The sequence below is a fragment of the Bradyrhizobium sp. NAS96.2 genome, from assembly GCF_001908235.1.
Classification (GTDB): domain Bacteria; phylum Pseudomonadota; class Alphaproteobacteria; order Rhizobiales; family Xanthobacteraceae; genus Bradyrhizobium.
In genome coordinates, this window is sequence record NZ_LGHK01000118.1 from 1 (window position 1) to 53,910 (window position 53,910).

At 64.7% G+C, this 53,910-nt stretch carries 62 protein-coding genes and 1 tRNA gene; 23 read left to right on the forward strand and 40 right to left on the reverse strand.

What is annotated here, in order from left to right; genetic code table 11:
* Positions 1 to 101: 101 nt before the first annotated feature.
* The 12 genes from AC628_RS24400 to AC628_RS24450 form a co-directional block, all read right to left on the reverse strand.
* The gene (locus AC628_RS24400; RefSeq protein ID WP_168193441.1) at positions 102 to 416 is read right to left on the reverse strand and encodes an ABC transporter substrate-binding protein; all 315 of its coding nucleotides are present in this window, start codon (positions 414 to 416) and stop codon (positions 102 to 104) included.
* Positions 385 to 609 (reverse strand): hypothetical protein, encoded by a 225-nt coding sequence (locus AC628_RS24405; RefSeq protein ID WP_074129295.1) that lies wholly within the window; start codon positions 607 to 609, stop codon positions 385 to 387. Before AC628_RS24405 ends, AC628_RS24400 begins: the two co-directional genes overlap by 32 nt.
* The gene (locus AC628_RS24410) at positions 606 to 824 is read right to left on the reverse strand and encodes a hypothetical protein (RefSeq protein ID WP_074129298.1); all 219 of its coding nucleotides are present in this window, start codon (positions 822 to 824) and stop codon (positions 606 to 608) included. The genes AC628_RS24405 and AC628_RS24410 overlap by 4 nt, the downstream gene beginning before the upstream one ends.
* Positions 821 to 1,372, reverse strand: coding sequence for a DUF7220 family protein (locus tag AC628_RS24415; protein WP_074129300.1), 552 nt, complete (start codon positions 1,370 to 1,372; stop codon positions 821 to 823). The genes AC628_RS24410 and AC628_RS24415 overlap by 4 nt, the downstream gene beginning before the upstream one ends.
* Positions 1,369 to 1,755 carry a hypothetical protein gene (locus AC628_RS24420; RefSeq protein ID WP_074129302.1) on the reverse strand — a complete coding sequence of 129 codons (387 nt, stop codon included), beginning with the start codon at positions 1,753 to 1,755 and terminating at the stop codon, positions 1,369 to 1,371. Before AC628_RS24420 ends, AC628_RS24415 begins: the two co-directional genes overlap by 4 nt.
* 105 nt (positions 1,756 to 1,860) lie before the next feature.
* Entirely contained in the window at positions 1,861 to 3,600 is a 1,740-nt protein-coding gene (locus AC628_RS24425) for a methyltransferase-A70 family protein (protein ID WP_074129305.1), read from the reverse strand.
* On the reverse strand, positions 3,597 to 4,034 hold the full coding sequence (locus AC628_RS24430) for a LexA family transcriptional regulator (protein ID WP_245321295.1): 438 nt from the start codon (positions 4,032 to 4,034) through the stop codon (positions 3,597 to 3,599). Before AC628_RS24430 ends, AC628_RS24425 begins: the two co-directional genes overlap by 4 nt.
* Positions 4,031 to 4,516 carry an HNH endonuclease gene (locus tag AC628_RS24435; protein ID WP_074129309.1) on the reverse strand — a complete coding sequence of 162 codons (486 nt, stop codon included), beginning with the start codon at positions 4,514 to 4,516 and terminating at the stop codon, positions 4,031 to 4,033. The genes AC628_RS24430 and AC628_RS24435 overlap by 4 nt, the downstream gene beginning before the upstream one ends.
* Positions 4,516 to 4,785, reverse strand: coding sequence for a DUF2312 domain-containing protein (locus AC628_RS24440; RefSeq protein ID WP_074129312.1), 270 nt, complete (start codon positions 4,783 to 4,785; stop codon positions 4,516 to 4,518). Before AC628_RS24440 ends, AC628_RS24435 begins: the two co-directional genes overlap by 1 nt.
* On the reverse strand, positions 4,782 to 4,934 hold the full coding sequence (locus AC628_RS44200) for a hypothetical protein (RefSeq protein WP_168193442.1): 153 nt from the start codon (positions 4,932 to 4,934) through the stop codon (positions 4,782 to 4,784). Before AC628_RS44200 ends, AC628_RS24440 begins: the two co-directional genes overlap by 4 nt.
* Complete coding sequence (locus AC628_RS24445; protein WP_074129314.1) at positions 4,931 to 5,332, reverse strand: hypothetical protein; 402 nt, start codon at positions 5,330 to 5,332, stop codon at positions 4,931 to 4,933. The genes AC628_RS44200 and AC628_RS24445 overlap by 4 nt, the downstream gene beginning before the upstream one ends.
* Positions 5,329 to 5,574 carry a helix-turn-helix domain-containing protein gene (locus AC628_RS24450; protein ID WP_143201778.1) on the reverse strand — a complete coding sequence of 82 codons (246 nt, stop codon included), beginning with the start codon at positions 5,572 to 5,574 and terminating at the stop codon, positions 5,329 to 5,331. The genes AC628_RS24445 and AC628_RS24450 overlap by 4 nt, the downstream gene beginning before the upstream one ends.
* 85 nt (positions 5,575 to 5,659) lie before the next feature.
* On the opposite strand from AC628_RS24450, the gene AC628_RS24455 reads away from it, so the two are divergent.
* From AC628_RS24455 to AC628_RS24480, 6 genes are all read left to right on the forward strand, one after another.
* Complete coding sequence (locus AC628_RS24455) at positions 5,660 to 6,256, forward strand: LexA family transcriptional regulator (protein WP_168193443.1); 597 nt, start codon at positions 5,660 to 5,662, stop codon at positions 6,254 to 6,256.
* 189 nt (positions 6,257 to 6,445) lie between these two features.
* Complete coding sequence (locus AC628_RS24460; RefSeq protein WP_074129318.1) at positions 6,446 to 6,640, forward strand: hypothetical protein; 195 nt, start codon at positions 6,446 to 6,448, stop codon at positions 6,638 to 6,640.
* Between the two features lie 222 nt (positions 6,641 to 6,862).
* Positions 6,863 to 7,033, forward strand: a complete 171-nt coding sequence (locus tag AC628_RS44205) for a hypothetical protein (protein WP_168193444.1) — start codon at positions 6,863 to 6,865, stop codon at positions 7,031 to 7,033.
* Complete coding sequence (locus tag AC628_RS24470; protein WP_074129322.1) at positions 7,030 to 7,230, forward strand: hypothetical protein; 201 nt, start codon at positions 7,030 to 7,032, stop codon at positions 7,228 to 7,230. Before AC628_RS44205 ends, AC628_RS24470 begins: the two co-directional genes overlap by 4 nt.
* Before the next feature lie 144 nt (positions 7,231 to 7,374).
* Positions 7,375 to 8,004 (forward strand): hypothetical protein, encoded by a 630-nt coding sequence (locus AC628_RS24475; RefSeq protein WP_143201779.1) that lies wholly within the window; start codon positions 7,375 to 7,377, stop codon positions 8,002 to 8,004.
* A gap of 122 nt (positions 8,005 to 8,126) precedes the next feature.
* On the forward strand, positions 8,127 to 8,642 hold the full coding sequence (locus AC628_RS24480; protein WP_074129326.1) for a hypothetical protein: 516 nt from the start codon (positions 8,127 to 8,129) through the stop codon (positions 8,640 to 8,642).
* Positions 8,643 to 8,739: 97 nt separating this feature from the next.
* Here the strand turns inward: AC628_RS24480 and AC628_RS24485 are convergent.
* Both AC628_RS24485 and AC628_RS24490 read right to left on the reverse strand, forming a co-directional pair.
* Positions 8,740 to 8,814, reverse strand: a tRNA-Glu gene (locus tag AC628_RS24485).
* 411 nt (positions 8,815 to 9,225) lie between these two features.
* Positions 9,226 to 9,567, reverse strand: coding sequence for a hypothetical protein (locus tag AC628_RS24490; protein WP_074129329.1), 342 nt, complete (start codon positions 9,565 to 9,567; stop codon positions 9,226 to 9,228).
* 176 nt (positions 9,568 to 9,743) lie between these two features.
* On the opposite strand from AC628_RS24490, the gene AC628_RS24495 reads away from it, so the two are divergent.
* The gene (locus tag AC628_RS24495; RefSeq protein ID WP_074129332.1) at positions 9,744 to 10,976 is read left to right on the forward strand and encodes a Zn-dependent hydrolase; all 1,233 of its coding nucleotides are present in this window, start codon (positions 9,744 to 9,746) and stop codon (positions 10,974 to 10,976) included.
* Positions 10,977 to 10,998: 22 nt separating this feature from the next.
* On the opposite strand, the gene AC628_RS24500 is transcribed toward AC628_RS24495, so the two are convergent.
* The gene (locus tag AC628_RS24500; RefSeq protein WP_074129334.1) at positions 10,999 to 11,904 is read right to left on the reverse strand and encodes a sulfite exporter TauE/SafE family protein; all 906 of its coding nucleotides are present in this window, start codon (positions 11,902 to 11,904) and stop codon (positions 10,999 to 11,001) included.
* A gap of 445 nt (positions 11,905 to 12,349) precedes the next feature.
* Between AC628_RS24500 and AC628_RS24505 the strand changes: the two genes are divergently transcribed.
* The 3 genes from AC628_RS24505 to AC628_RS24515 all read left to right on the forward strand — a co-directional run bounded on the left by AC628_RS24505 (position 12,350) and on the right by AC628_RS24515 (position 15,312).
* Positions 12,350 to 13,387, forward strand: a complete 1,038-nt coding sequence (locus AC628_RS24505; RefSeq protein WP_074129336.1) for a PrsW family glutamic-type intramembrane protease — start codon at positions 12,350 to 12,352, stop codon at positions 13,385 to 13,387.
* Positions 13,388 to 13,419: 32 nt separating this feature from the next.
* Entirely contained in the window at positions 13,420 to 13,992 is a 573-nt protein-coding gene (locus AC628_RS24510) for an HdeD family acid-resistance protein (protein ID WP_074129339.1), read from the forward strand.
* 234 nt (positions 13,993 to 14,226) lie between these two features.
* Positions 14,227 to 15,312 (forward strand): 3-deoxy-7-phosphoheptulonate synthase, encoded by a 1,086-nt coding sequence (locus AC628_RS24515; protein WP_074129340.1) that lies wholly within the window; start codon positions 14,227 to 14,229, stop codon positions 15,310 to 15,312.
* A 66-nt stretch (positions 15,313 to 15,378) separates the two neighbouring features.
* Here AC628_RS24515 and AC628_RS24520 read toward each other — a convergent pair whose 3' ends face one another.
* From AC628_RS24520 to epmA, 4 genes are read right to left on the reverse strand one after another with little or no spacing between them, the layout of a single operon-like run.
* The gene (locus AC628_RS24520; protein ID WP_502689764.1) at positions 15,379 to 15,621 is read right to left on the reverse strand and encodes a hypothetical protein; all 243 of its coding nucleotides are present in this window, start codon (positions 15,619 to 15,621) and stop codon (positions 15,379 to 15,381) included.
* 43 nt (positions 15,622 to 15,664) lie between these two features.
* Entirely contained in the window at positions 15,665 to 15,877 is a 213-nt protein-coding gene (locus AC628_RS24525; protein WP_074129345.1) for a hypothetical protein, read from the reverse strand.
* A gap of 7 nt (positions 15,878 to 15,884) precedes the next feature.
* Complete coding sequence (locus tag AC628_RS24530; RefSeq protein WP_074129347.1) at positions 15,885 to 16,976, reverse strand: lysine-2,3-aminomutase-like protein; 1,092 nt, start codon at positions 16,974 to 16,976, stop codon at positions 15,885 to 15,887.
* Complete coding sequence (gene epmA, locus AC628_RS24535; RefSeq protein WP_074129350.1) at positions 16,973 to 18,025, reverse strand: EF-P lysine aminoacylase EpmA; 1,053 nt, start codon at positions 18,023 to 18,025, stop codon at positions 16,973 to 16,975. Before epmA ends, AC628_RS24530 begins: the two co-directional genes overlap by 4 nt.
* A gap of 376 nt (positions 18,026 to 18,401) precedes the next feature.
* On the opposite strand from epmA, the gene efp reads away from it, so the two are divergent.
* Both efp and AC628_RS24545 read left to right on the forward strand, forming a co-directional pair.
* Complete coding sequence (efp, locus tag AC628_RS24540) at positions 18,402 to 18,968, forward strand: elongation factor P (RefSeq protein WP_050420372.1); 567 nt, start codon at positions 18,402 to 18,404, stop codon at positions 18,966 to 18,968.
* A 155-nt stretch (positions 18,969 to 19,123) separates the two neighbouring features.
* Complete coding sequence (locus AC628_RS24545) at positions 19,124 to 20,701, forward strand: M23 family metallopeptidase (RefSeq protein WP_083633122.1); 1,578 nt, start codon at positions 19,124 to 19,126, stop codon at positions 20,699 to 20,701.
* Positions 20,702 to 20,745: 44 nt separating this feature from the next.
* On the opposite strand, the gene AC628_RS24550 is transcribed toward AC628_RS24545, so the two are convergent.
* The 5 genes from AC628_RS24550 to AC628_RS24570 all read right to left on the reverse strand — a co-directional run bounded on the left by AC628_RS24550 (position 20,746) and on the right by AC628_RS24570 (position 24,064).
* Positions 20,746 to 21,138, reverse strand: a complete 393-nt coding sequence (locus AC628_RS24550) for a tautomerase family protein (RefSeq protein ID WP_074129354.1) — start codon at positions 21,136 to 21,138, stop codon at positions 20,746 to 20,748.
* 317 nt (positions 21,139 to 21,455) lie between these two features.
* Positions 21,456 to 21,878, reverse strand: coding sequence for a chorismate mutase (locus AC628_RS24555; protein WP_210190256.1), 423 nt, complete (start codon positions 21,876 to 21,878; stop codon positions 21,456 to 21,458).
* 104 nt (positions 21,879 to 21,982) lie between these two features.
* Positions 21,983 to 22,876, reverse strand: coding sequence for a dihydrodipicolinate synthase family protein (locus AC628_RS24560; RefSeq protein ID WP_074129356.1), 894 nt, complete (start codon positions 22,874 to 22,876; stop codon positions 21,983 to 21,985).
* Positions 22,877 to 23,040: 164 nt separating this feature from the next.
* The gene (locus AC628_RS24565; protein WP_074129359.1) at positions 23,041 to 23,547 is read right to left on the reverse strand and encodes a cupin domain-containing protein; all 507 of its coding nucleotides are present in this window, start codon (positions 23,545 to 23,547) and stop codon (positions 23,041 to 23,043) included.
* 37 nt (positions 23,548 to 23,584) lie between these two features.
* Positions 23,585 to 24,064, reverse strand: a complete 480-nt coding sequence (locus AC628_RS24570) for a carboxymuconolactone decarboxylase family protein (protein WP_074129360.1) — start codon at positions 24,062 to 24,064, stop codon at positions 23,585 to 23,587.
* An 83-nt stretch (positions 24,065 to 24,147) separates the two neighbouring features.
* Here AC628_RS24570 and AC628_RS24575 point away from each other — a divergent pair, with 83 nt between their 5' ends.
* Together AC628_RS24575 and AC628_RS24580 are read left to right on the forward strand one after the other, a co-directional pair.
* Positions 24,148 to 24,714 (forward strand): MarR family winged helix-turn-helix transcriptional regulator, encoded by a 567-nt coding sequence (locus tag AC628_RS24575; RefSeq protein ID WP_083633123.1) that lies wholly within the window; start codon positions 24,148 to 24,150, stop codon positions 24,712 to 24,714.
* Positions 24,715 to 24,769: 55 nt separating this feature from the next.
* Positions 24,770 to 26,005: a lytic murein transglycosylase gene (locus AC628_RS24580; RefSeq protein ID WP_074129362.1), complete on the forward strand. Its 1,236-nt coding sequence runs from the start codon at positions 24,770 to 24,772 to the stop codon at positions 26,003 to 26,005.
* A gap of 94 nt (positions 26,006 to 26,099) precedes the next feature.
* Here AC628_RS24580 and AC628_RS24585 read toward each other — a convergent pair whose 3' ends face one another.
* The 7 genes from AC628_RS24585 to AC628_RS24615 all read right to left on the reverse strand — a co-directional run bounded on the left by AC628_RS24585 (position 26,100) and on the right by AC628_RS24615 (position 33,885).
* Positions 26,100 to 26,912 (reverse strand): SDR family NAD(P)-dependent oxidoreductase, encoded by an 813-nt coding sequence (locus AC628_RS24585; RefSeq protein ID WP_074129364.1) that lies wholly within the window; start codon positions 26,910 to 26,912, stop codon positions 26,100 to 26,102.
* 18 nt (positions 26,913 to 26,930) lie between these two features.
* Positions 26,931 to 28,772: a single-stranded-DNA-specific exonuclease RecJ gene (recJ, locus tag AC628_RS24590; protein WP_074129366.1), complete on the reverse strand. Its 1,842-nt coding sequence runs from the start codon at positions 28,770 to 28,772 to the stop codon at positions 26,931 to 26,933.
* A 152-nt stretch (positions 28,773 to 28,924) separates the two neighbouring features.
* Positions 28,925 to 29,644, reverse strand: coding sequence for a haloacid dehalogenase type II (locus AC628_RS24595; protein WP_074129368.1), 720 nt, complete (start codon positions 29,642 to 29,644; stop codon positions 28,925 to 28,927).
* A gap of 92 nt (positions 29,645 to 29,736) precedes the next feature.
* Positions 29,737 to 30,735 (reverse strand): class II fructose-bisphosphatase, encoded by a 999-nt coding sequence (gene glpX / locus AC628_RS24600; RefSeq protein WP_050420275.1) that lies wholly within the window; start codon positions 30,733 to 30,735, stop codon positions 29,737 to 29,739.
* A gap of 79 nt (positions 30,736 to 30,814) precedes the next feature.
* Entirely contained in the window at positions 30,815 to 32,134 is a 1,320-nt protein-coding gene (locus AC628_RS24605; protein ID WP_074129369.1) for a homoserine dehydrogenase, read from the reverse strand.
* 38 nt (positions 32,135 to 32,172) lie between these two features.
* The gene (locus AC628_RS24610) at positions 32,173 to 33,393 is read right to left on the reverse strand and encodes an LL-diaminopimelate aminotransferase (RefSeq protein WP_074129372.1); all 1,221 of its coding nucleotides are present in this window, start codon (positions 33,391 to 33,393) and stop codon (positions 32,173 to 32,175) included.
* 216 nt (positions 33,394 to 33,609) lie between these two features.
* On the reverse strand, positions 33,610 to 33,885 hold the full coding sequence (locus AC628_RS24615) for a hypothetical protein (RefSeq protein WP_074129375.1): 276 nt from the start codon (positions 33,883 to 33,885) through the stop codon (positions 33,610 to 33,612).
* Positions 33,886 to 34,178: 293 nt separating this feature from the next.
* Here AC628_RS24615 and AC628_RS24620 point away from each other — a divergent pair, with 293 nt between their 5' ends.
* Entirely contained in the window at positions 34,179 to 35,987 is a 1,809-nt protein-coding gene (locus tag AC628_RS24620; protein WP_074129378.1) for a PHA/PHB synthase family protein, read from the forward strand.
* Positions 35,988 to 36,108: 121 nt separating this feature from the next.
* Positions 36,109 to 36,507, forward strand: coding sequence for an MAPEG family protein (locus AC628_RS24625; RefSeq protein ID WP_074129380.1), 399 nt, complete (start codon positions 36,109 to 36,111; stop codon positions 36,505 to 36,507).
* A 50-nt stretch (positions 36,508 to 36,557) separates the two neighbouring features.
* On the opposite strand, the gene AC628_RS24630 is transcribed toward AC628_RS24625, so the two are convergent.
* The 6 genes from AC628_RS24630 to AC628_RS24655 form a co-directional block, all read right to left on the reverse strand.
* Complete coding sequence (locus AC628_RS24630; RefSeq protein ID WP_074129382.1) at positions 36,558 to 37,148, reverse strand: class I SAM-dependent methyltransferase; 591 nt, start codon at positions 37,146 to 37,148, stop codon at positions 36,558 to 36,560.
* 14 nt (positions 37,149 to 37,162) lie between these two features.
* Complete coding sequence (argC, locus tag AC628_RS24635) at positions 37,163 to 38,140, reverse strand: N-acetyl-gamma-glutamyl-phosphate reductase (protein WP_074129384.1); 978 nt, start codon at positions 38,138 to 38,140, stop codon at positions 37,163 to 37,165.
* A 124-nt stretch (positions 38,141 to 38,264) separates the two neighbouring features.
* Positions 38,265 to 39,311, reverse strand: a complete 1,047-nt coding sequence (argC, locus tag AC628_RS24640; protein ID WP_074129385.1) for an N-acetyl-gamma-glutamyl-phosphate reductase — start codon at positions 39,309 to 39,311, stop codon at positions 38,265 to 38,267.
* Complete coding sequence (locus AC628_RS24645; RefSeq protein ID WP_074129387.1) at positions 39,311 to 39,997, reverse strand: FMN-binding negative transcriptional regulator; 687 nt, start codon at positions 39,995 to 39,997, stop codon at positions 39,311 to 39,313. Before AC628_RS24645 ends, argC (AC628_RS24640) begins: the two co-directional genes overlap by 1 nt.
* A 220-nt stretch (positions 39,998 to 40,217) precedes the next feature.
* Complete coding sequence (locus AC628_RS24650; protein WP_074129389.1) at positions 40,218 to 41,207, reverse strand: MBL fold metallo-hydrolase; 990 nt, start codon at positions 41,205 to 41,207, stop codon at positions 40,218 to 40,220.
* Positions 41,208 to 41,353: 146 nt separating this feature from the next.
* Positions 41,354 to 41,884 carry a DedA family protein gene (locus AC628_RS24655; RefSeq protein ID WP_074129391.1) on the reverse strand — a complete coding sequence of 177 codons (531 nt, stop codon included), beginning with the start codon at positions 41,882 to 41,884 and terminating at the stop codon, positions 41,354 to 41,356.
* Positions 41,885 to 42,088: 204 nt separating this feature from the next.
* On the opposite strand from AC628_RS24655, the gene AC628_RS24660 reads away from it, so the two are divergent.
* From AC628_RS24660 to AC628_RS24675, 4 genes are all read left to right on the forward strand, one after another.
* Positions 42,089 to 42,439, forward strand: a complete 351-nt coding sequence (locus AC628_RS24660; RefSeq protein ID WP_245321298.1) for a hypothetical protein — start codon at positions 42,089 to 42,091, stop codon at positions 42,437 to 42,439.
* A 127-nt stretch (positions 42,440 to 42,566) separates the two neighbouring features.
* Positions 42,567 to 44,627: a DNA topoisomerase IV subunit B gene (parE, locus tag AC628_RS24665; protein ID WP_074129394.1), complete on the forward strand. Its 2,061-nt coding sequence runs from the start codon at positions 42,567 to 42,569 to the stop codon at positions 44,625 to 44,627.
* Between the two features lie 227 nt (positions 44,628 to 44,854).
* Entirely contained in the window at positions 44,855 to 45,646 is a 792-nt protein-coding gene (locus AC628_RS24670) for an outer membrane protein (RefSeq protein ID WP_074129396.1), read from the forward strand.
* 199 nt (positions 45,647 to 45,845) lie between these two features.
* Positions 45,846 to 46,616 carry a glucose 1-dehydrogenase gene (locus tag AC628_RS24675; RefSeq protein ID WP_074129397.1) on the forward strand — a complete coding sequence of 257 codons (771 nt, stop codon included), beginning with the start codon at positions 45,846 to 45,848 and terminating at the stop codon, positions 46,614 to 46,616.
* A gap of 88 nt (positions 46,617 to 46,704) precedes the next feature.
* Here AC628_RS24675 and AC628_RS24680 read toward each other — a convergent pair whose 3' ends face one another.
* The 3 genes from AC628_RS24680 to AC628_RS24690 form a co-directional block, all read right to left on the reverse strand.
* Positions 46,705 to 47,481 carry an outer membrane protein gene (locus AC628_RS24680; RefSeq protein ID WP_074129399.1) on the reverse strand — a complete coding sequence of 259 codons (777 nt, stop codon included), beginning with the start codon at positions 47,479 to 47,481 and terminating at the stop codon, positions 46,705 to 46,707.
* A 200-nt stretch (positions 47,482 to 47,681) separates the two neighbouring features.
* Positions 47,682 to 48,926, reverse strand: coding sequence for an FAD-dependent oxidoreductase (locus tag AC628_RS24685; RefSeq protein WP_210190257.1), 1,245 nt, complete (start codon positions 48,924 to 48,926; stop codon positions 47,682 to 47,684).
* A gap of 72 nt (positions 48,927 to 48,998) precedes the next feature.
* The gene (locus tag AC628_RS24690) at positions 48,999 to 50,495 is read right to left on the reverse strand and encodes a caspase family protein (protein WP_074129400.1); all 1,497 of its coding nucleotides are present in this window, start codon (positions 50,493 to 50,495) and stop codon (positions 48,999 to 49,001) included.
* A gap of 343 nt (positions 50,496 to 50,838) precedes the next feature.
* Here AC628_RS24690 and AC628_RS24695 point away from each other — a divergent pair, with 343 nt between their 5' ends.
* From AC628_RS24695 to AC628_RS24700, 3 genes are all read left to right on the forward strand, one after another.
* Positions 50,839 to 51,792 (forward strand): AraC family transcriptional regulator, encoded by a 954-nt coding sequence (locus AC628_RS24695; RefSeq protein ID WP_074129401.1) that lies wholly within the window; start codon positions 50,839 to 50,841, stop codon positions 51,790 to 51,792.
* A 116-nt stretch (positions 51,793 to 51,908) separates the two neighbouring features.
* Positions 51,909 to 52,151 (forward strand): hypothetical protein, encoded by a 243-nt coding sequence (locus AC628_RS43125; protein ID WP_245321296.1) that lies wholly within the window; start codon positions 51,909 to 51,911, stop codon positions 52,149 to 52,151.
* A 420-nt stretch (positions 52,152 to 52,571) separates the two neighbouring features.
* A partial coding sequence (locus AC628_RS24700) for a DEAD/DEAH box helicase (RefSeq protein ID WP_074129402.1) occupies positions 52,572 to 53,910 on the forward strand: 1,339 nt, incomplete at its 3' end.

Below are 53,910 nucleotides of genomic sequence, written 5' to 3' on the forward strand. Positions count from 1 at the left end.
CCTCATCCGAGGCGATGCGTCGCGCCCGCTTTTTCGCGGTCATCTTAACTTCCTAACCAGAGAGAATTCGGGAAACGCTGGACGCAACAAACACTGGAAATTCACGGCCGCGGCTGCAGCAGGCGGTCGACGATGTCGCCCGCCGACATGCGCAGGAACGCATCCCGCTCGATTGCGACGCCGAGCCGCTCCAGCCATTCGCGGCGGAAACCGCGACGCTTGAGCCGCGGCGGATCGACGACGCCGGCAGCGGCCGCGTCGCGATCCGGGATCTCGTATTCCTCGAGCTCGCCGAGCTCGGCGCCCTTGACGACCAGCTGGCAGATGACTTCGGCCAGGGCGATCGCCTCCGGCCCTTCGGCGGCCAGGCAGCGCACGATCGCGTTAACCCGCTGCTGCATTGCCGCGCCGCGCATCGCAGGGCGGCGTCGCCGTGCAATGGATGCGCTCCTCGTCGCGCCAGAACTCGTCCCAATAGCCAGCCGGACCGCCCTCGCGGCGGCCGACCTTGACCATGTCGCAGCGGATGCATTGCTGTTCGGTCTTGAGCGGAAATCGAACCTTCTCGCCCCACTTGTGCCGCGTCGAGCTCTTGCGCGAGGCCTTCATTGCAGCTCGCGCTCTTCCGTTGCCGCCTCACGCCAGATGCGGCGAACCTCCTCGGCCTCGGCAGGCGACAAGGCTCGATCCGTACAAAGGCATTGCCCTGCCCGATCGAACCAGATCCGCGCGTTCCGTCCGCGCTGCGCCCAACCGAGTGAATAACCGAACATGAACAGGCCAAACGCGCCGACCGCGAGCGCGGCGATCTCGAGCTGCGTCATTGCCGCTGCTCCTGCGTCGCAAGCGGTCGCCTCAAACGCGCCGGGATGCCGGTCGGATTCCGGTTGCGATCGAACCGCTCGCCCTCAGCGATCGCCAATGCGACGCCGCGGACCAGGTCGCGCCGATAGCCGGCCGGCTTCCACCATTCCCGCGTCCAGGGCCATTCGTGCGGGACCGCAGGCGATTCCGTGCCAGCGTGCAGAATGAACGCTGCGCCAGCCCGGCCCAGCGTGCCGCGATCGTATCCGTCGTCATGCTCCGTCGACCAACCCTCGCGCTCGACCTGGCGAAAACGTTCCGCGATCACGGCCTGCATAAACGGCGACAGCGGTCGGCGGATATGCAGCGCCTCGAATAGCCGGCGCAGCAGATACGACCTGCAGATCGAGATCGCAGTCATGATTAGGGCGAAAATGATGTTCTGCGCGATCGAAGCCGCGACGCCGAGCAGCGGCAAGAAATAGACCTGCGCGGCAAGGCTGATGATGAAACCAACCAGAACGTTGATCGCGCTCTCCGCAAGTGATGCCAGTTTCGTTTGCTTCATTGCCGCATTGCCCCTTTGATGCTCGCCTCGTTTTGCTGCAACCAGCGCAGCGTATTCGCAGCGGCCTCGAGGCCGTCGCGTTGATAGATCGCCGCAGCCGAGCTCAACTTGCCGCGCCCGCCGCTGCGGCGATCCTTGAGCTCGGTCTCGACGGCAGTGACCTGCCTGGTTATCGAAATTGCGCAGGCCGGCAGCCGCGCCGCGGCGGCGATGCGCGCCTCGTTCTGCAGCAGCCAGCGCAGCGTTTTCGCGCCGGCCTCGAGGCCGTCGCATTGGCGCTGCGACGCCGAGCGATCGAGCCTCGAGCGCGCGCCGGCGCTGCGATCCTTGATCTCGTTCTCGACCGCGGCGATCTGCCGGAACAAGGCGACTTTGTCCGTCACGCGAATGCCCCGCTTAGGCAGAGGATCGCGATCACCCCGAGGACCAGCAAAATCAGATAGGCCCAGATCAGGCAGCCGCCGCCGTGAGGTCCAACGTCCATCGGTTCATCCTCCGGCCTGCGAAGCACGGCCGACCTCGAGCGTCGCCGGCGACGCAACCAGTTGCGTAAGGAAATCGCGGCCGGCGTCGCTGACCTTGACGCTGGACGTCGAGCAATGCGCGAAACCGGCGCCGACCAGATGCCGGACCATGTCGCCGTCGATCTTCTCGCCGGCGTCGATCGCGAGCAGCGCGGCCTGCATGTCGAGCTCGTCCTCGGTCAGCGGCAGCCGCGTTTGCACGCGATCGTCGACGACCTCGGCCGGCGCACGATCGATGCGCGCGAGATCCATCTCGCTTTGCGCGACGACGAGCTCCGGCGCCGGCTTGGGCGCGCGGCGCAGAAACGCCGGGATGTCGAGGCCGTCGTCGTCGGGAATTTCGCGTCCAGGTCGGTTCGCCGGCGGGTCGGCTGTATCGGCGCGGCCAGTGGCGACGCTCGAAACGACTTTCCCGATCGGAGACGCGGCAACTGCGTCCGACAGGGCTGGACGGTCCCCGGCGTGAGCTCCGGCGTTCGCAAAATGTGAGATCCGCTCGAGCGCGGCGATATCGGCCGCGATGACCTCGTCGCGGGTCAACCAAACAGGACCAGGCTCGACGTCGACCACCGCCGGCGCCGTCTGGTTGCCCCATGCGTGCCAGCCAGGCGGCAGCGGATGCTCGGCGTCGACGCGCGCGAACAGCTCGAGCGCCGGCACGCCGCCGCCCATCGCGGCAATCATGCGGCGGTAATGCTCCGGCTTGCGCGAATGACCGAGCGGCCTCGATCGCTCGCGATGATTGGAGCCGAACTTTTCGCCGCTCGCCGGCTTCGGCAGGCCTTTGCCGCGCTTGAACAGCAGCAGCAGCTCATCCTGGTCGCGCACCAGCACGGCGCCGCCGGCCTCGTCCGGATGCTCGTCATCGTTTTTCGTCCAGACGAAGGCCGTCGAGTAGGACTCGAACCCCCATGACAGCGCGACCGCCGAGGCGAGTGGCATCTGGCAGCGGACCTTGATGACCTCGCCGGTTCGCAGATCCGTCGCCTCGATCTCGGCCTCATGCCAGGCGAGCAGATGCGCGCGCGGAATCCAGAGAAACAGCCAGGCGTCCGGCAGGACCATGTCCTTGACCGGCAGGTCGCAGATCTCCGACCACGCCATGGTCGGATAGTGGTTTTCATAGGAGCGGCCGGTCACGCCCTGGTTTCGATGCCAGGGCGGATCTGCGTAAATGATCGGATACTTGCGGCCGGTCGGCCGCAGGGCCGAGGCGTCAGAGAGGGCCTGCGCGAGCCCGCGGCGATGCTCCCTGCCCTTTTCCTCGGCAGCAATCTTGTTGAGGTCCATCACGACGCGGCCGGCACCGGCGCGCATGTCGGTCTCATGTCTGGCGAGCGCAGCCTCGAACGCCTCGGCATCCATCGCAGCGAGCTTTTGCGCCTTGGATGACAGCTTGCGGTCGATACCGGCCTCGGCCAGCGTCGGCGGCGAAACCTGTTCCTCGTCGGAACAGGTTTCCGACCGCGGACGCCCGCCCCTATGAAGGCCGACCGTCTCCTTCTGAGCCTTGACCAGCTCGCCGAGCCGCCGTTCCGCGCGAAAGCGGATCTTCGCCGCCTGAACCTCGAGGTCGATATTCTTGGCGACCTTGGCCGCGAGGCGGAGCGCCTCGGACTGGTCGCGGATGGTCATGACCTCGTCGACGGCTACGGCCTCGGCCAGTGCACGGCAAGCAGCCTCGTATTTGACCAGCTCGGTCATTGCGCGCCGCCTTCCTCGTGCTGGAGCGGAACGAGGGCGACGCCGTCGCCGCAGGACACGACGGCGGCATAATCACCCTGCAGCTGGTCGAGGTGCAGCTCGATCGCGTCGTCGGCGACTGCGGTCATCCGCTCGCCATTCGCCGCGCAATAGGCGGCGAGCCGCGCCGCAATGTGCGGCCGGATCGAAACCAGCACGCCGGCGCGGCCGAAGCCCGCCAGCGCGCCGCCGCGCGACGTGGTCGAGAGCTCGCCGCGCTCGACCAGGCCCTGCATCAGGCGGTTGGCGTTGTTCTTGTTGCAGCCCATCGCCTCCGCGAGCAGGCTGCGCGACGGCATCGCGCCGTGGCGAGCGACGAATTCTGTGATCGCGGCAAGCGCATCGCGCATGCGCGCGGTCAGGCCCATGCCATTGGAAGCGGGAACGTCGGTCAAAACGGGATATCCTCCGGTTGCGGCCGAGGGCCGAGGCTGGCGACGAGACTGCGAATGATGTCCTCGAGCGCGGGCGCCGAGCCGCGCGGGCGGCGATTGCGGGCGTTCTGCAGCTTGGTCGACCAGCGCAGGTTGGCGCGGCGGTTATCGAGGGTCTGGCCGTTGATGTGGTCGACCGAATGCGAATCCATGTAGCGCTGGCTGCGCGGGTCCGCGGCGATCTGGATCACGCGATGCATGCGCACAGTCGATCGCGACGGTCCCTCATTGCGCTTGGCGTAGCGCATCCAGTCGCCGCCGCCGGCGTGCCACACATTCCAGACATTTTCGGAGAGCCAGCCGTAATCGTCTGCGTCGACCAGCGCATAGACCGGCTCGCGGGTTGACAGCATGATGCGGCGCCATGGCGTGCCGGTCAGGTCGATCAGCTCGGTCGACACGGCTTCGATGCGCTTGCGGGCGATGGCGAAAGAGCCGTGCATCACAGCATCCCCAACGCCTGCATGTAGGTCTCGAGGATCGCCTCGTCGGCCTCGCGGTCGAGCGGGTCCTGCTGCCGCAGCTTGATGATGCGCTTGATGGCCTTGGTGTCGAAGCCATTGCCCTTCGCCTCGGCGAACACATCCTTGATGTCGTCGGAGATCGTGCGCTTTTCCTCGTTCAGCCGCTCGATCCGCTCAACGATCGATTTCAGCTGATCTTTGGCGAAGCGCGTCGCCGGTTCGTCCTTCGGGGCCGCTGACTTGCTCATCGGTCGTGCCACCGGAAGCCGGCGCCCGTGTCGACCGGCCGGCCATGCAGCGGCCTGCAGATCACCGCGATCAGCCCGGCAAGGCCGAGGCCGAGGAAAACCCCCATCAGCGTGTAGAGCTGCGGATCAGACAGACGTTCCGTGATCATGGCTCGATCCCCCGTTCGAGTGCGGCCAGGCGGCGCGCGGTATCAGCCTGCTGGGCGCGCAGACGCGCGATCTCGCGCACGTTGCGGACGCTCTGCGCCCAAGGCGCCTTGACGCCGGCGATCATCGCGTCGTGCACGCGGTCGCCGATGTCGCTGCAAAGGAGACGCGCCAGCGCCTCGCCATCGGGCGAGACCTTTCCGGCGAACCATTTCTCGACCACCTTGATCGAGCGACCGGAGCGAAAGGCGACCTCTTTGGTGACGCCCTTGTTGAGAAAAATCCGCTGCAGCTCCGCGGCGATAGGAGAAAACCACCCGCACGTTTGAGGGATTCGGCCCGCAATCTTGCGGGTGCCGTAGTTTGACTGTCCCTGCGCGGGTTTTACGCTCCGGGTCATGTGCTCAGCTGTTCCGCTTCCCGACCGGCACCATCGCGCGGTCCGACCCCGACCCAATCGTTCGGCGTCACTTCGCCGTCAGTCAGCGCGAAGATGGTTGCCATGGCTGTGTGGTCAGGCTCGCGCTCGCCCGTGCGGTAACGCCGAACCGTTTCACCTGACCATCCAGCCAGCCTGCCAAAGGCGGGGTTGGTCTGGCCGCTTTTGCTCATCCAGTCATCGAATCGCATGACCACGAGCATGCACCATTCTGGTGCATATACAATTGAAGAATGCACCAATCCGGTGCATTACTATAGCACCAATTTGGTGCGAAACCCCATGCCCATGAAGGGGAAATATCCAAACGGACTGGAAGCAGCGATGGAGCGGGCGAAGCTTTCGTCCGTTAAATTGGCTGAATTGGCCGGCACGTCTCGGCAGCAGATCAACAAGCTGGTCAGCGGCGAGCGGGAGATGACGGCGATCTGGGCCGAGCGCCTTGCGCCGCCTCTCAAGACCTCGCCTGAAAAGCTGGTATTTCCCGGCCTTCGGACGTTCCGGGCCCCTCTGCTGTCATGGGTCAGCGCCGGCAGACTTTTCCATCAGGAAGGCGTCAAGAAATCAGACGTGCGCAAATACGTTCATCTAGCCGACCTTCCACGCGGTGATTGGATCGTGCTGGAGGTGCAAGGCGATTCTATGGACCGGATCGCCCCCGATGGATCGTTCATCTGCGTAAATCTTGCCGACCACAGGACGATTAACGACAAGTTCTACGTGTTCGCCACACCGGAAGGCGAAGCGACGTTCAAGCGCTTCCGAAGCGGCACCCCTCCTCGGCTACAGCCATTCTCAACAAACCCTGATCACGAAACGATCATGATGGCCGGGGAGACGCACATCGTTGGTAGGGTCGGCAGAGTCATCAACGATCTGATTTGAGGCCGCATATCAGATAGGCACCATATCGGTGCCGGGCCACTTGACCATGCACCAATCTGGTGCATATTTGTTTCCCGTGAAACAAACGGGGAACTCCCAATGCGACGTACATCCTGCAACCGCCTTCCTGCTGCAAGCCGCACGCCTATCCCTCTCGCAATCGTTCCTGACTACATTGATACCGCGCTTGTGAAGCCGCGCGCCCCGCTCTCGGCGAGCGAGACGGTCAAGCGCATGGCCGATGACATGCGTGAAGCCTCGTATCGCGAGGGCGGCCTCACCGAAGACGATCTCGAGCGGAAGGGCTTCACGCGCGCGCAGATCAAGGCGCATGCGGCTGATGCCCGCGCGTTGGCGCAGCAGCTCGCCGGGCCGAGCCTTTGAGAGTGGCCCATCCCTGATGAAGCGTCTTCAACGCAATCACTACATTGCGCTTGCGCTGCTCGAATACAGCCCCTTCGAGCGGCATCCGCGCGGCGGCTGGCGGTTTGGCGCCAGGAGGATTACGAGCGAAATGGCCGACCGCCTGATCGCCGGCGGCCGCGCGCAAATCATTGACGACACTTTGCGGCCGGTATTTCGGACTGCATCTGCGAGGTCTCGCCGATGACGCTGGCGATCTTCATCGCAGCCAGCTTTGTGGTCGGCCTTCTGGCCGGCCATCGCGTCGGATACCGCCGCGGCTTCGAACGTGGAGTTGAGGCAGCAGAGCGCCTCTATCCACCGATCAGGGTTCATGGAGACAGCGACGCCCAACGTAGCGAGCGCCGCGCATGACCGCGCCGATCACCGAGAAACGACTGCTCGACGCGATCGCGGTTGTATCCGAGGTGATCCTCCTGCATGGCGCTAAATATGCTCCGCTGCTCGATCGGCTCGAGCAAGAGCTCGATGCCCTTAGATCCTACGAAAGCCCGGTCGTGCGCGCTCAGCGTCACCTTGCACAGCGGCAGTCCCAGTCGATCGGCGTGTAGCCAATTTTGAGTGGAAGGTCGGTAACGGCCCTCCCTGGCACCTTAAAGCAGCTGATCGCGGCACAACCTAGCATATATCTCGCCGACTTGGTACCCTTCGGCGGCGCACGGTTGCGCCAAGCTTTAGTTTGGGGGAGATCCAGTATGGTCGGAGAAGTAATCGCAGGAATTAGTGCATTGAAGACGGCCTTCGATATTACGAAGGGCCTGAAAGACATCGACGATAAAGTCAGGCTGAACAGCGCTGTTATCGATCTACAGGAAAAGATCCTCACCGCTCAACAGGAGCAGGCGACGCTAATTGGAGAGAAACACGATCTCGAGAGAGAAATCGCTCGCCTTAAAGCATGGGACGCCGAGAAGCAAAATTATGAACTGAAAGCCATCGGGAGTGGCTCGGTCGCCTTCATGTTAAAGCCTTCCGCTCGCGGGTCCGAGCCGCCTCACTGGCTTTGCCCGAATTGCTATGGAGAGAATAAGAAATCGTTCTTCCAACCGACCGGCAATATGATCCAGCGAGCGCAAGTTTATAGATGTCAGGGATGCCAAAGTACCGTTTCCGTTGAGGGACGACCAATGTGGGCTGGCGGGGATACTCCCGTTGCGAAGAAGGCCGCCGGAGAGGAGTGCCCGAAATGTCGCGAACCGGAGCTTCGCCTTCAGGATAGCAAGCCGCACCCTACATTTGGTGAGATGGGCGTCGTAAATCGATTTATGAAATGCGATGCGTGCGGATTTAGCGAAGCTCGCATGACCGATACAAAGAAGCTCTAACCGCTCGTTCTCAAACCCACGGTCGCTCCGCGCGGCGAGTTGCGGCCCGCGCAGTCGACACATTTCCGACGCGGCATTGTTGTTCGAACCAATCCTGCTCCTATTCATACAGCGAGCTTTAGATGTTGAAACCACCACCAGATCTTCTGCGCAGCGAGATTTTCACGATCGGATTGGTTGCGGTTTATTGGTCGTACCTGGAACACGCCGCCGAAAGGATGATCTGGGCTATCCTTGAGGTCGATGCCTCGACCGGACGCGCGATCACCGCCCCCATTCAGATGCGGTCAAGACTGAAGATGCTCGTCAGCCTAATCGAAGCAAGACACCCGCCCCTCTTAGAGGCGGTCAAGAACATCAAAGATACGATCGAGAAGTTGGAGGCGGACAGAAACCTGGTCGTGCACGGCATTTGGGCGAGAGATCAGCAATCACGACCAACTGCTACGTCCCTTCGCCGTAAATCTAGCGGCCCCCATCTGATCTACGGCGAGGTATTTCCGAGAGAACGCATGACCGGAATCATCCAAGGCATCATCGATGCTGGAGCGTACGTTCATTCTCTGACCGGAGTGATCGAGAACGCCTCGTCTCAAAAATTTAGGACGCCAGCTCCGCCAGAACACACCAAGAACTGAACGAGCGTTGGCGCGTCCAACAAAGCGTCCAACACCGAAAGTGCCCCGCCACTAACAGCTTGATTTTTCGAGCGATTTTTTTTGAGATTCTGCGCAGTGGCGCTCCCTAGCGGAATCGAACCGCTCTCTCCACCGTGAAAGGGTGGCGTCCTAACCGATAGACGAAGGGAGCAAAACTCCCGGCAAATCAATACGTTAGACGTGAGATGCGCCGGACTGGCCGCTACCGGCGAACGGCCGCGACGGGCGAACGTATAGTGGCGATTGGCCGGACGGGCAAGCGTCCCGAACGCTTTTCCCGGATTGCCGCCGCCTGCAGGAGGTCACCTGCAGGACAAGGTCACCTGCAGGACAGTCCGGCCTCGATCGAGGTCCAGAATCCGCAATGCGACGGCACATGCGCATGCGCCCGCGAACCGCCCGCATGAATCAGGATGGCGGCGGCAAGTGCAACCACGACGGCGGGAACAAGGAGTCTTCGGAACGACATTTTTCGGAACGACATGGGCCTGCGCATCGAACGACATCGTGGCCTAACTAAGGCCTGCAGGCCGGACAGCAGCAACACGCTCCGCGCCAGCCGCTAATGATTGCTGGCGACGTCCTGACGATTGGTCGGCTGCGCCGCGGCCACCGCCGGCGTCCGCTTGATGCAGGTGCTGCAGATCACGAGCTTGCGCGCCAGCCGGTCGTCCGCCTCCTCGTCCGACAATTGCGTCTCCGCCACCGCCGGTGCCGCATTGCGCGCATGGCGCCGCGGCTGCGGGGCATTGGGATCCTGTCCGGCACCGTCCCAGGCCAGCGGCCCGGTTCCGGACGGCGGTGCGGTCATGCTGTATTGCTGAGAATATTGCGCGCACGCACCGAGCGCGATCGGAAGAAACAGCACAGCGGCCTTGCGGGCCCAGTTCCGGAATGCAGACATGATCACACTCACACGCTATTCGTACCGCCAGTACTGCGACCTAAGAGCAGAACCGCTAAGAAATCGTTCACCCTGATTGTTCCGTCGCATTCAACCGCGACGGCATCAAGACGGGATTGCGGCGCGAAGCTGCAAAATCGAGACGCAAATCAGAGACGCTAATCCGGAGTCCAATCATGTCAGGCATCAACGGTCGCTTCGACGGCAAGCGCGTGCTCGCCGATCTCAATGCGCTGCGCGCGATCGGCGCCTACAAGACCGGCGTGCACAAGCCGACATTCTCGGAACCGCATCTGCGCTCGCTCGACTGGCTCGCGGCGCGCCTGCCCGATGCCGACCTTGTCGCAACGATCGACGGCATCGGCAACGTGCTCGGCACCAGCGCGAAAGCAGGACCGAAGCTGCTCGCGGGCTCGCATCTCGAAAGCCAGAACCATGCGGGCTGGCTCGATGGGCCGCTCGGCGTGGTCTATGCGCTGGAAGCCGCGCGCGTCATTAACGGCGATCCCGGCATCAACGGCGCGGTCGAGGTCGCCGCATGGTGCGACGAGGAAGGCCATTTCGGCAGCTTCCTCGGCAGCCGCTCCTTTGCCGGCGCCGTGACCGAAGCCGATATCGATGCGGCGCGCGACCGCTCCAGCGATCGCACCATGCGACAGGCATTGCGCGATGCGGGCTTTGCCGGCCGCCCCCGCCTCAACGCTGAGGCCCGCCGCCATATCGGCTATCTCGAAGCGCATATCGAGCAAGGCGACACGCTGGAATGCAGCGGGCTCAAGATCGGCGTCGTCACCTCCATCGTCGGCATCTGGCAGTATCGCATCAATTTCACCGGCGAGCAGAACCATGCCGGCACCACGCGGATGGCGGTGCGCCGCGATGCGGGCCTGGCGCTGGCGCGGTTCTGCGTCGCGATCGACGACAGCTTCCCGGCCCTCTGCGGACCGCGCACGGTCTGGACCACCGGCCGCATCACGCTCGATCCTGGCGCGCCGAGCATCATCCCCGGCGGCGCCGAGATGCTGTTCCAGATCCGCGACGACAATCCCGAGGTGATCGCACGGCTGGAAGCGCAGTTGCATCGGATGGCTGACGAGGCCACCGCACACGGCCGTTGCGGCGTCACGGTTGAGCGCATCCGCACCGGCGTGCCCGCGATGATGACGCCTGCGTTCCAGGACGCCATCGAGGCCGCGAGCGCGGCCTGCGCCGGAGGCAAATCCATCCGCATGCCGAGCGGCGCCGGCCATGACGCCCAGGTCCTCGCCACCCTCATGCCGGCTGCGATGCTGTTCGTGCCGTCGATCGGCGGCATCAGCCATCACTGGAGCGAGAACACCGACGACGCCGACATCGTCACGGGGGCAGAGGTGTTCGTCGAAGCCTGCCGGCGGCTGCTGGCCGGCTAGTCGCCTCGTCACGACGCTGCGATCAGGTCGGACCGCTCCGGTTGCCCGATCTCAGCGAAGCCAGCGCGTGCGAACTCTGTACTGTCCCTCTCCTCGCGGTGAAGAAGACGTACAGCAAGCAGACGTCGATCAGGATCGTGGCGGCCATGACGCCATAGGCCCACGGGCTTTCCATCAGCTTCACTTCGATCAACACGCGTGACAGGCCAAATCCCACGACCCACGCATCAAAGCTCATGCAGATCCGGCGAAACGTCTCGGCATCCAGCCGCCGGATCAGCCAGGCACCAAGCGGTATGCCGACGACGACGCAAGGAACGAGCACGAACAAGATGCTGCGGCTCTCCTCGATGAACAGACCGAGCTTGTAGTACGCGATCGCAGTCAGGCTGGACTCCGTCACTCGGACAAGAGCGAGACCGGCCCGAAACTCATCTTTGACGAGGCCCTGATTGTTGAAGAGGATCGCCAGCGGCGGTCCCGAAATGGTCGTGACCGAGTACAGGACGCCGAGCGTCGTGCCGAAGGGCAAACCGACCAGCCATTTCGACTGGATCGGCTTCCGCCAACCGGCCGCCTGCAGCAGGATCAGCGGCAGGATAATCGAGTAGGTGGCGAACTTGGTCCATCCGGGCTGAAGCGACGTCAGCGCAAAGGCTCCGACCGCAATGCCGGGCAGCATGCCGATGAGGATCGGCAATATGCGTCGCCAGACGGCGGGAACGCCGCTCAGGTTGATGCAAAGAACGTAAAGGTTGACGAAGACTTCGACGATGACAATCGCGGGATTGAGGACGCGATTGGTGTAAAACACGAGTGCGACCGGCACGGTGAGCGACGAAAACCCGTACCCCAACGCACCGTTTACAAAGGCCGCAAACAGGGCGCTTACGGCAAGAACGATCACAGCAGAATCAATCGAAGGCATCTCTGGCTTTTACCGGATCAGTCACTGCCCACTGTACTATAACCCAACGAAGGGAACGCGGTGCTCGAAACTTGCGACGGGCCTTGCGAGGCACCCTGTGCTCGCCGCGACAGCGCACGCTCCATTCGCCCGGCGAAGAGGCAGACGCCACGCCCGCGCAAGTTCACCGCAATTTGTGGATCGGTGATGCCGACGTGGCGCAGGCGGCAGTGCAGGGGCGCCCTTCCGCCGTCAGGAACCGTCCGGCAGCCCCTACTGCCCTGATCTGATCGAGGCCCGTACCGGTAGGTTTCGGCCGCGCTTTCGCAGGCACCGTGGCATATTGGACACGAGAACGGCGCCGGCCGAACCGATTCCGCCAATCGTCCATTTGCAATCCGCTGAACTTGCTGCCATTTCTTCAAAACGCATCGCTGTGGTGCCATTGAAGGGGCCCGTTCGGCTCATGTTGTTGCTGGAGTCGCTTCCGACTGTGATTGGCGCCGCTGCCATCGCACCCGCACTGCTGGTGTTGTGGCTGGTGATTGCCGCCGACGAGCGCCCCGGACCGCCGGTGCAGGTGTGGCTCGCCTTCGTGCTCGGCGCGGCCAGCATCTCGCTGCTGGGCCTGGCGCGAATTCCCTTCAATGCGCTGCTGGCCATTCCCGACAATCCCTGGGCGACGCAGGCGATGCGGGCGTTATTTGGCGTCGCGGCGCCGGAGGAGATCGTCAAGGTCCTCGTCATCGTCGCCATCTCGACGCGGCGCCGTGCCTTCGCCGATCCGATGGATACCGTGGTGTATGGCGCAGCTGCCGGCCTCGGCTTCGCCGCCTATGAGAACCTCGCCTATCTGGTCCAGCACAAGGACATGTGGCGCGCGCTTGCGGCGTTGCGCAGCGTGCTCACCGTGCCGTTCCACGGCGCGCTCGGCATCATCGCCGGCGCCTATCTGGCGATCGCGCGCTCCGGCGGCGCGCTCGGCGCCTACCGGGGTCATCGCGACTGGGCGCGGGTCTCCAACTGGGCGCTGGTGCTGGTCGCACCCCTCCTGCTGCATGCGGCGTTCGATTTTCCGCTGCTCGCACTCCAGCGCATCCCCGATCTCAGCTCGACCGCGCACCTGCTGCTCGGTTCGGCCAGCGTGCTGATCGGCTTCTCCTCGATCGGGTTCGCAGTCCGCCTGGTGCACCGCCTCGGCAAGCATCATGCCCCGCGCACTGACGTCGCGCGCGAGCGGCTGAGCCAGCTGCGACGGATGTGGGCGATGCTGCTGATCGGCGGCGGCACCGGCTTTGCCGGCGTCTCCTTCCTGCTCACCTCGCTGCACCACTGGTATGTCAATCCCGAGCGCAACGCCTCCTTCATCCTGATCCCGATCGGCTTCACCTCGATCCTGATTGGCCTCGCGCTGCTGATCGCGACCACCGCCGTCTACTTCCTCGGCCGCAACCGGATGCGGACCGCCGCCGAGGGCTTTCCGTCCGCGCCAAGCCAGAGCTAGGATACGCACGCGGGCAGATCTGGAGAACCGCGATGACCCTGTCCAACGACCTCGACAAGCTGCGATCGGAGATGCAGGCCGCGGTCAAGGCGCATTGGAAGGCCTTCCTGTTCGAGGGCATCCTGCTCGTGATCCTCGGCATTGCGGCGATGATCGTGCCGACATTCGCCAGCCTCGCCGTCACCATCTTCCTCGGCTGGATGTTCCTGATCTCCGGCATCGGCGGGCTGATCGTGACGTTCTGGGCGCGCAACATGCCGGGCTTCTGGTGGTCGCTGATCTCCGCGGCGCTCGCCGTGCTCGCCGGCATGGTGCTGCTGGCGCGCCCGATGCAGGGCGTGCTGACGCTGACCATCGTCATCGGCGCCTATTTCGTCGCCGAGGGCGTCGCCACCATCATGTACGCGCTGGAGCACCGCCGCGAATTGTCGGGACGCTGGTCCTGGCTGCTGATCGCCGGCCTGATGGATATCGTCGTCGCCTTCTTCATCATCGCGGGCCTGCCGGAATCGGCGGGATGGGCGATCGGCCTCCTGGTCGGTCTCAACCTGATGTTCGGCGGGGCGACCCTGATCGGGATGGCGTTGGCGGCGCGCAACACCTGACGGCGAACCGCGGCGGGCTTGTATTTGGGGGGTGACAGCCCCAAATCCCTGGGCTATAGAGCCGCCCCATGATCACCGTCGCCACCAGCTATTTTTGGTACTTTAGCTACGACAGCTCGCTGGCGGCAGGAGGATCGCGCTCAATCTGAAGAATTGCAGCAAACGTCCAAAACAAGCCGCCAGACCTGGCGGCTTTTTTGTGCCGGCAGGTCCGAAAATCCAAAGGAGCCAGCCGTGTTGAGTACGACAGACGATCTTCGCATCAAGGAATTGAAGGAACTGAGTACGCCCGAAGAGGTGATGCGGGAGGTCCCGCGCACCCTGACGGCGACCCGCGTCGTGATGGGCGCCCGCAACGCCATCCACGCGATCCTCAATGGCACCGATGACCGCCTGCTGGTCGTCGTCGGCCCCTGCTCCATCCACGATCCCGCGGCGGCCGTCGATTATGCCGAGCGTCTCGCCGGCCTGCGCGAACAGCTCGCCGACCGCCTCGAGATCGTGATGCGGGTCTATTTCGAGAAGCCGCGCACCACCGTCGGCTGGAAGGGGCTGATCAACGATCCCGATCTCGATAACAGCTTCGACATCAACAAGGGCCTGCGGCTTGCCCGCAACGTGCTGTCGGCCGTGAACAATCTCGGCTTGCCGGCCGGCACCGAATTCCTCGACATGACGACGCCGCAATACATCGCCGATCTGGTCTCGTGGGCTGCGATCGGCGCCCGCACCACCGAGAGCCAGATCCATCGCGAGCTGGCGTCCGGCCTGTCCTGCCCGGTCGGCTTCAAGAACAGCACCGACGGTGGCGTGCGGATCGCGGCGGATGCGGTGAAGTCGGCGTCGCACCCACATCATTTCATGGCGGTCACCAAGGGCGGCCGCTCGGCGATCGCCGCGACCAGCGGCAACGAGGACTGCCACGTCATCCTGCGCGGCGGGCGGGTGCCGAACTATGATGCAGCGAGCGTCGATGCCGCCGCCGCCGAGCTCGGCCGCGCCGGTGTCGCAGCGCGGCTGATGATCGACACCAGCCACGCCAACAGCAGCAAGAAGCCGGAGAACCAGCCGGCGGTTGCCACCGACATCGCACAGCAGGTCGCGAGCGGTGAACAGCGCATCATCGGCGTGATGATCGAGAGCAACCTTGTCGCGGGACGCCAGGACGTCGTGCCGGGCAAGCCGCTGACCTACGGCCAGAGCATCACGGACGGTTGCATCGACCTCGCGACGACGGCTGACGTCTTGAAGCAGCTGGCCGATGCCGTCGACGCACGACGCAACGTGCGGCGTGACGGCCTGCAGGAGCGCTCGGCCTGACGCGGCCGAACGGATTGAGCGTTGCCGGCGGGGCGAATATCGCGCTCCGCCGGTTTCTTCCGTGGCCTAGCAGCCGCGGCAGATGCTCTTGATCTTCTTGTCGAGCGCAGCGTCTTCCTTGTTGGCCTGGCTGTTCGGATCGCTGATGTTCTTTTCGTTGCCAACGTCGCCGCGGCGCGGCTGACGATGTCCAACCGGCGCTTCCGGCACCCCCGAATTCTTCTGCATGGAGGACGATCCGCCCTGCTGCGCCAAGGCCAGGGACGTTCCAAGCTGGGGCGCTCCGACCGCAACAATCATCAGAGCCATCAACAAAACAGTCTTCCGCATCTCGCCTCTCCGCTTCTCAACCCTATTGCGCCCGTTCCGGCACCTCGACGCTAGCACAGTTGCGTCGTCCCTGCGCTGCGCAATCCTGGACATTCCGTATATCGGCTATGGCGCCAAGGAGCCAGATTCCGGCGGCGACCAGCACCACAAAGAAGCCGAACATCACAGCATTTTCGATGCTGCGGTTGCCCTCGTCCTCGGGCGGCTGCTGCCGTCCGTCCCCGGCCCCGCCCATCGCCGGCTCACGATTGCGGCGGATAAGTATGAACGTCCCCGCAATAATCGACGATACGGTACCGCCGTTCCACGGAATCTTCACGATCGCGGGAAACCGGCTGCGACAAATAGGTCGGGCCGATCGGCGCCTTGCCGTAGCCGCCGGGGATGTCGAGCACATAGTCCGGCTGGCACAGTCCGGAGACACGCCCGCGCAACGCCCGTGTCAACTCCTGCCCGGCTTCAATTGTGGTGCGCAAATGCGCGGTGCCGGGCGCAAGGTCGCCGTGATGCAGGTAGTAGGGCTTGATCCGGCACTCGACGAAGGCGCGCATCAGCGCGGTGAGCGTCGCGACATCGTCGTTGACGCCGCGCAGCAAGACCGACTGGCTCACCAATGGAATGCCGGCGTCGGCAAGGCGAGCGCACGCCGCGCGGGCATTGGCGCCCAATTCGCGCGGATGGTTGGCGTGGATGGCAATCCAGGTCGCAGCCCCCTCGACCCGCAGCGCCGCGATCATCTCGGGACTGATGCGTCCGGGATCGGCGATCGGAACACGGGTGTGGAGGCGGATGATCTTGACATGATCGATGCCGGCGAGATCGGCCATGATCTCGGTCAGCCTGCGCGGCGACAGCATCAACGGATCGCCGCCGGTCAGGATGACCTCCCATATCTCCGGATGGCTCCTGATGTAATCGAGCCCCGCGCGGTAGGCGTCGTCCGACAACGCCGAGGCCTTTCCCGGCCCGACCATTTCGCGCCGGAAACAGAACCGGCAATAGACCGCGCAGACATGGACCAGCTTGAACAACACCCGGTCCGGATAGCGATGCACGATCCCGGCGACCGGCGAATGTGCGTCGTCGCCGATCGGATCGGCGTTCTCGCCGGGCTGCTCGACGAGTTCGTCGGCGCTCGGGATGAACTGCCGCGCGATCGGGTCGGCGGGATCGGCCGGGTCGATCAGTGCAACGAGCTCCGGCGTCACCGCGACGGCGTAGCGCGCCGCCACCTGTTCGAGCTCGGCAAGAGCATCGACCGGCGCGAGGCCGGCATCGATCAGCTCGCGCGGCTGGCGCAGCGTCGCCGCCAGTTTCGGATCGATCCTGTTCATGGCTCTCCTGCAGGCGGCATCCAGACCACCTGATCAATTCGTGGCGCGCCGCTCGCCAGCATCACCAGCCGGTCGAAGCCGAGCGCGACGCCGCTGGCTTCCGGCATCTGGCCGACCGCGGCAAGGAAATCGTCGTCGAGCGGATAACGCTCGCCGTAACGGCGGGCCTTCTCGTCCATCGCTGCGGTAAAACGATGGCGCTGCTCGGCCGCATCGGTCAACTCGCCAAAGCCGTTGGCGAGCTCGACCCCGCAGGCATAGACCTCGAAGCGCTCGGCGACGCGTGGCTCGCCCGCCTTGGTGCGCGCCAGCGCGGCCTCGGGCGACGGGTATTCGAACAGCACCGTCAGGCGGCCCTGTCCGAGATTGGGCTCGACATGCTCGACCAGCACCTTGCTGAAAATGTCCGACCAGGTGTCGTCATCGGCGATCCGCACCCGTTCGCGCGCGGCTGACGCCAGCGCCTCGCGGTCGCCCTCGCCGCCCGAGATCGTCGCCAGCAGATCGATGCCGGCGAAGCGCTCGAAGCCGCTCGCGACGGTCAGCAGCTCCGGCTCGGCAAAGGGATCGGCCATCTTGCCGCGGAATGAAAACCGCCCGATCCCGGTCGCCTGCGCCGCATGGGCGATCACGACGATGGTGTCGGCCATGATGGCGTCATAGCCGGCATTGGCGCGGTACCATTCCAGCATGGTGAATTCGGGCAGATGCAGATCGCCGCGCTCGCGATCGCGGAACACCCGCGCGAACTCGTAGATCTTCGGCTCGCCGGCGGCGAGCAGCTTCTTGCAGGCGAATTCCGGAGAGGTGCGCAGATAGCGCGTTGCCCGCGAGCCATCGGCCTGCCTGAGCTCGGTCCGCGGGGCGTGCAGATGCGTCTCGTTGCCGGGCGAGATCTGCAGGACGGCGGTCTCGACCTCGACAAATCCCTGCTCCTCGAACCATGCCCGGAGCGCGCGCGTGATCGCGGTCCGCGCCTGCAGGAACGGCCTGCGGTCGGCGTAGCGCTGCGGCGTCCACCACGGTGAGGTCTGGTGCGGTCCGGTCATGTCAGCCCGGCCTCCGGCACCGTCGAAGCGGCATGAAGCACCCTGCATGTCCGCTCAAGAAACGGGCGCAAGCTATTGATATTGAAAGCATTGACGGCCAGCATGAATGCTCGATCCCGGACAGGCGCAGCGACGCGTGCTCCTTCATGTCGAAAGACACCCGCGTTGTCCATCTGGCGTGACCCGCGAGCCCGGCGATCCCGCCGCGAAACCCGCCCGATCGCCCCTGAATAGGCGTTCGCAATCGGCCGAAAACGGCCGCAAAAGACTGGCATCTCAGGGACAAATCAGTATGTTGCAGCCCGAAATCGCCGCCACGGCCGAGGGGCTGCCGGTCCGGTTTGCGCCCCCTGTTCTCAAATTCAGGAAAACACCTTTGAAAGTCATCGCCAGTTCCATCCGCAAGGGCAACATCATCGAGCAGGATGGCAAGCTCTATGTGGTCCTCTCCGCCGAAAACATCCATCCCGGCAAGGGCACCCCGGTCAGCCAGATCGAAATGCGCCGCATCGGCGACGGCGTGAAGGTCTCGGAACGCTACAAGACCACCGACCAGGTCGAGAAGGCCACCGTTGAGGACCACAACTACAACTACCTCTATGAGGACGGCGACGGCTTCCACTTCATGAACAACGACAACTACGATCAGGTCCAGGTCTCCAAGGAGATCGTCGGTTCGTCTGCGCCGTATTTGCAGGAGAACATGACCGTGAAGCTGTCGATGCACGATGGCAATCCGGTCGCGATCCAGCTGCCGCAGCGCGTGACGCTGGAAGTGGTGGAGACCGAGCCTGTGACCAAGGGCCAGACCGCCTCGTCGTCGTACAAGCCGGCCGTGCTGTCGAACGGCATCCGCACCGGCGTGCCGCCGCATGTTTCCACCGGCACCCGCATCGTTGTCATGACCGAGGACGGTTCCTACGTCGAACGCGCCAAGGATTGAGCGGAAGGACTGAGCGGCAACGCGCGGTGACGTTCGTCGTGAACCATCGCTGCGCATCAGGTTGTTGTTTAAGCTCAAACTTTCCGGAAAACTGCTACACACTTTTCCGGAACTTGCTCTAATCTCTCGCGATCAGACATGACCCGGGGGGTGCGGTGAACAGGAAGATTGTCAGCTTCATCAGTTGCTGGCTGGCAGTCCTGCTCTTGCCTCCTCCAGGCGCTCATGCCGACGAATTCCGAACGCCTTCGATCTCGGCCATGCGGGTCGAATGGCGCGCCGTGCTCGACCAGCTTCGGCAAGAGATCGGCACCCGCCCGGCCATCACCACCAGCTTCACATTCGCCGGACAGCGCCGCGTCCCGGCCACCGATCCGCGCGCGATGCCCGCGTTGGTGCAGCTGAACGCGGTGACATCGCCGCTCTTCCCTGGCATTGCGCAGAGCCCGATCCCGGTGCTGCTGCCGTTCGACCCCGCAAGCTATCTCGATGCACGGCAGGGCGGCACAGCGGACGGCCTGCCGGTCGCACGCCACCAGGCCGATTTCCGCGCTGCCGACGTCTTCCATGCCGGCGCGTCCGGCTATGACGCAGTGTTCTCGCTCGATCCGGGCGCCGGCGACGGCATGCCGCCGCGGACGTTTGCAAAACCGGTCGAGGTGCAGATCTCGGGCTCGATCCTGGTCTACGACCTCGCCGACCGGCTCGGCGGCAAGGGCGAAGCGGTCAAGACGCTGGCCGCGCAGTTTCCGGACCTGCGCCGCTTCATCCGCGAGGGTTATGTCCGCTACGCTTTCACCCGCTTCGGCATTCCCTACGTCGTCTCGATCCAGTGCCTCGATAGTGCACCGCGGCCGAAGCGGCTGGCGTGCCGGGAGGCCTACCCGGTCGCCGAGCGCTTCCTGAAGGCGTTGCGCATCACCGGTGGCCAGCCGTCACGGCCGCGCAGCGACACCGCCTCCGACATCTCCGAGCGGCCGATCGCGCAGTCGGCCGATTTCACCTACCGCCCGAGCGGCGACATCATCGCGGGCAGCGGCGGCCGCAGGCAGCAAGGCGGCCACGCCGACGTCACCGTCTATTCGCAGATCCGCTTTCCGCTCGCGAAGGCGCCGGCCTTCGCACATTCGCAGTCCTTTCCGAAGCGCGGGCGGGTCGACGAGTATCCCTGGCAGGACAATTTCTGCGAGGCGCGCAGCTTCGAGGTCGGCCAATGCGCCAGCGGCTTCGGCCATCAGGGCCAGGACATCAGGCCCGGCGGGTGTCCCACCGACGGCACGGACGGTTGCGACCCCAGGCGGCAGACTGTCGTCGCGGTGCGCGACAGCATCGTGATCCGCTCGGCGCAGCAGCAGGCCGTGACATTGCAGGTCAACACCCGTACCGAGCACGTTCGCTTCCGCTACATGCACATGAACCCGTCCGTGATGGATGCGGACGGCCTGCTCAACGGACGCCGCCTCAGCGAGGGCGAAAGGATCGGTGTGGTGTCGAATTATCTCGACCATCCCAACGGCACGTCACGGCACCTGCACTTCGACGTGCAGGTGTTCACGCGCGACGGCTGGCTCTGGGTCAACCCCTACACCACGCTGGTGTCGGCCTATGAGCGGCTGATCCGCGGCCGCGGCCGCGAGATCGGACCGGAGCCCGGACCTGCGGCAGCCGTGGCGCACGCCCTGCCCGACGACGTCGTGCGCCGCATCGACACCCAGGAAGGTGGCGGCAATTAGCCGGGCGGTGCCTGCTAATCGCCTCACGACGCAGGCTATGCGGCTTATGTCAGTTCGCCGGTGATGAACTGTGCGCGTCCCAAGCCGAACGACCAGTCCTCATCGTCATTGATGACGAAGTTGATGACGAGGTCGCTCGGCGCGATCCCGCAGGCCGACGACAGCCGCTCGGCGAGGACGCGATAGAAATCCAGCTTCAACGCCCTGTCGCGCGGACGGCTGGTCAGCTGCAGCATCACCAGCCTGTCCGTCCGGCCAATGCCCAATCCGGTATCGAGAGCGACGACGCGGGATCGCGGATGAACGTGCACGACCTGATAGCGGTCGCGCTGCGGCACATGGAGGGTTTCGACCAGCACTTCGTGGGTGACATCGAGCAGCCGCTGGATCTCTGCATCGCTTCGTCCCTCGATCAAATCAAACCGCAGAAACGGCATGTTGACGGCTCCTTGCACGATCTGCCGAGGACTAAGGCTTCGGAGCAACTGCCGGCGATCAGTTGCCCCCGCATAGCGGGACCGGCCGGAGTGGAGCTGATCCAATCCGCGTCAGTTTCAGCGTTTCGAAATGTCACGTGTGATCGCGGCTCTCGGCTCTGCCCATCAGGCGAACCGGACCGCTCTCTTCCGACTTGCCGCGTTGAAGCATGCCGCCGGGTAGAGGGATAATGATTATGTGAGATGGCAGTGATCTGAATCCCAGATCACACCTCGTCGAAGCGGCGGAAGGAGTCCCGGATGGTCAGCGCATCCGCTTACTTCTTCCAGGGCGCATCGCCGCGTGCCGCAGCCGCTGCGAAGACGTCCTGCTCGTAGTCGATGAAGGCGCGTATCATCGCGCGGTAGGCGGCTTCCGCAACCTTGGGCGACAGCCCGTCCGCTTCCGCAAGCGCCATCGCCTTCTTCACGACGGCCTCGGCGCGTTCAGGCGCCTCGACCTGCGCCGGGTTGGCCTTGAAGCGGGCGGCCTCGTGGACGTAGCGGCCGCGCTCGGCCATCAGGCGCACGATCTCGCGGTCGAGCCGGTCGATGTTGCTGCGCACCTCGCCAAGCGTCTTGCAGCAGGCGCCGTTGTCGACGGTGGGACTGCCCCACAGCGCCGGCGCATTGGTTGCAGGCTCCTCGGCCCACGCCACGGCGGGAATCAGCATCGTCAACAGAACCACCGGCAATCGCATCGAACGCCTCCCAGGCAGTGCGCATACCCGGCGATTGTTATGCCGATTTTGTGCGCCGATGGAAGCCGCGATGGCCGGATCCAACTCGCGCGGCCTTGGAGCGATCAGCCGATGTCCATTGCAGCCAGCACCTCACCCACCTTCTTCTGGGCGTCCGGGGGCAGCGGCAAGATCGGACGTGGTGGCTCGGCCGCGCAGATCCCCCTGAGATTGGCGATCGCGTAGACGACGCGCAGGCTCGAGAATGTCTTGAGCAGCTGCCAGACCGGCCGCAGACGCGCATCGAGCTGCCGCGCCCTGGCGGCATCTCCACTTGCCACGGCGCGGACGATGTCGAGGCAGACCTTGGGGAAAATTCCTGCAAGGACACTGTACCAGGTCTCGCCGCCCGCCAGCAGCGCCTCGGTGCAATTCCAGTCGGCGCTGTAACCCAGCGAGAAGCCGCCCGGCACGACAGCCCGCAATTCCGCGACATGGCCCGCCAAGGCAGACGCGTCCAGCGCAGGACTCTTCACCGCAATAATCCCCTCCACATGACTCAAACGGCCGATCAAGGCCGGTGTGAAGCGGAAATGCGTGGTGCCCGGATTGTCGTAGATGCAGATCGGCAATTTGCTCTCACGCGCCACCGTTTGAAAATGCTCGAAGACCTCGTCATCCGTGAGGGGCGTATAGGACACCGGCGCCAGCAAGCCGGCCGCCGCGCCGGCATCGCGCGCATCCTGCGCCAGCTTCACCGCATCGTCGGTGCGCAGCGCGCCGACGCCGACCAGGATCGGCGTTCTGCCATCCGCGAGGGCGGCAGCCGCCTGCACCGCGCGGCGCCGCTCATCGCGGCTGAAATACGGATATGAACCGGTGCTTCCGAGCAGCCCGATCGAATCCACCTTGGCGGCGATCAAGGGCTCCAGCAATGCGCGGAGAGCGCCCGCATCGACCTGCCCATCTCGAGACGAGGGCGTGATCGGAAAGGCGGAAAGCCCCTTGAGATTGACCATCGATTGCTCCTGTTCAGTAGCCGCCGCGCGAACGGCAAAATCGCATTCCGGCCGTTGTCGCCGCGCGCAATACCGCTTGCAAGGTCCAGTTTGCTGCGGACTTCACAGCAAACTGGTCCAGTGCTCGACGGCTCCTGCGATCCGCGGGACTGCGTGGGCTGCGGTTATTCGAGCATCGTGGTCAGCTGCGCGCCCTCGTCCGCCACGAACACCGCGATCAGCTCCGCAGGCTCCGTGGTGCTCGCATTCGCCGAGACCATGTGGGTCGAACCCGGCGGCTCGAAGAAGGACTGGCCGACCTTGAAGGTCTCGACCGGCCCGCCGCCGAGCTGGGAGCGGATCTCGCCCTTGGTGATATAGGCCGTCACCGAGCCGGAATGACGATGCGGCGGCGTGAAGCCGCCGGGGCCGTAGAACACCCGCACCACGGTGACGCGCTTGCCCGGCACGTTCGGCAACGCATGCGAGGTGATGACCTCGACCTTGTCGAGCGGCGACGCCGCATTCGCACTGGCGCATAGCGGCGCGATCACCGCGGAAATCGCGTCCATCGGGGTCGGCAGCGCCTTGCCGATCACGAACGCCGAAGCCAGACCCGCAATTGCGGCCAGCAAGACCGGCCGCGGCGGCCGCACGAATGCACGAGATGGTGTCATCGCCATCGAGGTCATCGGTTGTTCTCCCCTGTCGATTGCTTTTGAAATCGTCTCACGACGCCGCAGCGGCGACCCGCTGCCGGCGCGGCGGCGGCGTCCAGCGATAGGCGGCGCCGAACCGGTTCCAGACATTGATCGAGGCGATCGCCGAGGTCAGATAGGTCAGCTCCTTTTCGGAGAATTCGGCGGTGGCCTCGGCATAGACCTCGTCGCTGACGCCGTTCGGCAAGGTCGTCAGCGCCTCGGTCCAGGCCAGCGCGGCGCGCTCGCGCGCCGAGAACTGCGGCACCTCGCGCCACACCACGACGAGGTTGAGCTTGTCGACCGGCACGCCGAGGCTCTCGCCTTGCAAGATGTGATACTGCACGCAGAAGGCGCAGCCATTGATCTGCGAGGCGCGCAGCTTGACCAGCTCGAGCAGCTGCTTGTCGAGACCGGCCTTTGCCGCAAACTGGCCGAGGTCACGCACGACGGCGAAGACGTCGGGGGCGAGCTTCTCGAAGTCGGTATATTCCTTGCGGGCATGTGACATCGGCTTGGCCTCATGTTATCAGTGTACTGATATACTATAAGAGCTCTGATATTGAGCAAGGCGCAGGCATTCGCGAAGGCAACATGGCGGCAATGCAGAAACGAGGGAAAACCGGCACGGCCGGGCGGCGGCCGGCGGGGAAGGCGGCGCCGGGCAAGATCGCGATCGGCGCGGAAGCAGACGGCCTGCCCGCCTCCGCCGTCCCGCCGCCCAGCGAAGGCAAGCGCGGCGAACAGGGCTATCTCGCCTATCTGCTGCGCCAGGCGCATGCGGCCTCACGGCTGTCGATGGAGCGTCAGCTGGGGAGCCTCGGCGTCACCTCGCCGCAATTCGTGGTGCTGACAATGCTGAAGGCCTATCCGGGCCTTTCGGGCGCCGATCTGGCCAGGGTGGCGCTGCTGACGCCGCAGACGGTCAGCGTGATCATCCGCAACCTCGAGCGCGACGGCGCGATCCGCAAGACACCGCATCCAGTCCACGGCCGGGTGCTGCAATGGAGCCTGACCAACCATGGAACCGCGTTGCTGGAGAAGTGCCGTCACATCGCCCAGGCCCAGGAGCGCCGGCTCGCCGCCGGCCTCGATGCCAAGTCCGAACAGGTGGTCCGGCAATGGCTATCAAAAATCGCCACAGATTTGCAGGATAGCTAGTTCTTGCGGCGGCGTGGCTTTTGGCTCACCCGATCGGCGCCGCTAGACTGGCCCGATGAAACAGCCTGATTCTTTGAAGTCCCCTGCCCGCCGCGCCGTCCTCAAGACGGCGCTCGCGGTGGGCGTGACGCTCGGCACTCCGTTCGGCGCGCTGGCCGCCGCGCCTCCGGGCTTCGACCAGTGGCGCGACAATTTCCGCGCCCGCGCGCTGGCAAAGGGCATTTCGGAGGCGACCTGGAATCGTTGCATGGCGCGGGTCGAGCCCGACATGAGCGTGTTCAAGCAGATGCGCAATCAGCCGGAATTCCACGAGCAGATCTGGCAGTACATCAACCGCCGCGTCTCCGACTGGCGCATCATCCACGGCCGCGAGGCGCTGAAGAAGAACGAGGCGCTGTTCGCCAGGATCGAACGCGACTTCGGCGTCGAGCGCGGCACACTGCTCGCGCTGTGGGGCGTTGAGTCAGCCTATGGCGATCCGCTGGTACAGCAGAACCACATGACGCCGGTGTTTCCCTCGCTCGCGGCACTCGCCTGGAACGAGCCGCGCCGCAAGGCCTATTGGGAGACCGAGCTGATCAACGCGATGAAGATCGTGCAGCGCGGCTGGAGCACGCCCGAGGAGATGAACGGCTCCTGGGCCGGCGCGATGGGCCATTCGCAGTGGATGCCGGAAGTCTGGCTCAATGTCGGCTTCGACTATGACGGCGACGGCAAGGTCTCGCCGTTCGGCCGGCCCGACGACGCGCTCGGCTCGACCGCAAAATATCTCGTCAATCGCGGCAAGTGGCACCGCGGCGAGCACTGGGGCTACGAGGTCCGCGCGGCGAGCGGCGGCGCCAGCGGCAGCCGCACCTATGCGGCCTGGGCCAGCGCAGGCGTCACGCGCGCCGACGGCCAGCCGTTTCCGCAGCCGAACGCATCGGCGCAGCTCTGGATCCCGGTCGCCGGCGGCCCCGCTTTCCTGCTCGGCCCGAACTTCAACTCGGTGAAGAGCTACAACCCCTCGATGAACTACGCGCTGGCGATCTGCCATCTCGGCGATCGCTGTCTCGGCGGCCCACCCTTCATCCAGCCCTTCCCGGGCTCGGAGCGCGCGCTGACGCTGGCCGAGGTGCAAGAGATGCAGACGCGGCTGACCAAGGCCGGCTTCGACACCGGCGGCACCGACGGCCGCGTCGGCAACGACACCATGAAGGCGATCAAGGATTTTCAGATCAAGGCCGGCCTGCTGCCCGCCGATGGTTACGGCGGGCTCAAGGTACTGGCGCGGTTGCGCCAAGGCGGCTGACCGCCGTCATTGCGAGGAGCGAAGCGACGAAGCAATCCATGGCACCGCATGTGTGGATCGATGGATTGCTTCGCTTCGCTCGCAATGACGGAGATCAGTTCGGCTGCCGCACCACACCGCCGGCATTCATGCCGCCGTCGATCACGAGCTCGCTGCCCGTCACGTAGCGTGATGCGTCCGAGGCGAGATAGAGCACGCCTTGGGCGATCTCGATCGCCTGGCCGGCGCGGCCGAGCGGCGTCGCGAACCTTGCACGCTCCTCCGGATCGATCGGCGCGTTCTGCCCGGCGCCCGTCGCACCGGTCGGAATCTTGCCCCAGATCGGCGTGTCGATGATACCGGGATGCACCGAGTTGACGCGGATGCCGTCGCCGATCTGCGCGCATTCCATCGCGATCGACTTGGCGAACAGCCGTACCGCGCCCTTGGTCGCGCTGTAGCCGGAGAGCGTCGCCGCGCCGCGCAGGCCGGCCAGCGACGACATCATGATGATCGAGCCGCCGCCGTGCTTGCGCATCAGCGGCAGCGAATGCTTCACCGACAGGAACACGCCATCGATATTGATCGCCGTCTGCCGGCGCCAATCCGCGAGCGACATCTCGACAATCGATGGCGCCCCGATGCCGATGCCGGCGTTGGAGACCATGATATCGAGGCGGCCGTGGCGCTTGCCGATCTCAGCGACGACCTCGATCCAGCGCTCCTCGCTGGTGACGTCCTGCGGCAGGAAGCTCACCTTGCGCCCGGCTTTGGTGAGCCGCGCGGCGAGCTCGGGTCCCCTCAACTCATCGATATCGGTCGCAACGACCGTCGCGCCTTCCTGCGCCAGCAATTCGACGATCGCCTCGCCGATACCTGACGCGCCGCCGGTCACCAGCGCGACCTTGCCTTCAACCTGTCCTGCCATGTCCTCTCCCAACGTTTCTTATCGGATCACCGCCGGGCCCTGATCCGGTGCCGCGACGTCGAGGACACGGAATTGCACACGTTCGCTGCCTTGCCAACGGTCGACCGCGAGAGAGCCCGCCACGTGCAATTGCTGACCGCGATTTTGCGTCAAGGCGCTGCCGAGCTTCTGTCCGACGGAGCGGAAGGCGATACCGTTGACGATGGAACCATCGCCGGACTTGAAGCGCAGCCTCAAATGCGCCTGCCCGACCTCGTCGGCATAGACCAGCTGATGCGACGGCAACGCGATCACCGGCTCCGGATTGGCGGTGCCGAACGGCCCCGCGCGATTGAGCGTCGCGGCGAATTCCGGCGTCACCGCCCGCGCGGTCACCGCACCGTCGATGAACAGCTCGTTCTCGTGACGCGAATTGGCGACGTCGGCCGCCAGCGCGCTCTCCATAAAAGCGCGGAATTCGGCGAGCTTCTCCTTGCGCAGCGTGACGCCCGCCGCCATCGCGTGCCCACCGCCCTTCATCAGCAAGCCGTCATGCACCGCTTGCCGCACCGCCTTGCCGAGATCGACACCACCGATCGAGCGCCCCGATCCGGTGCCGATGCCGCCTGGCTCAAGCGCGATCGCAAACGCCGGACGCGCGAACTTCTCCTTCAGCCGTGCCGCGACCAGCCCGACCACGCCGGGGTGCCAACCTTCCGCCGCGGTGACGATGACCGCGCCCTTGTCCTCGAGCCCGAGCGAAGCCAATGCCTCGGCTTCGGCCTGGGCTTCGGCCGCCTGCTCGATCACGCGGCGTTCGTTGTTGAGGCGATCGAGCTCGGCCGCGATCCGCGCAGCCTCCGAGACATCGCCTTCGAGCAGCAGCCGGACGCCGAGATCGGCACGCCCGATACGGCCGCCGGCATTGATGCGCGGCCCCAGCATGAAGCCGAGATGCCATGCCTCCGGCGGGCCATTGAGCCGCGCCACATCCATCAGCGCTGTGTGGCCAACATGATCGCGGCGGCGCATCGCGATCAGGCCTTTTGCAACGAAGGCCCGGTTCAGCCCGATCAGCGGCGCGACGTCGGCGACGGTGCCGAGTGCGACGTGATGCAGCACGCTGAGCAGGTCCGGCTCCGGCATCTCGCGGGTCCAGAAGCCGCGCTGGCGCAGCTCGCGATTGACGGCGACCAGCGTGACGAACACCAGGCCGACAGCGGCGAGATGACCGAGCCCGGAGAGATCGTCTGGCCGGTTCGGATTCACCAGCGCGTCGACCTCGGGCAACTCATCTCCGGTCTGGTGATGATCGATCACCACCACCGACATGCCGAGCCTCCTGGCTTCCGCCAGCGGCTCGATGCTGGTGGTGCCGCAATCGACCGTGACCAGCAGCGTCGCGCCCTTGGCCGCCAGCGCGCGGACGGCGTCGACGTTCGGTCCGTAGCCTTCGAAGATGCGGTCCGGAATATGGATCAGCGGATCCAGCCCGCAATGGCGCAGATGCCAGGTCAGCAGCGCCGCCGAGGTCGCGCCGTCGACATCATAATCGCCGAAGATCGCGACCTGCTCGCCGCGCGCTGCGGCATCCGCGATGCGCTTGGCCGCGTGCTCCATCTCGGTGACCGTATGGGGATCGGGCATCAGCTTGCGGATGGTTGGGTCGAGGAAGTCCGCGACCCCGTCGATCGCGACGTCGCGCCCCGCCAGCACGCGCGCCAGCATTTCCGGCAGATTGTGCCGCTGCACGATCGCGAGCGCCCGCGCCGCTCCGCGCGCATCCAGCCGGTCGCGCCAGAGCTTTCCGGTCAGCGACCGCGTCACGCCAAGGAACGCCTGTGGCGCTTCGATGGGTAGTGCGGATGCGTGAAGTGTCATGATCCCTTCCGAACAGCGCGTTTTCAAGCGAAGTGGGCACCGGTTCGCGTGAAGAAAACGCGTCAAAATAAATCCGGCGCATCGGTCCTGATTCTATTAGGGCCGGTGCGTCGGGAAGGAATCGTAGCGCTTGAATGAATCGCAGGCCAGTTCTAGCAGCCCATCCGGCTGGCGATTTCCCCGAAATCCTTGGCCACGATGTCCCACGCGCCGGTGGCCTCGAAATCGACCTTCTGTAGCGGTCCGTATTCGGTCGGCCGCGCTACGAAGGCGGTCTTCAGGCCGTGCTTCTGCGCGTGCTTCAGGTCGTAGTTGTGGGCGGCGACCATCATCACCTGCTCCGGCGGCAGGCACAGCAGTTTGGCGGCACCGAGATAGGTTTCCGGATCGGGCTTGTAGTGCTCGAACAGCTCGGCCGACATCACGAGGTCCCACGGCAGGCCCGCGAACTTCGCCATGTTGGTGAGCAGCGCGACATTGCCGTTGGAGAGCGGCGAGATGATGTATTTCGTCTTCAGGCGGGTCAGCCCGGCAACGCTGTCGGGCCAGCCGTGCAGGCGGTGCCAGCCCAGCGTCAGATGTTGCAGGTCGGGCTCGGTGAGCCCCTTGATGTCGAACTGCGCGACCAGCTTTTCCAGCGAGCGGCGGTGCAGCACGTCGAGGATCACATAGCCATTCTGCGGGTTCTTGCGCACCTCGTCCATCGAGGCCGCATAGACCGCACGCCAGCCATCGACCAGCGCGGTCCAGTCGGCCTTGATGCCGCGCGTCTCTCCCCATGTCGTGAAATCGTTGATCAGACTGGTGCGCCAGTCGACCACGGTGCCGAACACGTCGAACACCAGCGCCTTGACCCCGGACAGCTCGGACATGCGCGTCTCCCTTGTTGTTCTTGTTGGTTCGTCATTCCGGGTGGATGCGAAGCACCCAACCCGGAATGTCGGAGATCGTATCCTGGTCCTGCTTAGTCCAGGTGGAACTTCTCGAGCTGCCGGTGCTCGGCCTTGATGTAGCGCACGGTGCCGGTGACCGAGCGCATCACGACCGTCTCGGTCTCGATCACGTCCTTCTTGAACTTCACGCCGGTCAGCAGCGAGCCTGTCGTGACGCCGGTGGCGGCGAACAGGCAGTCGCCCTTGGCCATGTCCTCGATGCCGTAGATCATCTTCGGATCGGTGACACCCATCTTGTGCGCACGCTCGCGCTTCTCCTCGGTGTCGAGGATCAGGCGGCACTGCATCTGGCCGCCGATGCAGCGCAGTGCGACCGCGGCCAGCACGCCCTCAGGGGCGCCACCGGTGCCGATATACATGTCGACGCCGGTCTCATCGGGCTTGGCGCAGTGGATGACGCCGGCGACGTCGCCGTCCGTGATCAGCTGCACGGCAGCGCCGGTCGAGCGCACGCTATTGATGATGTCGGCGTGGCGCGGACGGTCGAGCACCAGCACGTTGATGGCGGTCGGGTCGACGCCCTTGGCCTTGGCAAGACGGCGGACATTGTCGGCCGGCGGCGCGTCGAGCTCGATCACATTCTTGGCGTAGCCCGGGCCGATCGCGATCTTCTGCATGTAGACGTCAGGCGCGTGCAGCAACGTGCCGCCATCGGCCATCGCCATGGTGGCGATCGAGCCCGGCATGTTCTTGGCGCACAGCGTCGTGCCTTCGAGCGGGTCGACCGCGATATCGACCTTGGGACCGGCATTGAGGCCGACCTTCTCGCCGATGAACAGCATCGGCGCCTCGTCGCGCTCGCCCTCGCCGATCACGACCGTTCCCTCGATCGGCAGCTTGTTGAGCTCGCGCCGCATCGCGTCGACCGCGGCCTTGTCGGCGGCCTTCTCCTGACCGTGGCCGCGCAGCCGCGCGGCCGAAACCGCCGCGCGCTCCGTCACGCGCACGATTTCGAGCGTCAGGATGCGCTCGAGCAGCATCTGCGGCGGAACGGAAATATGGGTCGACATCGGCGTACTCCTTAAGCCTCGGGGACAGGCCAGCCTGCCCGCATCAATCGTCTCACGCCCGACCCGTTCAGGCCATGCGTTAGTTTTTCTCGATCCGGATCACCTGCGGCCTGCCGCTGATGACCTTATCGCGCTGCACTGCGGCCAGCGCACGATGCACGGCATCCTCGCTGGTCGCATAGGTAATCAGAATGACCGGAACCGGTGAAGGTTTTTTGGCCGCACCGTTCACATCGACGCCATCCGGATGCCGCTGCACGATGGATTCCAGAGATATCTTCTGTTCCGCCAGGCGGGTGGCGATTGTTGCGGCAGTGCCTGCAAGATCGCGCGCCATCAGGCGGATATAGTAGCCACCCTCATGGCGTTCCATCGGCGCCTTGGTGGTGTCGCGCAACCGTTCCACCGGACGCCCGAACGGCTTGGCCCGGATGCCACGGGCGACGTCGGCGATGTCGGCGACCACGGCCGAGGCCGTCGCGCCGCCGCCGGCGCCAGGGCCCACCAGCGTGATCGGCGGAATGCCCTCGCCGTCGATTGCGACAGCATTGGTGACGCCCATCACCTGCGCGATCGAGGATGATTTCGGCACCATGGTCGGGTGCACGCGCTGCTCAATGCCCTTTGCCGTGCGGACGGCCACGCCGAGCAGCTTGACCCGGTAGCCGAGTTCCGAAGCGGCCTTGAGATCTTCCGGCGTGATCGAGGAGATGCCTTCGACATAAACAGCGCTTTCCGCGACCTTGGTTCCGAAGGCGAGGCTCGCCAGGATCGCAAGCTTCTGCGCGGTGTCGTGACCATCGACGTCGAACGACGGATTGGCTTCGGCATAGCCGAGACGCTGGGCGTCCTTCAGGCATTCCTCGAACGACAACCCCTCCTGCTCCATCCGGGTCAGGATGTAATTGCAGGTGCCGTTCAGGATGCCGTAGACGCGGTTGACGCTGGTTCCGGCGAGGCCCTCGCGCAGCGTCTTGATCACCGGGATCGCCGCACCGACCGCCGCCTCGAAATTCAGCGCGCCGCCGTGCTTTTCAGCGGCTGCGGCGAGACGCAGTCCATGCTTGGCGATCAGCGCCTTGTTGGCGGTGACGACCGACTTGCCCGCCTTCAGCGCGGTCTCGATCGCGGACAGCGCGGGATCGCCGGCGCCGCCCATCAGTTCGACGAAGCAGTCGATGTTGGGATCTTCGGCGAGCGCTTCGGGGCTCTTCGCCCAGGCGATGTCGCGCAGGTCGAGGCCGCGCTTCTTGGCCTTCGAGCGCGCCGTGACGGCGACGACGCGAACGGGTCGTCCGCTGCGCTCGGCCAGCGCGCGTCCTTGCGTTTCGATGAGGCGGACGACATCGGCACCGACGGTGCCGAGCCCCGCTATGCCCACGTTCAGGGGTGCGACCATGGATTTAAGGGACCTGGAGATTAAGCAACCTGGAAGGATTAGCGTCGGTTGGCGAGAGGAACGACGTTGTGCAACGTTTCGATGCCGCTTTCAAGGAAGCGGCGCACGCCGCGCGCGGCCTGCCGGATGCGCTGCTCGTTCTCCACCATCGCGATGCGGACATAGCCCTCGCCGTGCTCGCCGAACGCGACGCCCGGCGACACCACGACGCCGGATTTCTCCACCATCAGGGTTGCGAACTGCATGCTGCCGACGGCCTCGAACTCCTTGGGCAGCGGCGCCCAGGCGAACATCGAGGCCTGCGGCGGCGGAATGTCCCAGCCGGCGCGGCCAAATGACTCAACCAGCGCATCGCGCCGCTTGCGGTAGGTGTCGCGCATCTCGCGGATGCAGTCGTCGGGACCGTTCAGCGCCGCGGTCGCCGCCACCTGGACCGGCGTGAAGGCGCCGTAATCGAGATAGGATTTGACCCGCGCCAGCGCTGCGATGATGCGCTCATTGCCGACCGCAAAGCCCATGCGCCAGCCGGCCATCGAGAACGTCTTCGACATCGAGGTGAATTCGACGGTCACGTCGATCGCTCCGGGCACCTGCAGCACCGACGGCGGCGGCTTGTCCTCGTCGAAATAGACTTCGGCGTAGGCGAGATCGGACAGGATGAAGATGTCGTGCTTCTTCGCGAATGCGACGAGATCCTTGTAGAAGTCGAGGTCGGCGACATAGGCGGTCGGGTTCGACGGATAGCAGACGATCAGCGCGATCGGCTTCGGGATCGAATGGACGATCGCCCGCTCGACCGCCTCGAAGAATTGCGGCGTCGGCTCCGACGGCACCGAGCGGATCACGCCGCCCGCCATCAGGAAGCCGAACGCATGGATCGGATAGCTCGGGTTCGGGCACAGCACGACGTCGCCAGGCGCGGTGATCGCCTGTGCAACGTTGGCAAATCCCTCCTTCGAGCCGAGTGTCGCAACGACCTGGGTATCGGGGTTCAGCTTGACGCCGAAACGGCGCGCGTAATAGGCGGCCTGAGCCTTGCGCAGGCCATTGATGCCGCGCGAGGCCGAGTAGCGGTCGGTCCGCGGCTTGCCCAGTGTCTCCTTGAGCTTCTCGATGACGTGCGGCGGGGTCGGCAGGTCCGGATTGCCCATGCCCATGTCGATGATGTCGGCCCCGGCGTTGCGCGCGGCCGCCTTGGCCTGGTTGACCTTTTCAAAGACGTAAGGCGGCAGACGGCGAATGCGGTAAAAATCTTCCATGGGACCCTTGCTCCGACAACCGCGATGCCAGAATCGCGCCCCTTTGGCTTGCTCACGGAAGCCTGCACGGCCTCTTACAGAAATCGCGCTGAATCAATGACTTAGAGCGAATTCAGGGCACGATCAGGGGGGCTGCGGCCGGATCTGCGGTTGAACTGGGTTTCTTTTAGCACGGACGCCGGGCGGCGCCAGCGCTGATCGGCCGTCTGACGCGGCTCACTTGCCGGCCTGGGCCGACGCCTGGGCCTGGCGTTCGCGTGCGGCAATCAGCTCCTGCTCGATCTTGGCCTGATCGGCCGGCTTGATCGTCGGATCGGCCCGGTCGGGCGGAAGGTCATGGACCGGGAGGTACCCGTTGGCATCCTTTTGCCGCGCCGGCGCGTCGGCCGGCATTGCCATATCGGCGATCGTGCTCGAGCAACCGCCCAGCGCCAGCAATGACGCGAGCAGCACTGCGGCCGCGAGCCCCCTGTTCTTCAGATCGATCGGCATGTGCCGAATTGTCCCCAACAAGCTAGCGCGCACGTCGCACGGTTGCCGACACGGGTCGCACTGGTACGAGCCTTGCAGCGTCCCCGCTGCGTTAATCCTGGCTTTAGTCGTTTCAAACCATTGTCGCCCGAAACGCTTAAACCGTGAACAGCAAAAGCGACCCCTGAGGCTTCAATATGACGGAACAAAGATTTTTTGTCGCACCGCAACAGAGCGAAACATCTGATTTTCACTGATTTTCGTTGCCGCACCGCGCGATGACGCCCCCCAAACGACGCGATAGTGTCCCCCAGATGAGCAACGTCAGCACCGACACCCAAGCCACCCCGAAATTCAACGCCGAAGCCTTCGCCATGAACATCGCGCGGGCGATGGAGAGCAGCGGCCAGGCGCTGGCAGCCTATCTCAAGCCGCGCCAGACCGGAGAAGTCCGCGACACGCCGCCGAACGAGCTCGGCGAGGTCATCAAGACCTTCAGCGTGATCGCCGAATACTGGCTGTCCGACAAGGAGCGCGCCTCCTCGCTGCAAATGCAGCTCGGCAAGGATTACCTCGATCTCTGGGGCTCGGCCGTGCGCCGCATGGCCGGCGAAGCCGATGCCAAGCCCGCGATCGCGCCGGCCCCGCGCGACAAGCGCTTCCAGGATCCGGAGTGGAAGTCGAATCAGTTCTTCGACTTCATCCTGCAGCTTTATCTGCTGACCGCGAAATGGGCGCAGCAGCTGGTCCACGACGCCGACGGGATCGATCCGCACACCCGCAAGAAGGCTGAGTTCTACGTCCAGCAGATCAGCAACGCGCTGGCGCCGTCGAATTTCGTCTTGACTAATCCGGAAGTGCTGCGCGCCACCGTCGAGACCAACGGCGACAATCTGGTGCGCGGCATGAAGATGCTGGCCGAGGATATCGAGGCCGGCCACGGCACGCTGCGGATCCGCCAGTCCGATCCGACCAACCTCGAGGTCGGCGTCAACATGGCGACGACGCCGGGCAAGGTGATCTACCAGAACGAGCTGATGCAGCTGATCCAGTATTCGCCGGCGACCGAGAACGTGCTGCGCACGCCGCTGCTGATCGTGCCGCCCTGGATCAACAAGTTCTACATCCTCGATCTGCGCCCCGAGAAATCCTATATCAAATGGTGCGTCGACCAGGGCATCACGGTGTTCGTGATCTCCTGGGTCAATCCGGACAAGGAGCTCGGCAAGAAGACCTGGGCCGACTACATGACCGAGGGCCCGCTCACCGCGATGGATGTGATCGAGAAGGTCACCGGCGAGTTGAAGGTGCACACCGCCGGCTATTGCGTCGGCGGCACCCTGCTCGCCTCGACGCTCGCCTATCTCGCCGAGAAGCGCCGTCAGCGCGTGACGTCGGCGACGTTCTTTGCCGCGCAGGTCGACTTCACCCACGCCGGCGACTTGCTGGTGTTCGTCGACGAGGACCAGATCTCGGCGCTGGAACGCGACATGCAGGAATCCGGCGTGCTCGAGGGCAGTAAGATGGCGATGGCCTTCAACATGCTGCGCTCCAACGACCTGATCTGGTCGTATGTCGTGAACAACTATCTGAAGGGCCAGCCGCCCTCCTCGTTCGACCTGCTGCACTGGAATTCGGACGCGACGCGGATGCCGTCGTCGAACCACTCCTACTACTTACGCAACTGCTATCTGGAGAACCGGTTGTCGACCGGCACCATGGTGCTCGACAACACGCTGCTCGATCTGTCGAAGGTGAAGGTTCCGGTCTACAACCTCGCCGCTCGCGAGGATCACATCGCTCCGGCGGAGTCGGTGCTGTACGGTTCGCAGTTCTTCGGCGGCCCGGTGAAATATGTGCTGTCCGGCTCCGGCCATATCGCCGGCGTGGTCAACCCGCCCGCCTCGAAGAAGTACCAGTACTGGACGAACGACAACATCAAGGACATGAAGCTCGCCGACTGGCTGAAGGGCGCCGAGGAGCACAAGGGCTCGTGGTGGCCCGACTGGCGCGGCTGGCTGGAGAGCCATGATCCGGAGACGGTGCCGGCGCGCATGGTCGGCTCGAACGGGGCGCCCGTGCTCGAGGACGCTCCGGGCAGCTATGTCCGCGTCCGCGCGTAGCGCCGAGTCTTTGCGTACTGCAAGGCTTCGCGTAGCGCCAGTCTCGTAGCGCCAAGTCTTCCGCTCAGCTATAAACAGACGATCCCGGCGGTCGGGAACGAATTCACGTGAGGGGGAGACGATGACGCGCGAACTGTTCTGGCTGTCGCTGACGGTGATCCTGACCGGGCTGTTGTGGATCCCCTACATCATCAACCGCTGCCAGGTACGCGGCCTCTCCGGCGCCATGGGCAATCCCTCGCGTGGCGACAAGCCGCATGCTGAATGGGCCAACCGGCTGATGTTCGCGCATGACAATGCTGTCGAGAACCTCGTGATCTTCGCGCCGCTGGTGCTGATCCTCAACGCGGCCGACTACTCCACCAAATGGACCGTGCTGGCCTGCGCCGTCTATTTCTGGGCCCGCGTCGCCCACCTGATCGTCTACACGCTCGGCCTGCCGGTATTCCGCACGCTGGCCTTCACGGTCGGCTTCCTTGCCCAGGCCGTGCTGGCGCTCGCAGTCTTCAAGATCCTCTGAACCAGATCTTCCCGCCGGTTGCGGCACCAGCCGCACCGGCGCGGCACCATCTATCCGCCCTTGCGCACGACGATATGCAGCATCGTCGCGGGCGCCTCGTCAAAACTGTTGATCTCGCTGGTGTCCGACGAGACCTCGGTCCACGTCCCTGAAGAGGCGTAGGTCGCCGCCAGCCAGTCCGCCGCCGGATAATTGTAATAGCGGCCGATGCTGTCGCGGCCATCGCCGTGGCCGATCTTGTAGCTCGCGTAGAACACGCCGCCAGCTTTCAGCGCCCGATGGATGCGGCCGATTATGCCGGCCAATTCGTCGCGCGGCACATGCAGCAGGCAGGCGCTCGCCCATACACCGTCATAAGCCTCACGATCCTCGAGCTCGTCGAACAGCATCGCCTCGACGGGGTGATTGATGCGGCGCGCCGCGACCTCGGCCATCTCGGGGGAACCGTCGGTCGCGCGCAGCACGAAGCCTTCGGCGAGCATGACGGCGGCATGATTGCCGGCGCCGCAGCCGAGTTCCAGGATCGACCCGCCCGGCGGCAACAGCTTGAGAAAGCCGATCAGCCGGGTGGACGGTGCTTTCGCCCACCCGGCATAGGCCTCGGCATTGCGCCGGTAGAATTGCAGCGTGGCGTCGTCCACGATGCGCCCTGCCGTCAACTATCGGCCAGACCGAGCATCAGCCGCATATTCTGAACCGCGGCACCCGAGGCGCCCTTGCCCAGATTGTCGAGCCGGGCAACCAGCACCGCCTGGCGATGCTTGTCGCTGGCGAACACATAGAGCTCGAGCTGGTTGGTCTCGTTGAGCGCTTCCGGCTCGATCTTCCCGCCCGCGGCCGCTTCGTTCTGCAGCGGCATCGCCGAGACGTATTTGCTGCCGGCGTACCACTTCGCCAGAACAGCCTGCAGATCGGCCCCGGTCGGCTTGCCCGGCAGCGCGTCGAGCTGCAGCGGCACCGAGACCAGCATGCCCTGCCGGTAGTTGCCGACCGACGGGATGAAGAGCGGCCGCCGCGTCAGATGCGAATAGAGCTGCATCTCCGGCACGTGCTTGTGCTCGAAGCCGAGGCCGTAGAGATGGAAGGCCGGCGCCGAGCCGTCCTCGAAGCTCGCGATCATCGACTTGCCGCCGCCCGAATAGCCGCTCACCGCGTTGATGGTGACGGGATAATCGGCGGGCAGCAGGCCGGCATCGACGATCGGTCGCAACAGCGCAATCGCGCCGGTCGGATAGCAACCGGGATTGGAGACCTTCGGCGCGGTGCGGATCTTGTCGGCCTGGCCGGGCGCGAGTTCGGCAAAGCCATAGGCCCAGTCGGGCGCGACCCGATAGGCGGTCGACGCGTCGAGCACCTTCGGCGCTGAATTGCCCATGGTGTCGATCAGCGCAACGGTCTCCTTGGCGGCGTCGTCAGGCAGGCAGAGGATCACGAGATCCACCTCCTCCATCAGCGCGCGCTTGGCACCGGCGTCCTTCCGCTTGTCCTCGGCGATATGCTTCACCGCGACGTCGCCGATTGAGTGCAGCCGCTCCTGGATGCCGAGACCCGTGGTGCCGGACGCGCCATCGACGAACACGGCCTTGGTCGCACCGCTCTTGGTTTTCGGCTGGTGGGTGTCGGTGAGGGTCATGGCACGTTCCTTTCGAGCTCGTTCGTTTCGTTTGCTAACACATCTGGCCGCGCTGCGCCGCCAATCCGAGGATGGGCAATTATCGTTGGATCGAGCGTGTACTCGTCCACGACAAACACCCCCCTTATGGAAACAGCGCGATCTGCTCCAGTCCGGTGGTTTCGGGCAAGCCGAACATCAGATTCATGTTCTGGATCGCCTGTCCGGCCGAGCCCTTCACAAGATTGTCGAGCGTCGAGAGCACGATGGCGCGGTTCTCGATCCGGTCGGCGACGACGCCGATCTGGACGTAGTTCGAACCACGCACGTTCTGCGTCTGCGGCAGCACGCCCTTCTTCGTCACATATACGAACGGCTCGTTGGCGTAGGCCTTTTCCAGCTCGGCGCGCAAATCGTCCGGCGTAGCCCCGTTGAGCTTGACATACGATGTGCAAAACTCCCCTCGCGCCATCGGAATGAGATGCGGGGTGAAGTTCACGGTCACGGCCGAGCCCGCGGCTGCGCCGATCTCCTGCTCGATCTCCGCCGAGTGTCGATGGCTTCCGATCGAATAGGGCGACAACCCTTCGCCGGCCTCGCTGAACAGCGTGTTCTGTTTCAGTCCGCGTCCGGCGCCGGTGACGCCCGACTTTGCATCGATGATGATGTCGTCGACGTCGATCAGCTTTGCCTTCGCCAGCGGAACAAGCGCCAGCAGCACTGCGGTCGGATAGCAGCCGGGACAGGCCACGAGTCGCGCGGCGGTGATCTTCTCCCGGTAGAGTTCGGTCAGCCCATAGACGGCCTCGCCCTGCAATTCGAACGCCCGGTGTTCATGGCCGTACCACTGCGCGTAGCTGTCCTTGTCGCGCAGCCGGAAATCCGCGGACATGTCGAGGATCTTGATTCCGGGATTGGCTTTGAGCACCGCAGCGATGATCTCCTGCGTCGTCCCGTGCGGCAGTCCGCAGAACACGGCATCGAGCCGTGTCCAGTCGACCTTTTCCCATTCCACGAGTTTTGGCAGGTCGAGCATGAAGAAGTGAGGAAACACCTCGCTCATCGTCTTGCCGGCATGGGTGTTGGCGGTAAGCGCGGTGATCTCGGCATTCGGGTGCCGCGCCAACAGGCGCACCGCGTCGGAGCCGGTGTAGCCGGACGCGCCCAAGATGCCGATTTTCTTCCTCGTCATCACACGCCCCCTTGAAGCGTCGTCATTTCGGTTTGTGTCGTTGCGAAAGCCTCCGGGCGCACCTCGCGCATCAAAGCCGCGATCTGCCGGGCACCAGCTTCGGCCTGCAAAGCGAGCGCGTTACCGACCGCAGCAAAGTCGGTCTCGGACTTGTGCTGGTTCAGCTTGAAGCTGCCCTCCACCTCTTCCACCGTCATCTCAAGGCCCACGATCGCCTTCTTCATGGCATCGAGCCGCGCCGCTGTCATCTTGCCCGATGTCCAGTTACTTGAAGTCCCGGGCCTCTTCGGCGACAACCGATCCTCGAACTTGGCGGTCAGCACGTCGATCAGAACCGCAAGTTCCGCGCCCGACAGGGCCCGCACCGGCCCGGTCAGATGCACGGCCTGATAGAGCCAGGTCGGCACCTGATCGGGCGACACATACCAGTCCGCCGACACATAGGCATCGGCGCCGGTGACGGCCAACAGCCAAAGCGCTCCGCCCGCCAGCTTTACCAGCGGATTGTGACGGGCAGCATGAAACAGCGCCCGCGGCGTGCCGTCGTCGGCATAGCTCAGATAGAACGGCAGCGCGGACGCGATCGGCTTGCCGCCGTCCCACGCGCAGGCAAGGCCGAAACCGCGCGCCTCCGCGAAGGCGAGGCTTGCGGCACGGTCGGGCCTGAAAGGCGGCGGCGTATACATGGTCGAACACTCCTGCTTGACGAAGGAGCCGCCAGATCGAACCGCGTGTCTTTTTGAGGAGCGCGCCGCGGGATCAGGTCCGGCGGCAGAGGCGATGGTCTTAAACGCGAGCGACCGCCCATACCGCGAGAATGCGGCGGCGGCGGGCAATGATAATGGTCGCGGCGTTGATCATGGGCGCGGCTATAAGGCCGCGCCCCTTTTGCGTCAAGGAAAACCGTCAGATCACCGGATTCCACGGCGCCGGCACGACACGGTAGCCGCTGCCGTCCTTCACCACATTGCCGAGGCCGGGGAACGGATAGTGGAAGCCCTGCACCTGGAGCCGCTCCGCGACGATCATGTCGTAGACGCGGCGGCGGGTCTTCTCGGCGACGTCGGCGTCCTGGTCGAAGAACGCGTGCCAGCCGGGATTGGTCGCGAACAGATGCGGATTGTTGGTGACGTCGGACTGGATGAACACCTTCTCCGAACCCGAGGCCAGCACATAGGAGGTATGGCCCGGCGTATGGCCCACGGTCTCGACCGAGGTGAGGCCCGGCGCGATCTCCTTGCCCCATTCGTAGGGCGTGACCTTCTTCTTAAGGGCAGCCTCGAAGATGTTGCGGTTGTTCTTGAACAGGCCCTGCATGCGGCCGGCCGGCGCACGGCTCATTTCGCCATCATCCATCCAGAACTTCCATTCGGGCGCCGGCACCAGCACTTCGGCGTTCGGGAACGCCGGCGTGCCATCCGCGGTGAGCAGACCGTTCACGTGATCGCCGTGGAAATGCGAGATCACGACCATGTCGACATTCTTGGGATCGAATCCGGCTGCGACGAAATTGTCGGCGAACAGGCCGTTGGCGCCCTTGGAGCTGGCCTTGGCCAGCGCGCCGTTGCCGGTGTCGATCACGACCAGCTTGCCGCCGGTATTGAGCACCAGCGGCGCGTACCAGATCGTCACCATGTCGCGCGGCATGAACGCCTTATCCAGCGCCGCGTTGACATCGTCCCGCTTTGCATTCGGAATGAAGGAGTCTTCCAGCTTGAAGACGGTCTTGCCGTCGGACACCGCGGTGACGAGGATGTCGCCGACCTTGTAGCGATAGAAGCTCGGCGCCTGCTTGTCGGCCGCGGGCGAAGCGGCATTGGCCGGGAGCGCCGGCAACAACGGTGCAGCGGCGATGCCGGCCGCGCCGGCGAGAGCGTGACGTCGTGTCAATTCCATGTGTTGTCCTCCCAGTGAAACGGCGCCCGATGAATTCGCGCTCGGCGGCGCGGTCGTAACAACGTTTCGATGCTCGCGCGATGGTGGCAGCGCGAGCACTTGTCATCCCGCCTAACCCCTGCATCTCAGCCTTATTCCGGCTCCCGCTACACCGCCCGCCACATCCATTCGAGGGCCTGGGCAATGACGTCGCCGAACAGCAGCAGCGCCGCCGACCAGACCAGCGCGGAAACGAAATTGGCGATCTGGAATTGCCAGTACGACATTTCGAAAATGCCGGCCGCGAGCGGCACCGAGGCGCGCAGCGGGCCGAAGAAGCGGCCGATGAAGATGCTGGGCACGCCCCAGGTCTTCACGAAGGCCTCGCCGCGCGGCAGTATCTCCGGATAGCGCGACAGCGGCCACATCTGCGCGACCTGCTCCTTGTAGCGATAGCCGAACCAGTAGGAGACCCAGTCGCCGAGCGCAGCGCCAATGCCGCCGGCGATCCAGATCGGCCAGAAATTGATCCCGCTGACGCCGATCAACGCGCCGATCGCAACCAGCGCGCCCCAGGCGGGCACCAGCAATGAAATGAAGGCAAGTGATTCAGCGAACGCCAGCAACATGACGATCGGAGCGGCCCAGACCTGGTGATGGCGGACGAATTCGGCCAGGGCCCGCGCAAAGTCTTCCATCTCGTCGTGTGCCTTCCGCTCCGTTGGACCTCGAATGAACCTTTCTAACGGCACGCAGCCTAAGAACAGGTAAGCCAGCCCATTGCGTGACATCAAGTCACAAAGGCGGGGATCAAACGTGATCTCCGGTAAGGCCCCTGCGGTCCAGGCTGGCTGGCATCTCCCTTACAAAAAAGGAATCACTGGATGATCGGGTCATTGATGATGTGCGTGAGCGTACTCGTCTTGCTGTTCGGAATGCTCGCGGGCATCGCCATGGGTATCCAGCACGACTTCACGTTGGGGCCGGCGCACGCGCATCTCAATCTCATTGGCGGCGTGCTGCTGTTCCTGTTCGGCCTCTACTACCGGCTGGTGCCGGCGGCCGGCAGCATGCTGCTGGCCAGGATCCAGGGCTGGCTGCATATCGTCGGCGGCGTGCTGTTTCCGGCCGGCGTAGCCGCCGTGCTGTTGAAAGGTCCCGCGTTCGAGGCGGCGCCCATCGTGGGATCGCTGATGGTGGTCGCGGCGATGGCCCTGTTCACGGTCGTTGTATTCCGCACCTCGCGGGCGTAATCGCAAACGCCTATCTACAGGGACGGCCGGGCCTTAAGGGCGCGGTCGTCCCCATTGGCAGCCCATCCGTGGCATAGTCAGAGCAACCGATTCGCCGCGCCATGACTGGCGCGCCACTTGAAGAAACATGGCCAAATCATTGAAGTCGAACGCGAAAAGCAAATCTGCTGACGATCTGTTCGGAACCTCGGAACCGAAGGGCCGCGCCCCGGCGAAGGCCGCTTCCCGGCCCGCGGGAGGCGCCGAAGCCGGCTATACCGCGGCTGACATCGAGGTCCTGGAGGGCTTGGAACCGGTCCGGCGGCGCCCCGGCATGTATATCGGCGGCACCGACGAGAAGGCGCTGCACCACCTGTTCGCCGAGGTGATCGATAACTGCATGGACGAAGCGCTGGCCGGTCACGCCACCTTCATCGACGTCGAGCTGACCGCCGACGGCTTCCTGACCGTGACCGACAATGGCCGCGGCATTCCGGTCGACCCGCATCCGAAATTCCCGAAGAAGTCGGCACTCGAAGTCATCATGTGCACGCTGCATTCGGGCGGCAAATTCGACTCCAAGGTCTACGAGACCTCGGGCGGCCTGCACGGCGTCGGCGTCTCCGTGGTCAACGCGCTCTCCTCGCGGCTCGAGGTCGAGGTCGCGCGCAGCGGGCAGCTGCATCGCATGACCTTCGAGCGCGGCCATCCCAAGGGCAAGCTCGAGGACCTCGGCAAGGTCAACAACCGCCGCGGCACCCGGATCCGCTTCAAGCCGGACACCGACATTTTCGGCGCCAAGGCGGCGTTCAAGCCGCAACGCCTGTTCAAGATGACGCGTTCGAAGGCGTATCTGTTCGGCGGCGTCGAGATTCGCTGGCACTGCGATCAGGAACTGCTGAAGGGCGTCGAGGACGTTCCGGCCGAAGCCAAATTCCACTTCCCCGGCGGCCTGAAGGATTATCTCGCCGCAGCGATCCACGCCGACACGCTGGTGCATCAGGATATCTTCTCCGGCAAGTCCGGCCGCAGCGGCGCGCATGGCGCGTGCGAATGGGCGGTGGCGTGGACGGCCGATGCCGACGGCTTCCTGTCGTCCTACACCAACACGGTGCCGACACCCGACGGCGGCACGCATGAATCGGGCCTGCGCAGCGCGCTGCTGCGCGGCCTGAAGGATCACGCCGAGCGCGCCGGCCAGGGCAAGCGCGCCGCCTCCATCACCTCGGAAGACGTGATGGTTGGTGCGGCCGTCATGCTCTCGGTGTTCGTGCGCGAGCCTGAATTCCAGGGCCAAACGAAAGACCGCCTCGCCACCGCCGAAGCGCAGCGCATCGTCGAACAGGCCATGAAGGACCCGTTCGACCACTGGCTGTCGGGCAATCCGAACCAGGCCAACCGGCTGCTCGACTTCGTGATCGATCGCGCCGAGGAACGGCTGCGCCGACGCCAGGAAAAGGAAACCGCGCGCAAGACCGCCGGCAAGAAGCTGCGTCTTCCCGGCAAGCTCGCCGACTGCTCCGATGCCGGCACCGAAGGCTCAGAGCTCTTCATCGTCGAAGGTGACTCGGCCGGCGGCAGCGCCAAGCAGGCGCGCGATCGCAAGACCCAGGCCGTGCTGCCGCTGCGCGGCAAGATCCTCAACGTCGCATCGGCCGGCAAGGACAAGCTGACCGCCAACGCGCAGCTCTCCGATCTGGTGCAGGCGATCGGCTGCGGCACGCTCGCGCACTACCGTGAAGAGGATCTGCGCTATCAGCGCATCATCATCATGACCGACGCCGACGTCGACGGCGCGCATATCGCTTCGCTGTTGATCACCTTCTTCTACCGGCAGATGCCGCGACTGATCGACGAGGGGCATCTCTATCTGGCAGTGCCGCCGCTCTACAAACTCAGGCACGGCACCAAGTCGATCTACGCCCGCGACGACGCGCACAAGGAAGAGCTGCTGAAGAGCGAGTTCAACGCCAACGCCAAGGTCGAGGTGAATCGCTTCAAAGGCCTCGGCGAAATGATGCCGGCGCAGCTTAAGGAGACCACGATGGATCCGGCCAAGCGCACGCTGCTGCGCGTGGTGCTGCTGGCCGACGATCGCGAGGGCACCGCCGACTCGGTCGAGCGGCTGATGGGAACCAAGGCGGAAGCCCGCTTTGCCTTCATCTCCGACAAGGCCGAATTCGCCAGCGACGATCTGCTCGACGTTTAGGCCACAACCAACTGATTTGAAACGATTTTCGGCCGCCTCCAGCTCGGGGCGGCCGTTTTTCATTCGCCTGTTTGGAGAGTGCCAGCGGCTTCGTTTTCGGGCGGTTGTGTCTCACCCGCAACAGCATTTCCGGCGGAACCACGTATAGTCCCCAACATGAGTTTCGGGAATCGGTGCCAGCGCACTCCCGTCAGCGACCCGATCGAACGCTAGTCGAGGATTTGGATATGAAGAAGATTTTGCTCGCTCTGACCGCGGTTGCTGCGATGACGGGTTCCGCGTCGGCCGCCGATCTGGCCGCCCGCCCCTACACCAAGGCTCCGGCCCCGATCGCAGTGGCGCCGAGCTGGACCGGCTTCTACATCTTCGGCGGCGGCGGCGGCGGCGTCTGGGACGCTGACACCGGCGTCCAGTCGACCGTCACGGGCGCGCCGATCCTCGGCTTCAACCAGCGCCAGGGCGGCGACGGCTGGTTCGGCACCGTCGGGGCCGGTTACGACTGGCAGACCGCCAACAGCTGGGTCATCGGCGTGTTCGCCGACGGTCAGTTCGGCAGCCTGAAGGGCACCATCCAGGATCAGGGCCTCGGCATCGCCGGCAACATCAAGAACGACTATAGCTGGGCCGCCGGTGCGCGCCTCGGCTATCTGATTGCTCCGAACGTCCTGTCCTACGTCAACGCCGGTTACTCCAGCTCGCACTGGAAGGGCACCACCCTGTTCAACACCGCGACCGCTCTTCCGGTCGGTGGGCACACCAACGGCTTCGATCGCAGCGGCTGGTTCGTCGGCGGCGGCGTCGAGAACAACCTGAACATCTTCGGCATCACCGCGCCGGGCTGGTTCATGAAGACCGAGTACCGCGCCGCCTACTACGACAACAAGAACATCTCGGAACTCGCCGACGTCACCAACATCTCGAATGGCCGCGACATCACCTTCAAGCCGTTCGTCCAGACCATCAGCACCTCGCTGGTCTACCGCTTCAACTGGACCGGCCCGGTGGTCGCCAAGTACTGATCCTTGCTGACATAGCAGACGAAAAGCCCCGGCATTCTCCGGGGCTTTTTTGTTGTCCTGGTGTCTTCGGGAACAACCTCGCGCACTCGCGTTCTTCACACGTACCTGGCGCAGGGCCGACCGGCCGCTCCCGATCTGGTCAGCGTTCTGACGATCGGGCACTCTCGCGACCAGATTCAAACCACAGCGGACAACAACAATGAGAAACGGACAGTTTGATCTCACGGGCCGGGTCGCGATCGTCACCGGCGGCAATGGCGGCATCGGGCTCGGCATGGCGCGCGGTCTCGCCGATGCCGGCGCGGCAGTCGCCGTGGTCGGCCGCAACGAGACGAAATCGAAGGCCGCGGTCGAGGATCTGGTCAAGCGCGGCGTCAAGGCGATCGCGGTTGCCACCGACGTGACCGACAAGACCGCCGTCGCGGCGATGGTCGAGCGGGTCAATGGTGAGCTCGGCCGCATCGACATCCTCGTCAACAATGCCGGCATGAGCATCCGCAAGCCGCCGCACGAGCTCGAGCTCGACGAGTGGAGCAAGGTGATCGACACCAACCTCACCAGCGCCTTCCTGTGCTCGAAGGCGGCCTACCCTGCGCTCAAGGCGTCGGGCCACGGCAAGATCATCAATATCGGCTCGATGATGTCGATCTTCGGCGCAAGCTTCGCTGCGGCCTATGCCGCGAGCAAGGGCGGCATCGTGCAGTACACCCGCGCCTGCGCCAACGCCTGGGCGGCCGACAACATCCAGGTCAACGCCATTCTTCCCGGCTGGATCGACACCGATCTGACCAAGGGCGCGCGCCAGCAGGTTGCCGGGCTGCACGAACGCGTGCTCGCGCGCACGCCGGCGGCGCGCTGGGGAGCCATCGACGACTTCGCCGGCATCGCCGTATTCCTGGCGTCGCCGGCGTCAGATTTCGTCACCGGCACCGCGATCCCCGTCGACGGCGGCTATTCGGTCATGGCCTGAAAGATACGCGCCTGAGACACACTGGCCCGAAACACAGAAGCCCCGGCGACCGCCGGGGCTTCTGCATCCTGTTCGCCTCAGTCAAAACTCAGTAGCGCGCGATGACCGGCGCGTCGAACTTGTAGTTCATGCGCACCACCGCCCACTGGATATCGCGCGGCTTCGCGTCGAACGTATAGGTGCCCGCCGCACTGCCGGCGAGCTGATAGGTCTGACGCTCGAAGGCCGCGTAATTGTATTCGACGCCAATGGTCCAGTTGCGGGTGATGCCGTATTCCCAGCCGGCGCCGATGGTCCAGCCGCTGGCCCAATGGATCTGGCTGCCGGAGCCAATTGACGGCGGAACGTTGTCGACGACGGACAGGCGGTTGTTCACGCCGGCATAGCCGCCCTTGAAATAGAGCAGATTGTTCTGGATCGCGTAGCCGGCACGGCCGACGATCGTCGCCATGACGTTCGAGCGCCAGCTGAACTGATCGTCGCGGCTGACGCCGAACACCGTGTTGGTGACGCGGCCGGAATTGTCGAGCCCGGAGATGGTGCCCTCGACGCCGAACACGAAGTTGTTGGCCTGCCAGTTGTAACCGATCTGGCCACCGCCCATGAAGCCCGAGCCGCGCTGCCGAAAGCCCTGGCCGGGCGCGAGATCGCCGAACACCGTCGTGTTCGCGCTGTTGACCCACTGCTCGTTGGTCCAGGCGCCGCCGAGATGGCCGCCGACATAGAAGCCGGACCAGTTGTAGAGCGTTTCGACGTAAGCCGGCGCCTTGGTGTAGGGACGCGCAGCGAGATCGGCGGCCGAAGCGGCGCCGATGCCGAGCGCGGTGGTTGCAGTCAACACGGCAATGAATTTGGCACGAAACACGATGGCACCCCCAGGTTGTCCGATGGGCACCAGCTTTCCCAGAGAGACCCTTACCAAAAGAAAACCGCGGGAACCGGCAGCGCAGAATCCGTGTCCGCCGGTTTCGAATCATGTCCCTCTGTTGCAACCGCGCAACTTCTAACAGCTAAATTAAGCAGCTGTTATCCTTGATAAATTCCTTCCGCACGCGCGGCCGCGCGTCAGCTTCGGGCCGGCGAGTGCACGTGCTCCGGCCGCACCCCAACCGCGACGAGACGGGCCGTCAGCCCCTGCAGCCAGGGCATCGCCGTGATCAACCGCAACGCGAACGGCACCGGTTGATCGCCTCCCTTCAGCGCGGCGCTGATGAGGTTGTCCTGCGCGATCACCTGCATGCGCTGCGTCAGGCGCACCGGGAATTCGCGGCGACGCCGCACCGCATCGAGCTCGCCCTCCGACGGGCAGCCTTGCACGAGCTTCGCCGCCAGGATGTTGGCGGTCGCGACCGCATCCTGCACCGCGAGGTTGACGCCGACGCCGCCGATCGGCGACATCGCGTGCGCGGCGTCGCCGATGCAGAGCAGGCCCGGAAGGGTCCAGCGCGTCAGCCGGTTGATCGCGACCGTGAGCAGCTTGACCTCGTCGAAGCTCTTCACGTCGGCGATGCCGGGCTTGAGGATCGGCGCGAGCCGCAGCACGTCGTCGAGCAGCGCCGGCAGTCCCCTCGCCTTCACGGCCTCATATCGTCCCTTGGCGATCACATAGGCGCATTGCCAATAGTCGCCGCGGTCGAACGTCACCATCATCTTGCCGTGGTCGATGCGGGCGAACAAATTCTCGGTCTCGTCCGAGCGCCGCCCGACGCGAAACCACAGCACGTCCATCGGCGCGCCGATCTCCTCGACCTCGAGGCCGGCGCGCTCGCGCACGATCGAATGGCGGCCGTCGCAGCCGATCACAAGATCCGCCTCGATCTCGATCGGGCCATCAGGCGTGTTGACGCGGACACCCGAAACGGCGTCGCCGCGCCGGATCACGTCAGTCGCCTCGGCGCTCATCAGCACGCGCAGCGAGGGAAAACGCTTGCCGCTCTCGCGCAGGAAATTCAGGAAGTCCCACTGCGGCATCATCGCGATGAAGGGATATTTGACGCTGAGGCGGCTGAGATCGGCGACCCGCACCGAGGTGCCGCCGAACATGCCGTCGAGCTTCTGGATGTTCTGGTGCGGCAGCTTCAGGAAGCCGTCGATCAGACCGAGCTCATCCATCACCTGCAGGGTCGAGGGATGCACGGTGTCGCCGCGGAAATCGCGGAAGAAATCGGCGTGCTTCTCCAGCACCACGACATCGACGCCCGCGCGTCCGAGCAGATAGCCGAGCATCATGCCGGCCGGCCCGCCGCCGACCACGCAGCAGCGCACCTTCATCTGACGCGTATTCGGCCCTGCCGGATTGCCTGCATCCATGATGCCGTCCTCACCGCTGCCTCGCCCATCGGGCTCCGACTGTAACGCGGATCGGACGACAAGGATGCAAGGCTAGCGCCGGAAGGTCTTGATTTCCGACACGCTGCCGTCGCGATAGGTCAGCTCGACCGAGACCGATTTGGTCTGCGGCGCGAGCTTCAGATAGGGCTGCGCGTCGGACGGGATCGCACTCGGATCGCGCGAATTGCAGGCCGGCATCTTCAGCACCTTGTCCGGCACCGCGGTGTCGATGCCGATCCGCACCTCGCGGATCGCGCAGCGATACGACATCAGGTGGGTGTAGTAGACCAGCAGCCCGTTGAATTCGCGGAACGACAGCCAACTCGTCGCAGTCATGTCGAGGATCTTGCGCTGGTCGCGGATCAGCGCCGCGTCAGGATCGAACTTGATCGGGAACGGTCCCTGCATCTCGCCCTGGGTATCGACATAACGCAGCTCGATCGTCGCCGCCGGCGCGTCGGCCGGCAGCTCGATCGATGGATTGGGCATCCGCTTGCGCGTGCGCGGGTCGAGCGTGTCCATGAAGCCGGTTTCGCGGAAGTCGCCGCTATCCCCGATCCGCCAGGAAATGCCGAGCGTCGGATCGGCGATCGAGAACACGACGGTCCAGCCGCCATTGTGCCGCGAGAAGCTCGCGATCGGCGCGTTGACGGTATCCTCCTTCGGCAGCTTCGGCACCGAGACCGGCGGCAGCGCGGCCACCTGCTGCGGCGGAGCGGACGGCTTGGCCGCCTCGGCCTGCGCCTTCGCCGCCCCGTTCAGGAAGACGTCGTCGACCATCTGGTCGAAATAGACCGGGATCTGCTTGTGCTTCACGGTCTCGGCCATCTCGCTGACCAGGCGCCGCGTGCGCTGTGCGACCTGCACGAGATTCTCGCCGGGCTGCAGCAACTCCTTGGCAAAGGTTCGCGTAAACACCGAATTGGGATTGGCATCGTCGTTCGACAGCCGGTCGAGCGCGGTCTGGCGCGGCCCCGCCGAAAACACCGAGAACACGCCTTCGGGCAGCTGCGTCATCGGCGCAAGGCCGCCGCCGCCGGCAACCGCGCGCGTGCCGGCCCGCTCGAACGGATTGTTGCGGCAGGCGTCGAACACCAGGATCGAGGTGCGCGCCTTCTTGTTCTGCAGCCGCTCGATGATGCGGTCGGCGAGAACCGAGGCGTCGCGCACCAGCTCCTCCTGTCCTTCGGTCGCCGCCGGTACGTCGGTCGGCAGCAGGAAATTCTGGCCCGCGATCTCGAAGCCGTGACCGGCGTAGAAGAAGAACGCGGTGTCACCGGGTTCCACGGCGCGGTCGAAGGCGAGCAACGTCTCGGAGAACGCCTGCCGGTTCAAATTCTCGGCCACCATCACGTTGAAACCGAGCTGCTTCAGCGTGTCGCCCATGGTGCGGGCGTCGTTGACCGCCTTCTGCAGCTTGGGCACGTTCCTGTAGTCATTGTTGCCGATCACCAGCGCGACGCGCTTTTCGGCCTGGGCGGGCACCGCCGATGCGACGAATGCGACCGCCAACAGGGTCGCTGAAAGTCTCGAAAGCCAGCTCTTCATCCCAATTCCCGCCTGCACGACAAGTGCGCCGCTCGTGCGACCGCCGCCTGAAGCATGAGCCGGAAAAGTGCGAAGCGGTTTTCCGAAAAGATCATGCTCAGAAAAAGACCTAAAGCGCGATGACGATCCGAACTGATCTCTTCGCGCTTTAGTAGTCGGATCAGCCGTTTGGCCGGTTCAAGGCCTGCGGCGGATGGCCGTCATGCTGGCCATTCCGTAGCGACCATGGGGCGTCCCGACCGTCCCAGGTCAAGTTTCTTTTTACGGCCCGCGTGATAGATTCGGGGCTTCACTCCGGCGCGAGCTCTCCACAGGTCCCCAAGGGTTTTCCAGGCGCTTTTCCGTGTACACATGGTCCACTGAGCAGGTCGATCCCCGGGATCGCTTCGACTATTGGCGCGAGGTGCGCGCCAAGGGGTTGTTCGGCGTCACCGCGGAACTCGAACCCGAGCATCGCCGCGACTTCTTCGGCGAATTCTCGCTGCGCAAGCTCGGTGATGCCGGCCTGGTCGAACTGCGGGCCTCGCCCTACCGCGTCGAGCGGGGCGCGGGCGACATCGCCGACGCACGCAGCGACAGCCTGTGCATCTACCAGCAGCTCGGCGGTGGCGGCTGGTTCGGCGGCGCGCGGCTCGATGAATTCGCGGTGCGCGACGGCATGTTCGCAACCAGCTATTCGGATCTGCCCTATCGCACTGTCCCGCTGCACGAGGACGGCTTCCAGCTGCGCATCATCAAGATCCCGGTGACCGACATCGTCCCGCCGGGCGCCGAGCTCGGCGAACTCGTTGCCAGGCCCGTGCAGGATGAGACTGCGCTGCAGCCGCTGCTGGAATCATGCTTCCACGACCTCGTCGACGGCAACGATGCCTCGGCGGCTGACCCGGCCCCGATGGTGCAGGCGCTGGCCCATATCGCACTGATCGAGCGCGGTATCATGCGGCCAAAGAGCCGGCTCGCGCAGCAGGCGTTGCGCACCGCCCACCTGTCGCTGGCCCGCCGCCTGATCCGGCGCCATCTGTCGAATGCTGCACTGACGCCAAGCCTGATTGCCGGCCTGCTCGGCATCTCGGTCCGTCACCTGCACATCCTGTTCGAAGAGACGGAGATGAGCTTCTCGGAGACCGTCACCGCGCTCAGGCTCGCGCAAAGCCGCCGCCTGCTCCGCGAGCAGTCCGGGCAGACCATCGCCGAGGTTGCCTTTGCCTGCGGCTTCGAGAGCCTCGCGACGTTCTACCGCCTCTTCAATGCGTCCGAATCGATGACGCCGGGCGATTACCGAGCCCGACCGGCCTGAGCGTCCGTCCGGACGCGCAGGCGCACCGGGCTCTTGCGGGTTGCTAAAGCGCGTTGATGCCCGTAATCGGGATACCCCGGCGCCATACGCCGTCCCTCGTCGTCCCCGGACTCCTGATGTCGAAGAAGATGATCAAGCCTGGACCCGACCTGCTGACGCAGGTCAATCAGGCTTTTCTCGACTACGCCTACAGCGGGCTGTCGATGGTCGGGCTGGCGAAGGCCCTGCGGCTTCACGCAGCGCGCGCTGTATTACTACTTCAGCAACAAGGAAGAGGCGTTTCGCGCCGTCATCGCCTGGCGCCACGTCGAGGACGTCGCCCGCTGCGTGATTTCGGAATATTAGAAGAGTATCCGTGAGTTGCCCGGCGTGTCAACTGGCCGGGTCGAAAGTCGGCCCGGCGGCTCCTTTGCGTGGGGTTGTTTTCGATATTTTGGCAACGCATCCAGTTGCAAAGTCGGCGCGGGCCCCCGCCGGGGTCTCGCCATCCGATCTGGAAGCCGCGATTCATTTGACCGCCAAATGACGGAAGTGACGGTTATTTTGGCGAAAACGTTAAGCTTTTTCGGCTATCCGCCCGGTTCCAAGATTGACTTTACCGGGTTCGCCCCTATGTTGCAGGGCAACGCGGCCCTCGGATCGAAACGCGATTCGTCAGGTTTGCCGTCCGTCAGCGTTAGTCAGAGCCCCCGAGCTTTATCAAAAAGCGAGCCGTTTCGGGGCCGAACGCGACAGCCTTTTACCTGCGATGCCGAACGGCGGTTTCGACCAGAGGCTCAATGTCTTTTTCCAATCTAGGCCTGTCCGACAAGGTCCTCGCCGCAGTTGCGGCCACCGGTTACACCACCCCTACCCCCATCCAGGAACAGGCAATCCCGCACGTTCTCGCCCGGCGCGACGTCCTCGGCATTGCCCAGACCGGCACCGGCAAGACCGCTGCCTTCGTTCTCCCGATGCTCACCCTCCTCGAGAAAGGCCGCGCCAGGGCACGGATGCCGCGCACCCTGATCCTCGAGCCGACCCGCGAGCTTGCCGCGCAGGTGAAGGAGCAGTTCGACAAATACGGCGCCGGTCAGAAATTGAACGTGGCGCTCCTGATCGGCGGCGTCTCGTTCGGCGACCAGGACTCCAAGCTGATGCGCGGCGTCGACGTCCTGATCGCAACGCCCGGCCGCCTGCTCGACCACACCGAACGCGGCGGACTGCTGCTCACCGGCGTCGAACTGCTGGTGATCGACGAAGCCGACCGCATGCTCGACATGGGTTTCATTCCCGACATCGAACGCATCTGCAAGCTCGTCCCCTTCACGCGGCAGACCCTGTTCTTCACCGCGACGATGCCCCCGGAGATCAGCCGCATCACCGAGGCTTTCCTGCACAATCCGGCCCGGATCGAAGTCTCCAAACCCGCAACCACCGCCGTCACCGTGACGCAGTTGCAGGTCCCCGCCGGTCGCGAAGCGCACGACAAGCGCGAAATCCTCCGCCGCCTGCTGCGCGACGCCAAGGATCTGAACAACGCGATTATCTTCTGTAATCGCAAGCGCGAAGTCGCCGTCCTTCACAAATCGCTCCAGAAGCACGGCTTCAGTGTCGGCGCCCTTCACGGCGACATGGATCAGTCGGCGCGCACTGCGGCCCTCGATCAATTCCGCAAGGGCGAGATTCCGCTGCTCGTCGCCTCCGACGTCGCCGCCCGAGGTCTCGACATTCCCGCGGTGAGCCACGTCTTCAATTTCGACGTACCGCACCACCCCGATGATTACGTCCACCGCATTGGCCGCACCGGCCGCGCCGGACGGACCGGTACCGCGATCTCCATCGTCACCTCGCTCGATAGCAAGTCGATGACTGCGATCGAGAAGCTGATCGGCCAGCCGATCCCGCATGCTGAGGGCGACTACGCTGTTCACAGCGAAGCCACCGACGAGGACACCGCGCCGCGCCGCTCGCGCAGCCGCGAAGGTTCGCGCGACGGCGCCCGTGGCGGCCGCAAGCCGCGGCGTGAGCGCGAAGCGCGTCACGGTGAACGCGAGCCGCGTCAGGACCAGGAGCCCCGCCAAGAGCGCGCAGCCAAGTCGGAGCGCGAGCCGCGCCACGGCCGCGGCACCTCGCCCC

What these genes read in the sequence shown, in the direction of transcription:
- AC628_RS24470 (WP_074129322.1), top strand. Translation starts at nt 7,030, where the DNA reads ATGACCGCGCCGATCACCGAGAAACGACTGCTCGACGCGATCGCGGTT.
- AC628_RS24405 (WP_074129295.1), bottom strand. Translation starts at nt 609, where the DNA reads ATGAAGGCCTCGCGCAAGAGCTCGACGCGGCACAAGTGGGGCGAGAAG.
- AC628_RS24605 (WP_074129369.1), bottom strand. Translation starts at nt 32,134, where the DNA reads ATGGTCGCACCCCTGAACGTGGGCATAGCGGGGCTCGGCACCGTCGGT.
- AC628_RS24495 (WP_074129332.1), top strand. Translation starts at nt 9,744, where the DNA reads ATGTCAGGCATCAACGGTCGCTTCGACGGCAAGCGCGTGCTCGCCGAT.
- argC (WP_074129384.1), bottom strand. Translation starts at nt 38,140, where the DNA reads ATGACCCTCACCGACACCCACCAGCCGAAAACCAAGAGCGGTGCGACC.
- AC628_RS24610 (WP_074129372.1), bottom strand. Translation starts at nt 33,393, where the DNA reads ATGGAAGATTTTTACCGCATTCGCCGTCTGCCGCCTTACGTCTTTGAA.
- AC628_RS24525 (WP_074129345.1), bottom strand. Translation starts at nt 15,877, where the DNA reads ATGGGCGGGGCCGGGGACGGACGGCAGCAGCCGCCCGAGGACGAGGGC.
- AC628_RS24455 (WP_168193443.1), top strand. Translation starts at nt 5,660, where the DNA reads ATGAAGGGGAAATATCCAAACGGACTGGAAGCAGCGATGGAGCGGGCG.
- AC628_RS24675 (WP_074129397.1), top strand. Translation starts at nt 45,846, where the DNA reads ATGAGAAACGGACAGTTTGATCTCACGGGCCGGGTCGCGATCGTCACC.
- AC628_RS24410 (WP_074129298.1), bottom strand. Translation starts at nt 824, where the DNA reads ATGACGCAGCTCGAGATCGCCGCGCTCGCGGTCGGCGCGTTTGGCCTG.
- AC628_RS43125 (WP_245321296.1), top strand. Translation starts at nt 51,909, where the DNA reads ATGTCGAAGAAGATGATCAAGCCTGGACCCGACCTGCTGACGCAGGTC.
- AC628_RS24440 (WP_074129312.1), bottom strand. Translation starts at nt 4,785, where the DNA reads ATGAGCAAGTCAGCGGCCCCGAAGGACGAACCGGCGACGCGCTTCGCC.
- AC628_RS24520 (WP_502689764.1), bottom strand. Translation starts at nt 15,621, where the DNA reads ATGGCTCTGATGATTGTTGCGGTCGGAGCGCCCCAGCTTGGAACGTCC.
- AC628_RS24435 (WP_074129309.1), bottom strand. Translation starts at nt 4,516, where the DNA reads ATGCACGGCTCTTTCGCCATCGCCCGCAAGCGCATCGAAGCCGTGTCG.
- AC628_RS24660 (WP_245321298.1), top strand. Translation starts at nt 42,089, where the DNA reads ATGTGCGTGAGCGTACTCGTCTTGCTGTTCGGAATGCTCGCGGGCATC.
- AC628_RS24585 (WP_074129364.1), bottom strand. Translation starts at nt 26,912, where the DNA reads ATGGCAGGACAGGTTGAAGGCAAGGTCGCGCTGGTGACCGGCGGCGCG.
- AC628_RS24655 (WP_074129391.1), bottom strand. Translation starts at nt 41,884, where the DNA reads ATGGAAGACTTTGCGCGGGCCCTGGCCGAATTCGTCCGCCATCACCAG.
- AC628_RS24570 (WP_074129360.1), bottom strand. Translation starts at nt 24,064, where the DNA reads ATGTCACATGCCCGCAAGGAATATACCGACTTCGAGAAGCTCGCCCCC.
- parE (WP_074129394.1), top strand. Translation starts at nt 42,567, where the DNA reads ATGGCCAAATCATTGAAGTCGAACGCGAAAAGCAAATCTGCTGACGAT.
- AC628_RS24620 (WP_074129378.1), top strand. Translation starts at nt 34,179, where the DNA reads ATGAGCAACGTCAGCACCGACACCCAAGCCACCCCGAAATTCAACGCC.
- AC628_RS24505 (WP_074129336.1), top strand. Translation starts at nt 12,350, where the DNA reads ATGTTGTTGCTGGAGTCGCTTCCGACTGTGATTGGCGCCGCTGCCATC.
- AC628_RS24625 (WP_074129380.1), top strand. Translation starts at nt 36,109, where the DNA reads ATGACGCGCGAACTGTTCTGGCTGTCGCTGACGGTGATCCTGACCGGG.
- AC628_RS24530 (WP_074129347.1), bottom strand. Translation starts at nt 16,976, where the DNA reads ATGAACAGGATCGATCCGAAACTGGCGGCGACGCTGCGCCAGCCGCGC.
- AC628_RS24670 (WP_074129396.1), top strand. Translation starts at nt 44,855, where the DNA reads ATGAAGAAGATTTTGCTCGCTCTGACCGCGGTTGCTGCGATGACGGGT.
- AC628_RS24415 (WP_074129300.1), bottom strand. Translation starts at nt 1,372, where the DNA reads ATGAAGCAAACGAAACTGGCATCACTTGCGGAGAGCGCGATCAACGTT.
- epmA (WP_074129350.1), bottom strand. Translation starts at nt 18,025, where the DNA reads ATGACCGGACCGCACCAGACCTCACCGTGGTGGACGCCGCAGCGCTAC.
- AC628_RS44200 (WP_168193442.1), bottom strand. Translation starts at nt 4,934, where the DNA reads ATGATCACGGAACGTCTGTCTGATCCGCAGCTCTACACGCTGATGGGG.
- AC628_RS24685 (WP_210190257.1), bottom strand. Translation starts at nt 48,926, where the DNA reads ATGGATGCAGGCAATCCGGCAGGGCCGAATACGCGTCAGATGAAGGTG.
- AC628_RS24510 (WP_074129339.1), top strand. Translation starts at nt 13,420, where the DNA reads ATGACCCTGTCCAACGACCTCGACAAGCTGCGATCGGAGATGCAGGCC.
- AC628_RS24565 (WP_074129359.1), bottom strand. Translation starts at nt 23,547, where the DNA reads ATGACCTCGATGGCGATGACACCATCTCGTGCATTCGTGCGGCCGCCG.
- AC628_RS24445 (WP_074129314.1), bottom strand. Translation starts at nt 5,332, where the DNA reads ATGACCCGGAGCGTAAAACCCGCGCAGGGACAGTCAAACTACGGCACC.
- AC628_RS24615 (WP_074129375.1), bottom strand. Translation starts at nt 33,885, where the DNA reads ATGCCGATCGATCTGAAGAACAGGGGGCTCGCGGCCGCAGTGCTGCTC.
- AC628_RS44205 (WP_168193444.1), top strand. Translation starts at nt 6,863, where the DNA reads ATGACGCTGGCGATCTTCATCGCAGCCAGCTTTGTGGTCGGCCTTCTG.
- AC628_RS24490 (WP_074129329.1), bottom strand. Translation starts at nt 9,567, where the DNA reads ATGTCTGCATTCCGGAACTGGGCCCGCAAGGCCGCTGTGCTGTTTCTT.
- AC628_RS24580 (WP_074129362.1), top strand. Translation starts at nt 24,770, where the DNA reads ATGAAACAGCCTGATTCTTTGAAGTCCCCTGCCCGCCGCGCCGTCCTC.
- AC628_RS24480 (WP_074129326.1), top strand. Translation starts at nt 8,127, where the DNA reads ATGTTGAAACCACCACCAGATCTTCTGCGCAGCGAGATTTTCACGATC.
- glpX (WP_050420275.1), bottom strand. Translation starts at nt 30,735, where the DNA reads ATGTCGACCCATATTTCCGTTCCGCCGCAGATGCTGCTCGAGCGCATC.
- AC628_RS24550 (WP_074129354.1), bottom strand. Translation starts at nt 21,138, where the DNA reads ATGCCGTTTCTGCGGTTTGATTTGATCGAGGGACGAAGCGATGCAGAG.
- AC628_RS24595 (WP_074129368.1), bottom strand. Translation starts at nt 29,644, where the DNA reads ATGTCCGAGCTGTCCGGGGTCAAGGCGCTGGTGTTCGACGTGTTCGGC.
- AC628_RS24450 (WP_143201778.1), bottom strand. Translation starts at nt 5,574, where the DNA reads ATGCTCGTGGTCATGCGATTCGATGACTGGATGAGCAAAAGCGGCCAG.
- recJ (WP_074129366.1), bottom strand. Translation starts at nt 28,772, where the DNA reads ATGACACTTCACGCATCCGCACTACCCATCGAAGCGCCACAGGCGTTC.
- AC628_RS24575 (WP_083633123.1), top strand. Translation starts at nt 24,148, where the DNA reads ATGGCGGCAATGCAGAAACGAGGGAAAACCGGCACGGCCGGGCGGCGG.
- AC628_RS24475 (WP_143201779.1), top strand. Translation starts at nt 7,375, where the DNA reads ATGGTCGGAGAAGTAATCGCAGGAATTAGTGCATTGAAGACGGCCTTC.
- AC628_RS24400 (WP_168193441.1), bottom strand. Translation starts at nt 416, where the DNA reads ATGCGCGGCGCGGCAATGCAGCAGCGGGTTAACGCGATCGTGCGCTGC.
- AC628_RS24500 (WP_074129334.1), bottom strand. Translation starts at nt 11,904, where the DNA reads ATGCCTTCGATTGATTCTGCTGTGATCGTTCTTGCCGTAAGCGCCCTG.
- argC (WP_074129385.1), bottom strand. Translation starts at nt 39,311, where the DNA reads ATGACGAGGAAGAAAATCGGCATCTTGGGCGCGTCCGGCTACACCGGC.
- AC628_RS24690 (WP_074129400.1), bottom strand. Translation starts at nt 50,495, where the DNA reads ATGAAGAGCTGGCTTTCGAGACTTTCAGCGACCCTGTTGGCGGTCGCA.
- AC628_RS24650 (WP_074129389.1), bottom strand. Translation starts at nt 41,207, where the DNA reads ATGGAATTGACACGACGTCACGCTCTCGCCGGCGCGGCCGGCATCGCC.
- AC628_RS24425 (WP_074129305.1), bottom strand. Translation starts at nt 3,600, where the DNA reads ATGACCGAGCTGGTCAAATACGAGGCTGCTTGCCGTGCACTGGCCGAG.
- AC628_RS24555 (WP_210190256.1), bottom strand. Translation starts at nt 21,878, where the DNA reads ATGCGATTGCCGGTGGTTCTGTTGACGATGCTGATTCCCGCCGTGGCG.
- AC628_RS24560 (WP_074129356.1), bottom strand. Translation starts at nt 22,876, where the DNA reads ATGGTCAATCTCAAGGGGCTTTCCGCCTTTCCGATCACGCCCTCGTCT.
- AC628_RS24645 (WP_074129387.1), bottom strand. Translation starts at nt 39,997, where the DNA reads ATGTATACGCCGCCGCCTTTCAGGCCCGACCGTGCCGCAAGCCTCGCC.